The sequence below is a fragment of the Pelagibacterium nitratireducens genome, assembly GCF_037044555.1.
GTDB lineage: Bacteria > Pseudomonadota > Alphaproteobacteria > Rhizobiales > Devosiaceae > Pelagibacterium > Pelagibacterium nitratireducens.
Window position 1 is genome coordinate 1846098 of record NZ_CP146275.1, and the last position, 57671, is coordinate 1903768.

General features: G+C 59.9%; 41 protein-coding genes (2 of these 41 cut by a window edge). 22 read left to right on the top strand and 19 right to left on the bottom strand.

All coding sequences use genetic code 11. The features are described 5' to 3' along the window. Positions 1 to 1366 carry the 3' portion of a Z1 domain-containing protein gene (locus V6617_RS09165; RefSeq protein WP_338610618.1) on the top strand. Its footprint begins 827 nt before the window's first position, so the window shows 1366 of its 2193 coding nt (coding positions 828-2193); its start codon lies off the left edge, out of view; it ends in the stop codon at positions 1364 to 1366. A gap of 6 nt (positions 1367 to 1372) precedes the next feature. Continuing rightward, the gene (locus V6617_RS09170; protein ID WP_338610619.1) at positions 1373 to 2332 is read left to right on the top strand and encodes a PD-(D/E)XK motif protein; all 960 of its coding nucleotides are present in this window, start codon (positions 1373 to 1375) and stop codon (positions 2330 to 2332) included. 897 nt (positions 2333 to 3229) lie between these two features. Here the strand turns inward: V6617_RS09170 and V6617_RS09175 are convergent. The 3 genes from V6617_RS09175 to V6617_RS09185 all read right to left on the bottom strand — a co-directional run bounded on the left by V6617_RS09175 (position 3230) and on the right by V6617_RS09185 (position 13185). Continuing rightward, positions 3230 to 5449, bottom strand: a complete 2220-nt coding sequence (locus tag V6617_RS09175) for a hypothetical protein (protein WP_338606690.1) — start codon at positions 5447 to 5449, stop codon at positions 3230 to 3232. A gap of 113 nt (positions 5450 to 5562) precedes the next feature. Continuing rightward, a complete protein-coding gene (locus V6617_RS09180; RefSeq protein ID WP_338606691.1) occupies positions 5563 to 9261 on the bottom strand; it encodes a P-loop NTPase fold protein in 3699 nt (1232 codons plus the stop codon). 222 nt (positions 9262 to 9483) lie between these two features. Beyond that, complete coding sequence (locus V6617_RS09185) at positions 9484 to 13185, bottom strand: vitamin B12-dependent ribonucleotide reductase (protein WP_338606692.1); 3702 nt, start codon at positions 13183 to 13185, stop codon at positions 9484 to 9486. Positions 13186 to 13729: 544 nt separating this feature from the next. Here V6617_RS09185 and V6617_RS09190 point away from each other — a divergent pair. Beyond that, positions 13730 to 14128 (top strand): NADH:ubiquinone oxidoreductase subunit NDUFA12, encoded by a 399-nt coding sequence (locus V6617_RS09190; protein ID WP_338606693.1) that lies wholly within the window; start codon positions 13730 to 13732, stop codon positions 14126 to 14128. Positions 14129 to 14191: 63 nt separating this feature from the next. Beyond that, entirely contained in the window at positions 14192 to 14563 is a 372-nt protein-coding gene (locus tag V6617_RS09195; protein WP_338606694.1) for a DUF2155 domain-containing protein, read from the top strand. A gap of 141 nt (positions 14564 to 14704) precedes the next feature. Here V6617_RS09195 and aat read toward each other — a convergent pair whose 3' ends face one another. The 6 genes from aat to V6617_RS09225 all read right to left on the bottom strand — a co-directional run bounded on the left by aat (position 14705) and on the right by V6617_RS09225 (position 19156). Next, on the bottom strand, positions 14705 to 15337 hold the full coding sequence (aat, locus tag V6617_RS09200) for a leucyl/phenylalanyl-tRNA--protein transferase (protein ID WP_338606695.1): 633 nt from the start codon (positions 15335 to 15337) through the stop codon (positions 14705 to 14707). Between the two features lie 129 nt (positions 15338 to 15466). After that, complete coding sequence (gene accC, locus V6617_RS09205; protein ID WP_338606696.1) at positions 15467 to 16813, bottom strand: acetyl-CoA carboxylase biotin carboxylase subunit; 1347 nt, start codon at positions 16811 to 16813, stop codon at positions 15467 to 15469. A 9-nt stretch (positions 16814 to 16822) separates the two neighbouring features. After that, entirely contained in the window at positions 16823 to 17317 is a 495-nt protein-coding gene (accB, locus tag V6617_RS09210) for an acetyl-CoA carboxylase biotin carboxyl carrier protein (protein ID WP_338606697.1), read from the bottom strand. Between the two features lie 37 nt (positions 17318 to 17354). Next, positions 17355 to 17792 (bottom strand): type II 3-dehydroquinate dehydratase, encoded by a 438-nt coding sequence (aroQ, locus tag V6617_RS09215; protein ID WP_338606698.1) that lies wholly within the window; start codon positions 17790 to 17792, stop codon positions 17355 to 17357. A 132-nt stretch (positions 17793 to 17924) separates the two neighbouring features. Next, the gene (locus tag V6617_RS09220) at positions 17925 to 18281 is read right to left on the bottom strand and encodes a DUF2087 domain-containing protein (protein WP_338606699.1); all 357 of its coding nucleotides are present in this window, start codon (positions 18279 to 18281) and stop codon (positions 17925 to 17927) included. 2 nt (positions 18282 to 18283) lie between these two features. Beyond that, entirely contained in the window at positions 18284 to 19156 is an 873-nt protein-coding gene (locus V6617_RS09225; protein ID WP_338606700.1) for a DsbA family protein, read from the bottom strand. A gap of 239 nt (positions 19157 to 19395) precedes the next feature. Between V6617_RS09225 and V6617_RS09230 the strand changes: the two genes are divergently transcribed. Beyond that, the gene (locus tag V6617_RS09230; protein WP_338606701.1) at positions 19396 to 20538 is read left to right on the top strand and encodes a pyridoxal phosphate-dependent aminotransferase; all 1143 of its coding nucleotides are present in this window, start codon (positions 19396 to 19398) and stop codon (positions 20536 to 20538) included. Positions 20539 to 20591: 53 nt separating this feature from the next. Here V6617_RS09230 and V6617_RS09235 read toward each other — a convergent pair whose 3' ends face one another. Continuing rightward, positions 20592 to 23189 carry a ribonuclease E/G gene (locus tag V6617_RS09235; protein WP_338606702.1) on the bottom strand — a complete coding sequence of 866 codons (2598 nt, stop codon included), beginning with the start codon at positions 23187 to 23189 and terminating at the stop codon, positions 20592 to 20594. 526 nt (positions 23190 to 23715) lie between these two features. On the opposite strand from V6617_RS09235, the gene V6617_RS09240 reads away from it, so the two are divergent. The 4 genes from V6617_RS09240 to prfB all read left to right on the top strand — a co-directional run bounded on the left by V6617_RS09240 (position 23716) and on the right by prfB (position 31291). Beyond that, positions 23716 to 25005, top strand: coding sequence for an N-acetylmuramoyl-L-alanine amidase (locus tag V6617_RS09240; protein WP_338606703.1), 1290 nt, complete (start codon positions 23716 to 23718; stop codon positions 25003 to 25005). A gap of 68 nt (positions 25006 to 25073) precedes the next feature. Further along, positions 25074 to 27551, top strand: coding sequence for a response regulator (locus tag V6617_RS09245; protein ID WP_338606704.1), 2478 nt, complete (start codon positions 25074 to 25076; stop codon positions 27549 to 27551). A gap of 126 nt (positions 27552 to 27677) precedes the next feature. Further along, on the top strand, positions 27678 to 30095 hold the full coding sequence (locus tag V6617_RS09250) for a penicillin-binding protein 1A (protein ID WP_338606705.1): 2418 nt from the start codon (positions 27678 to 27680) through the stop codon (positions 30093 to 30095). Positions 30096 to 30168: 73 nt separating this feature from the next. Then, positions 30169 to 31291 (top strand): peptide chain release factor 2 gene (gene prfB / locus V6617_RS09255; protein ID WP_422394776.1). Its coding sequence is split into 2 segments (ribosomal slippage): positions 30169 to 30234 and positions 30236 to 31291, totalling 1122 coding nucleotides; the frame shifts between segments, so codons are not numbered across the junction. 7 nt (positions 31292 to 31298) lie between these two features. On the opposite strand, the gene V6617_RS09260 is transcribed toward prfB, so the two are convergent. Next, the gene (locus V6617_RS09260) at positions 31299 to 32432 is read right to left on the bottom strand and encodes a M23 family metallopeptidase (RefSeq protein WP_338606707.1); all 1134 of its coding nucleotides are present in this window, start codon (positions 32430 to 32432) and stop codon (positions 31299 to 31301) included. Positions 32433 to 32503: 71 nt separating this feature from the next. Further along, positions 32504 to 32983 (bottom strand): peroxiredoxin, encoded by a 480-nt coding sequence (locus V6617_RS09265; protein ID WP_338606708.1) that lies wholly within the window; start codon positions 32981 to 32983, stop codon positions 32504 to 32506. Positions 32984 to 33226: 243 nt separating this feature from the next. Between V6617_RS09265 and V6617_RS09270 the strand changes: the two genes are divergently transcribed. Continuing rightward, on the top strand, positions 33227 to 36700 hold the full coding sequence (locus V6617_RS09270) for a hypothetical protein (protein ID WP_338606709.1): 3474 nt from the start codon (positions 33227 to 33229) through the stop codon (positions 36698 to 36700). Between the two features lie 31 nt (positions 36701 to 36731). Here V6617_RS09270 and tyrS read toward each other — a convergent pair whose 3' ends face one another. Continuing rightward, entirely contained in the window at positions 36732 to 37985 is a 1254-nt protein-coding gene (gene tyrS, locus V6617_RS09275; protein ID WP_338606710.1) for a tyrosine--tRNA ligase, read from the bottom strand. A 164-nt stretch (positions 37986 to 38149) separates the two neighbouring features. Next, positions 38150 to 38812 carry an alpha/beta hydrolase gene (locus V6617_RS09280; protein WP_338606711.1) on the bottom strand — a complete coding sequence of 221 codons (663 nt, stop codon included), beginning with the start codon at positions 38810 to 38812 and terminating at the stop codon, positions 38150 to 38152. A gap of 248 nt (positions 38813 to 39060) precedes the next feature. Between V6617_RS09280 and V6617_RS09285 the strand changes: the two genes are divergently transcribed. Genes V6617_RS09285 through sufA form a run of 8 tightly spaced genes read left to right on the top strand, consistent with a single transcriptional unit; the run spans position 39061 to position 46257 of the window. After that, complete coding sequence (locus tag V6617_RS09285; RefSeq protein ID WP_338606712.1) at positions 39061 to 40203, top strand: cysteine desulfurase family protein; 1143 nt, start codon at positions 39061 to 39063, stop codon at positions 40201 to 40203. Positions 40204 to 40220: 17 nt separating this feature from the next. Continuing rightward, positions 40221 to 41753, top strand: coding sequence for a Fe-S cluster assembly protein SufB (gene sufB, locus V6617_RS09290; RefSeq protein WP_338606713.1), 1533 nt, complete (start codon positions 40221 to 40223; stop codon positions 41751 to 41753). After that, entirely contained in the window at positions 41753 to 42268 is a 516-nt protein-coding gene (locus tag V6617_RS09295) for a cupin domain-containing protein (protein WP_338606714.1), read from the top strand. Before sufB ends, V6617_RS09295 begins: the two co-directional genes overlap by 1 nt. 8 nt (positions 42269 to 42276) lie before the next feature. Continuing rightward, positions 42277 to 43029 (top strand): Fe-S cluster assembly ATPase SufC, encoded by a 753-nt coding sequence (gene sufC, locus V6617_RS09300; RefSeq protein ID WP_338610667.1) that lies wholly within the window; start codon positions 42277 to 42279, stop codon positions 43027 to 43029. An 11-nt stretch (positions 43030 to 43040) separates the two neighbouring features. Next, complete coding sequence (gene sufD / locus V6617_RS09305; RefSeq protein ID WP_338606715.1) at positions 43041 to 44252, top strand: Fe-S cluster assembly protein SufD; 1212 nt, start codon at positions 43041 to 43043, stop codon at positions 44250 to 44252. Continuing rightward, the gene (locus tag V6617_RS09310; RefSeq protein ID WP_338606716.1) at positions 44252 to 45469 is read left to right on the top strand and encodes a cysteine desulfurase; all 1218 of its coding nucleotides are present in this window, start codon (positions 44252 to 44254) and stop codon (positions 45467 to 45469) included. Before sufD ends, V6617_RS09310 begins: the two co-directional genes overlap by 1 nt. Before the next feature lie 12 nt (positions 45470 to 45481). Continuing rightward, the gene (locus tag V6617_RS09315) at positions 45482 to 45868 is read left to right on the top strand and encodes an SUF system Fe-S cluster assembly protein (protein WP_014130696.1); all 387 of its coding nucleotides are present in this window, start codon (positions 45482 to 45484) and stop codon (positions 45866 to 45868) included. Positions 45869 to 45870: 2 nt separating this feature from the next. Next, a complete protein-coding gene (sufA, locus tag V6617_RS09320) occupies positions 45871 to 46257 on the top strand; it encodes a Fe-S cluster assembly scaffold SufA (RefSeq protein WP_338606717.1) in 387 nt (128 codons plus the stop codon). A 6-nt stretch (positions 46258 to 46263) separates the two neighbouring features. Here the strand turns inward: sufA and V6617_RS09325 are convergent, their stop codons facing one another. The 3 genes from V6617_RS09325 to parE all read right to left on the bottom strand — a co-directional run bounded on the left by V6617_RS09325 (position 46264) and on the right by parE (position 51337). Continuing rightward, positions 46264 to 47328 (bottom strand): GGDEF domain-containing protein, encoded by a 1065-nt coding sequence (locus V6617_RS09325; protein ID WP_338606718.1) that lies wholly within the window; start codon positions 47326 to 47328, stop codon positions 46264 to 46266. A 322-nt stretch (positions 47329 to 47650) separates the two neighbouring features. Continuing rightward, a complete protein-coding gene (locus tag V6617_RS09330) occupies positions 47651 to 49081 on the bottom strand; it encodes a DEAD/DEAH box helicase (RefSeq protein WP_338606719.1) in 1431 nt (476 codons plus the stop codon). 243 nt (positions 49082 to 49324) lie between these two features. After that, a complete protein-coding gene (gene parE, locus V6617_RS09335) occupies positions 49325 to 51337 on the bottom strand; it encodes a DNA topoisomerase IV subunit B (protein ID WP_338606720.1) in 2013 nt (670 codons plus the stop codon). A gap of 274 nt (positions 51338 to 51611) precedes the next feature. Between parE and V6617_RS09340 the strand changes: the two genes are divergently transcribed. From V6617_RS09340 to V6617_RS09350, 3 genes are all read left to right on the top strand, one after another. Further along, a complete protein-coding gene (locus V6617_RS09340) occupies positions 51612 to 51782 on the top strand; it encodes a hypothetical protein (RefSeq protein WP_338606721.1) in 171 nt (56 codons plus the stop codon). A gap of 69 nt (positions 51783 to 51851) precedes the next feature. Next, entirely contained in the window at positions 51852 to 52745 is an 894-nt protein-coding gene (locus V6617_RS09345; RefSeq protein ID WP_338606722.1) for a sulfotransferase domain-containing protein, read from the top strand. Positions 52746 to 53049: 304 nt separating this feature from the next. Next, positions 53050 to 54558, top strand: coding sequence for an ATP-binding cassette domain-containing protein (locus V6617_RS09350; RefSeq protein WP_338606723.1), 1509 nt, complete (start codon positions 53050 to 53052; stop codon positions 54556 to 54558). A gap of 39 nt (positions 54559 to 54597) precedes the next feature. Here V6617_RS09350 and V6617_RS09355 read toward each other — a convergent pair whose 3' ends face one another. Next, on the bottom strand, positions 54598 to 56190 hold the full coding sequence (locus tag V6617_RS09355) for a carboxylesterase/lipase family protein (protein ID WP_338606724.1): 1593 nt from the start codon (positions 56188 to 56190) through the stop codon (positions 54598 to 54600). A 271-nt stretch (positions 56191 to 56461) separates the two neighbouring features. After that, positions 56462 to 57208: an SDR family oxidoreductase gene (locus V6617_RS09360; protein WP_338606725.1), complete on the bottom strand. Its 747-nt coding sequence runs from the start codon at positions 57206 to 57208 to the stop codon at positions 56462 to 56464. Positions 57209 to 57305: 97 nt separating this feature from the next. On the opposite strand from V6617_RS09360, the gene V6617_RS09365 reads away from it, so the two are divergent. After that, positions 57306 to 57671, top strand: partial view of an AraC family transcriptional regulator gene (locus tag V6617_RS09365; protein WP_338606726.1) — the start only. Its footprint extends 558 nt past the window's final position; 366 of the gene's 924 nt are visible here — the first part of the coding sequence; it begins with the start codon at positions 57306 to 57308; the stop codon falls past the right edge of the window.

Consider the following 57671-nt stretch of genomic DNA (forward strand, 5'->3'; position numbering starts at 1 on the left):
CCTCAAGACCATCCTGGCTAGCGAGGTGCCTGACCGCCTCGATCCGCCGACGGAACCTCCACCCAGCCTTCTGGCTGCGTTCAGGGATTATTTCGTCGGCGTCGCCATCGGCCTTCTGGAGGGGGATGAACAGCGCGGCAAGAACCGCTCGATGATGATTCATCCTGCCGTCCCCAAGGATGAGCACCTGATGTATGTCCGGTGGGCGCGGCAAACCAAGGAGCAATGGTCGGGAATTCTGCAGGATGCCAGCCATCCCGAACATGATCGTCTGCTGGCCGATTTCGAGAAGACGGCGCAGGGCCTGCTCCCTACCTACAACACGAACTGCACATATGCTGATATCGCCGCCACACTCCTTGAAGCCATCGAGTCGACCGCGATCGGCGAGCTGAACACCCGCGAGAAATCCCGCATTCCCAGCATCGACTGGAAGGGTGAGTATAGCTGGATTCTGGTGGGCGGCATCGGTCTGGACCGTGGCTTTACGGTGGAAGGGCTGACAGTCAGCTACATGCCGCGTTCGACCGGCGTGGGCAATGCCGACAATATTCAGCAAAGAGCGCGCTTTTTTGGCTATAAGCGCGGATATCTCGGGTTGTGCCGCATCTATCTGACAACCGAGAATATCGACGCGTTCACCGATTATGTGTCACACGAGGAATCCATCCGCGGCTCCATCAGCCATCACCTGAAATCCGGCGGTACGCTCAAAGAGTGGGGCCGCACCTATTTCCTGGATCAGAACCTCAAGCCGACGCGCTCGTCGGTTATCTTGCTGGAGATGTACCAGTCACGCGGCAAAGGAGGATGGATCACGCCGGACCATCCCCATGATGACCCCGAGATATTGGCTACCAACCGGCAAGTAGCCGATGACATTTTGACTGACTTCACCTTGGGTCCCTATGCCGAGGCCGGCTGGAACGCAAAGCAGGCTGTGCCGGCCTTCAGCGACGCGCTGAGCCTTGCCGACATGATGCCTTACATCGGACGACTTCGCTACAAGTGGCCGGACGACAGCCTGCAGCACTCCTCTATCCTGCTCATGCTGGGCCGTCTGGCGAGCGAACAGCCTGATATGACCTGCAGCCTGTATGGGTTCTCCGGCCCCTGGTCAGGGGTGCCGTCAATTCGTACGTTGAACGCCGATCGCCCAGCCAAGATCAAGAACCTTTTCCAAGGCTCGAACGCGGCGACAAACTACCCGGGAGCGCGGGCTCTCGTGTCATTGGAAACCATAACGTTCCAGCTTCATCGCTATGACCTGCAAACCGCCGACAAGAAGCGCACCCTCAAGGATGTGCCTGTCCTTGCCGTCCATTTCCCCGATCATCTCATCGAACGCGTCTGGGTGGAACGCTGATGCGCGATGCTTCTTGATCTATATTCTGGTCTTCTGCAGGGTGCGTGCTCGAACCGCCTGCATTTATATGGCGCGCGGGCAGGTACGGGCCGCAATTTGTGGCTCGCGATCACCAAGGAGGGCTTTCCCTGCCTTGTCATCCGTGCCAGCGAGAATGACTTACGCGCCGACATCGCGCTTCGTTCGATCGATGTTGAATTCTCAAGGCGGTGCGAGATCATCAGCGATGAAGCGGGAGCGTTGGTGGCAGGCACTTACACCGTCGTCAGACTGAATGATGCGGACCCCGACACCGTCCGTCTTTTTCTGCGCCTGCTCGAAGAGTCTTTTTGCCGCGATGCAGGTGTTTTGGACAACCGTCAAATAGGCGACAAGATACTTGAGATTGCTGAGTTGTTTCGCCGACTCGATGGATCGACCGGGGATCTTGTTGGCCTGTGGGGTGAACTCCATATCATCGCTAATTCAAGCACTGTGAATTCCGCGGTGCGGTCATGGTGCTCGCACAAGGAGGCGAAATTCGACTTTGTCTGTCCTGACTTCGTGCTGGAGGTGAAGACCACGCTGAGGCCTGTGCGCCAGCACCGCTTTTCAATTGAGCAGTTGCGGCCGGCCGGCGATTTCAATGTGTTCATCGCTTCGCTCCAGGTCATCGAAGTGCCCTCAGGACAAACAGTCCCGCAGATGATCGAGGCCGTGATAGATCAGATCAAGGAGGGAGGCGTTCGCGCTGCGTTCCTTCATCGTTGTGTCGCCAAGGGCGGCCGTGACCTTTATCGCAGCACTCTGTGCCTGCAGTGTTTTCCCGGCGGCAAGTCGCTCAAATTGCTCAGGGCTGCTGATATCCCTGTCCCGTCCGTCGCCGCAGGGGAGCCGATATCTTTTGTTCGCTTCGATGTGGACTTGTCGGCAGTACCGTCGGTGATGCGCGATATCGTCGATGAAGTATTAACGTTCCCTCAGTAAGGGCCCCTCGCGCTGGTCGAGCAAAAGCTCGGTGAAATGTTGCGTTCTCCGCGCTGCTCTGGGCATGGGGCCGGCCACACTCTAGCAGGCGCCACCGTCCCGCGAGCGGTTTCGGCGCATGCGTATGAGCATCTTGGCAGCAGCAGGCGGTGGCTGACGGGCAGCTACCTGCTTTTGTCTTGCGGGCGGTGCACGCTTGAATCCATCTTGTCCAGCTCACACCGACGCCGGGGAGGCGACCAAAAAGCCAAAGTCCGAGTGGCCCGCTCCGTTGGCTGGCGTTACGGTGTCGCGTCGGACGGAAACTTGCTTAAGCGGCCGGAATGAGGGCACTGAGAAGTCTAATTGTTATCGTCGAGTTTTCGCGAGAATCGGTGGGGCGAATCCTCGTAAAACATTTCGAAGGCTCTGAAGCTGCGACTGTGTTCGACGCAGATCACTCAGTGTTATCTTGCTACTACCCCCGTCGCGGGTTCTGCAGTTGAGATAGGGCTCGAAGTCTGGCTCCCACGGATTGCTGTGGACAGATCCGAGCCCATGGGCAATGGCGTTGCGTATGCTCCGGGGCTCCACAAGGTCGATCAGGAACGATTTCAATGGGTCAGTCGCCACCTCGGGGGAGATGTGGCGCCAATCTATTCCGGCATCGATCATTTCACCTTCAAGCCATCCCTATACTACAAAGGTTCTGCCTACCTCGGCATCTAGAACTTCAAGTGTTTGTCCAAGCTCGCCCATACTATCACAGTGCACGATCACCGTTACCGAACTCCGAACGCAGGCCTCATGACTTGATTGATCGAAGTCAGCTTTCGGCTTTTTCTCAGTGGCGCCTAGCGGCCGGAATGGGCCCGGTCCCGTCAGGGGTCCGTAGGAGCGCTATCAACAGCATTCATATCATGCAGCCCAAACGCGGTTGAGGATCTGAGCCGCGATTGCCGCTTTGTCCTGAGGCAGAAATCGCCCGTAATGCTTCTGCACCATGTCCGGCGTGTCCTGAATAGCGTAGCTCGCCTGCTCATATGAGCCAGTTTGCTTGAGGATGTGAGTGGCCAGAACATCACGCACGTTGTGTGGCCCGTGGGGGAGGAGGCCCTTGATCACGCCACGACCGGTATAGGGATTATAGATCCCGTATCGCTGAATCGTCAGCTTCCAAGCCTCGTAGAAGGTGGTCTGGTTGTAGGCAGCGTTTGCACTCGTCACCTTAACTGTTTTTACGAATAGCGTCCCTGGATCACGAGCGCCATTCAGCAGCTTTGAGCGATGGCGGTCGACATATGCGTCAAGCAGCTCATAGAGTCGGCCGAAATCCGGCAGCACCAGTCGAAAGGGCTTCGATGCGAAAAACGACGAGTTGGCGTTCTTGAACGCCACGGCCGGTATCAGAATCTCCCATCCCTGTTCTCTTTGAGACCATCGCAATTCGCCACATTTCTTGTCCTCGAGTTGGCGTTCCGACGTTGGGGTGCGGTCACGTGGGCACACCAGGAGTTCCCGAAGGTTCTTCTGGCGCAATCCGGTGTGAAGGCCGAGCCGAAGGATCAGAAACGAACGAACCGCTTCGGCCGCAGCTCGGGGGTATCGGTGCTCGTCCGGCATCAGCCGCAGAATCTCCTCGGTGATTTTTCGATACTCGCCCACTGGGCTGTCCGCCTCCAGAACAGGCAGTATCGGCTCGAAGGGATCACGATGAACGCGCGAGACGCGGTCGATCTCCTTTGAACGATTCCTGCCGTGTTTGTGCATGACGTCGCAGGCGGCGTCCCAGTCCGATTTGACGCGATCTATATCCGCTCTCGAGATCAGTCCAGGTATCGGGCAAAGGCGATGCGCCAGGGCAGGGTGTTGCCGCAGCCAGCCGGTTTCCTTCCTCACCAATGAAAGCGCGATGGAGAGCATATCGGCTTCCCATTTGGTGTAGAATCCGCGGCGGCGCTCACGCCATTGCAGATACCAGTCCCAGACGCTCGGGAAAATCAGCATGGCAAAGCAAAGATCATTGACGTTGGCCCCATAGCCTTTGACTTCGCTGTCTTCGGCTGCGGCTAGGGCGCCAAACATCAGGCCGAGGTGCTCAACCTTCTGGGAGGCGGTCTCTTCTCCCCAGACACCGTTTCGCTGCAGGCCGAATGCGGTGAGCGTGGACGTCTTGAACCGCAACAGTTCCACCATCTCCGCTTCGAGGGCTTCTGGTGCATCGATCACGCCGGACTTGATTTCGGCATCCAGTTCATTCTCATCGTTGGCCGGATCTTTGCGCCTTCCCCCCTGCAAAGATCGAAAACGAACTGCATAGCGCTGCTTCATCGCCTCGGCCTGGTAGCGACGGTATTCGGTCGACCCCGTTATGATCACCTTGCGGACCCAGGACAGTATCTCTTCCTGTTGAGCTTTGGGCCTTCGGGCAAAATCGTGGGGCAGGTGCCAAGCCAGCCGCCGTTGTTCGGGAGCCGAAATTCCCTTGAGCAGGTGCCCGTGAACGGCTCTAGTCTGATGCGGCAGTTTCTCTCGGAAGTAACCCGCCGGCAGACGGTAGCGTCGTTCGATGCGTTCGAGGATTTCAAAGCTCTTGACGCCACGCGGCATCGCGTCGCCGCGCGCCCATTTCAGCAATGTTGTTTGGTGAAAATGATCTCTCGGTTGCACCACCGCCTTGAACAGATGGGTCAGGGTATCGCCGTGTCGCTCGACGTGTAGGTGAAGCGCGTCCTCAAAGGTGTCGGGATCTTTCCATTCGTCGAACAGCGCGTCTGGAAACTCGATGATCGGTCGACGTGGTTGAGCGGGTTTTCGCGCTCGCAAGGACTCTCGTGGGCGTTCTGCTGCAACAGCGCGGGCGATTGCGTCGTTGGCGACCCATCGTGATACCGCATCGAAAATTGGCTGGACAAGTTTGCGGTGGAGGCGAAGCGCATCGACAGCAATGCCTGTTTGGTCGCTGACAATGGTCAGGTCCAGCAGCCGGCCGCGATAGGGTGGGAAGCTCCGTTCGTCCAATAGGTGCTTAAGATATCGCTTGATTCCCTCCACCTCTTGCTCTCCGAGCACCGGCTGGAGCCGCATCCGACAATAATCGTCCACACGCGCGAGTTCAGATTTTTCATTGTAAACCATCGAAAAAATCCACAATCAGAAAAACGATCTGACTGCGGCAGCTGCCGCGGCTTGCCAACTGGTCTGTGGTTAATTCCCACAGGTCTGCACTGCCTTTTTGGAAAGGATGGCTCCTACTCCTCACCGCCAGCAGGCAAGGTTCCCTCGACCGACTTTTTCTTCGGAGTCTTGAAACCTAGCGCTTTCCGAATTACGGCGACTCTCTCGGCTCGCTCCTCGTTTTCGTCGGGATTTAGATTATTGACCAGGTCGATCATTGCGTCGTAGCTATCCTTCGACGCGCGCTTCAGTGCCCCTTTAAAGTCCGAGCTCCTCTCTTGGATGAAGTCTGTTCCGATCTGAGAACATGCGGATATGAGAGCCCTCAGGAAGTGATCGATAGCGGCTTCGGGCTGTTCTTCGAGGGGTAGGTCTTCGGCCAGTTTGGGAAAGTAGATCAAGAAGGCCTCGGTCCCTCCAGGCGTCAGATCAGTTCGCCTGATACTTTCCAGAACGCGTGATGCATCCCTCTTCCGAGTCGCCGTGTGTATGGTGCTCTGCAATGCCGCCCAGTCTTCGGGATTGAGGTTGAACTCCCGTTCTCCCGCCATGCTGTCGAGAGCAACTCGCCAGAACGCGTCACCAAATGTTTGGGGCGGCATCTTGATCGACGCGGCTCGCTGGCGAAGGACCAGCAGATCCACTGTTTCGTTTTCCTCACTCAACGCTCTGAGCCAGAACTCCTTGTCCAGGGATTTCAGCTTCGCATCAAGGCGCGCCGTCAGGGTATGAAGCGAACACGGCGAATCTAGTTTTCCGACATCGTCAAACAGCTTTTTCGAATAGGAGAGAAGCTGCTCATCATCGAAAACGTCATTGATGTCTGCTTCCGTTTGGAGTTCTGCGATCCGGCACAAGAATTGCCGCGAAATCTCAGGTCCCAGTTTGGTGCTAAGGATGGAGTAGTTGGTAAACAGCTCAGCGAGCCCACTGATTTCTAGTTCATTCGACGCAATGGCAGCTCGAAGGACGGAAAGAGGGAACTTACCGTCGGCTTTGTCTGTTCGCACCATCTCCAGCCAAAATCCAAGTCGGCGAGAACGCGAAAGGTGATGCGCAATCCTTTCAATGACATTTTTCGACGTTTCCCCCTCATCGAATAGCGACTTGTACCATTGAGTTTCAGTAGCCATGCCGCCGAACACCGGATGAGGCGATCCGACCGAGAGAGGCTTTATGCCATTTGCGCTCAACAGCAGCCACAGAGCATCTCCGACTACGTCTTCGTCGCCGCCTGATTTCGACTGCCCATGCGCGTAATGCAGCAATGTTCCGTCGGCGCTGATCTGCTGTATGGCCTTTTGTGTTCCGGGAGTGCCTGGAGACCGACGATTCAGAAGGCAAAGGCTTTCAAGCAATGATGCCGGATTCTCAACATCCACTGATGCCAGGTGTTGAGTTATGGCCTTGGCAATCGGCTCACGATTTGCCGCCTGTAAGCCGGAATTGAGCTCTTGGAGGCATTGGAGAACCGTCGTGTGATCTTCCTCAACATACTGCACCAGTTCCGCCACGACCAATGCAGCTGCTGGTTTACGGGCAAGGTCTGTATATCGATAATTGGTGCCGACAAGCTGCCGGCATACGGCGATGGCGAAGTCCTTTTCATGGTGCAGCTTGATGGAGCGCCAGAATTGCTGTCCAGCTTCCGCGCCTTCAGCAGACACCAAGACATCGAGTAGCCTCAACACGTGGACAGCCCAACGGTCGCCTGCCTCGAAGAGATCGTGTTCGCCATCGTCATCGTTCGCCTCGCCTTGGGCGGCGAACTTGTCCAGCACATTCAACGCCGCTTCAGCCGCTGCTAGTCTATTTTTCGGCTGTTGACGTGCAACAATACGAAGCAGTCCTTCATTGTTCTCCACCTCAACTGAGTCCAATTTCCCCAGATTAGGAATTGATTCTGCGAATGCCTGCCAGACTTCGTCTGCCGCCGGTCCCTTTAGCTCGAGCGCTTCAACGTTAAGGGCCGCTTTCGAGAAGGCGGTCGTGTCGCTTTGCGCAATCTGCTCGATTTCCGGTGCCGCGTGGATTTGAAAGATCCGATCGAATCCTTGGATGTTTTTGAGCGTCGCGAGGCCATCTGGACGGTTCTGACGGAGGCCGTTAGCGATTCTGTCGCCCAACAGGACCTCTTCTGCGTGCTCAAGATCGACATTGAAGGCAAGAGCGGCAAGGTGTTGCAGCCAGTCAGGCTCATCGGCGATGGATCGAAACTCCTTTTTGATCAGGTCTTCACTGAGCAGCGCTTCTGGTGAGGTCTCGATCTCGCCCCTGAAGAGCACGTACAGCGCGATGGATGGAGCCGGTATTCTTCCGCGCCATTGCGCCCAATAGGTGCCGAACTCGTTGACGAAGCCGATGATCATGCGCGGCGTCGCGTGAATAAGCTCCTCGCGCATATACAACTGCAGCAGGCGGAAAATTTTGTTTCTCGCGCGGTCTGTCAGCAGATCATCTGATTGATGTTTGCCATCCTCGCTTTGGCCATCGATCGCTTGCCTCAAAACTTGGTCGAGGTATCCGCCCCAGTGTGATCCTACCGGCGGCGAAACTTTCAAAATTCGACTGAATGTCTTGTTAAAGATATCCCCATGGGCGAAGCGCGCTGGTGCGCCTTTATCTTCATCTTCCTGACCACCGTTCAGGGCTACGGCTCTCGCCAGCTGAGTCTTTTCGTTGAATGCATTGGCGACGTATGTGCGATCATAGGGCACAACCGCAATGACGCGTGTCGACTCGCCGTCGGATTTGGGGTCACTGATCGCGAAGACGGACCGAACTTCCGACCAAATCAAAGGGACCGACTTCATTGGTAGCCGGTCGATGTTGTCCATGACAACGATCACCCTCTGCCCCTTCGCTTGAACCTTCAAAAGAATTTGTCGGAAAACCCGATAGAATTCGACGGTCGTTGGATCTTCGTCCCGTATCTCCTGTTTGACCGAATCATGCTTGGACTCCCGCGAAAAGATGCTCCACGAGTCAGATACGATCTTCTGCCACGGTGGAGTGTCGCCAACGGCTTCCTTCCATGAGGTCGGCGACACATCTGCTTTCCGCTCGGAAACGGTACGATCGCTGGCGTTTTTTGAGGCGGGGAAAGGCGAGCGGACCGTCTTGAGCGCTGGCGCGACAAAGACTTTCCATGCTGGCCGCAAAAGCTTGCACCAGCACAGCCGGACGAAAGCGATCCCGAACGGTGTGGCTGCCGCGCACGTCAGCACAATCAAAATCAAAGTCGGAAACGACTGACCAAACGCAAACGGTTCTTCGTGGTTTTGAAAAGCGAGAGGGCTGGCCCAGAAATACGCAAGAGGCAGAAAAGGTAGAAACACAACCAGGAGAAGACCGAGCAACGAGTACGTTTTGTCGTTGGTGGTGTCTACCTCTCTAATTTTGTTCCGTATGACCTTCTGTTGATTCTTCACAAACTGCGCTGTCGCCAACCCTTCAGTCTTCGTCCAGGTAAGCAAGCACTCTAAGAATGCGCGTTTGAAATCGTCAGTCTGATGCGCCCAGAGGTCAAACGTAAAGATATGATATTTGGGTTTTTTGCCCTTGGGCGTCAGCAAATTTCTGGCCATTTCAATAACTGACGACTTTCCTGCCCCCCAGTCGCCTTCAAGCCCGATTGCACCGTCTGTTTCAGAGTCCAACTGGGCGATGCTCTCAGCCAAAGCTTTGGCCGTACGGGTATGGCCCTGGCCGTCAAAGGCATCGTCCGTCGCGGGACTATCGAAAATAATCTTTACAGTGTGTGCTTCGCTCATACGTGCCCCCAAACGGCCGGTTCGCGGTTGCTATTTTGTTCCTTTAAGTAATCCGCGGCGCAATTTTGCGCCGCGGCTAGTGCTGTTGTGGTCTTAGTCGGGCCCATTCAGGCCCACGCCCGTTCTGTTGGGAATGGCAGCGGTGACCGGACCAAATGGCAATTTTTCCCTCAAAATGGCAACGAGTGAGCGGACTCCTACAGCAACTACTGATTTCCGGGATCAACTACACCCAGTCGTGCTTCCACACGTGTCGCACTTCAAGCACGTCCCATTCCGCACCAGCGTGAAGTTCTGGCACTCGGAACACGCTTCCCCCACATAGCCCTTCATCTGGGCCTCCAGCCGCAGGGTTGTGGTGTCCTTGGCCTGGGCTTCGACCAGTTTGGTGGCGGCGGCTTCGGCCTCTGCTTCCGGGTCGGTCTTGAGCGCCGTGCCCTGTTTCAAAGCCGTGACGGTCTGGGACTGCATGGCCTGGACGGGGTTGGCGAGTTTGAGGTCGGAGGAGGCGACGAGCATCAGGGTTTTGTCCTTGACGCGGCCGCGGGTCATGCCGCGGGAGACGAAATTGTCGGCCGGGACCGGGGCGGGGGCCGAGCGGTCTTTGACCTGATTGTCTTCCGAGACACCCTGGCCGATCGAGGTGGCGCCGGCGTCGGGGGTGACGTGGGCCAGATCGGTGCGGTCGAGGTAGGAAATGGCCAGCTCGCGGAACACGTAATCGAGGATCGATGTGGCGTTCTTGATGTGGTCATTGCCCATGACGAGACCGGCGGGCTCGAAGCGGGTGAAGGTGAAGGCCTCGACGAATTCATCGAGCGGCACGCCATATTGCAGGCCGATCGAAATCGCGATGGCGAAATTGTTCATCATGGCGCGGAAGGCAGCGCCTTCCTTGTGCATGTCGATGAAGATTTCGCCCAGACGTCCGTCACCATATTCGCCGGTGTGGACATAGACCTTGTGGCCGCCAACAATCGCCTTCTGGGTGTAACCCTTGCGGCGGTCGGGCATGCGCTCACGCTCACGATAACGCTCGCGTTCGACGATGCGCTCGACGATCTTTTCCGCCACGGCCGGGATACGCTCGGAAAGCGCGGCGGCGGCGATTTCGGCCACATCGTCCTCGTCTTCGTCCTCATCGGCTAGCAGCGAGGAGTTGAGCGGCTGGGAAAGCTTGGAGCCATCGCGATAGAGCGCGTTGGCCTTGAGGGCCAGCTTCCAGGACAGCATGTAGGCCTGCTTGGAATCCTCGACGGTCGCATCATTGGCCATGTTGATGGTCTTGGAGATCGCGCCCGAAATGAAGGGCTGAGCCGCGGCCATCATGCGGATGTGGGATTCGACCGAGAGATACCGCTTGCCGATCTTGCCGCAGGGGGTGGCGCAATCGAAAACGGGCAGGTGCTCGTCCTTGAGGAACGGCGCGCCTTCAAGGGTCATGGCACCGCACACATGGATGTTGGCGGCCTCGATGTCCTTTTTGGCAAAGCCAAGGAAGGGCAGGAGCTCGAAGGTTGGATCGGTCAATTGCGCGTCGGTGACGCCCAAAGATTTCAGGAAATCAGCGCCCAGCGACCATTGGTTGAAGACGAACTTTATGTCGAAGGCCGACTTCATGGCCGCGTTGAGCGCGGCGATCTTGTCCTCGGGGAAGCCCTTGGCGGCCAGGGTGACCGGGTTGATGCCCGGGGCCTGGTTCATGTTGCCATGGCCCACGGCATAGGCTTCGATCTCGGCGATCTGATCTTCCGAATAGCCCAGCGAGCGCAGGGCGGCGGGGACGGCGCGGTTGATGATCTTGAAATAACCGCCACCGGCGAGCTTCTTGAACTTGACCAGCGCGAAATCGGGTTCGATGCCGGTTGTGTCGCAATCCATGACCAGACCGATGGTGCCGGTCGGGGCGATGACGGAAACCTGGGCGTTGCGATAGCCGTGCTTTTCACCCAGTTCGAGCGCCAGATCCCAGGCGGCGGTCGCGCGGTCGATCAGGTTGCGATCGGGGCACGAGGCGTGGTCGAGCGGGACGGGCGTGATCGAAAGGTTCTCGTAGCCATCGGCCTTGCCATGAGCGGCATTGCGGTGATTGCGGATGACGCGCAGCATGTGCTTGGCGTTGCGCTTGTAGTCCTTGAACGCACCGAGCTCGGAGGCGATTTCGGCGGACGTCGCGTAGGACACGCCGGTCATGATGGCGGTCAAAGCACCGGCGATGGCGCGGCCTTCGTCGCTGTCATAGGGAATGCCCGAGGTCATCAGCAGGCCGCCGATGTTGGCGTAGCCCAGACCGAGGGTGCGGTAGAGATAGGAGCGCTCTGCAATGGCCTTGGAGGGGAACTGGGCCATCATCACCGAGACTTCGAGGACGAGGGTCCACAGGCGCACGGTGTGCTCGTAATCGCCGGTTGCGAACACGCCATCCTTGCCGCGATAGGGCAGCAGGTTAATCGAGGCGAGGTTACAGGCGGTATCGTCGAGGAACATATATTCCGAGCACGGGTTCGATGCGTTGATCGGACCGGCTTCGGGGGAGGTGTGCCACTCGTTGATGGTGGTGTGGTACTGGATGCCGGGATCGGCGGACGCCCAGGCGGCATAGCCGACCTGTTCCCACAGATCGCGGGCCTTCAAAGTCTTTGTGACCTTGCCGGACTGACGCGCGGTGAGGTTCCAGTCGCCATCGTCTTCGACGGCGCGCAGGAAATCATCGGTGACGCGGACCGAGTTGTTCGAGTTCTGGCCCGAAACGGTCAGATAGGCTTCGGAATCCCAATCGGTGTCGTAGATGGGAAATTCGATGTCGGTGTAGCCCTGCTTGGCGAACTGGATGACGCGGAAGATGTAGTTTTCCGGGACCAGAGCCTTCTTGGCGGCCTTGACCTCGCGCTTGAGAGCCGGGTTCTTGTTGGGATCGAAGCAATCATCGGCGTGGCCGTCGCAGTTCACAGCGGCCTTCATGATGAGCTTGAGGTGTTTGGAGACAGTCTTGGAGCCGGTGACCAGAGCGGCGACCTTCTGCTCTTCCTTGACCTTCCAGTTGATGTATTCCTCGATATCGGGGTGATCGATGTCGATCACCACCATCTTGGCGGCGCGGCGCGTGGTGCCGCCCGACTTGATGGCGCCGGCAGCGCGGTCGCCGATCTTGAGAAAGCTCATCAGGCCCGACGACTTGCCGCCGCCCGAGAGCTTTTCGCCCGAGCCGCGCAGGGCCGAGAAATTGGTGCCGGTGCCCGAGCCGTATTTGAACAGACGCGCTTCGCGGACCCAGAGGTCCATGATGCCGTTCTCGTTGACCAGATCGTCATCGACCGACTGGATGAAGCAGGCGTGGGGCTGGGGATGCTCGTAGGCCGATTTGGACTGGACGAGCTTGCCGGTGAAGGGGTCGACATAGAAATGGCCCTGGCCGGGGCCGTCGATGCCATAGGCCCAGTGCAGGCCGGTGTTGAACCATTGCGGGGAATTGGGGGCAACGCGCTGGGTGGCGAGCATGTAGCACAGCTCGTCATAGAAGGTGCGGGCGTCGTCTTCGGAGGTGAAATAGCCACCCTTCCAGCCCCAATAAGTCCAGGTGCCGGCGAGGCGGTCAAAGACCTGACGCGAATCCATTTCCGAGCCGTAGCGCTCGTCTTCGGGCAGCTTGGCGAGCGCCTTTTCGTCGGGGACCGAACGCCACAGCCAGGAGGGGACGTCGTTTTCCTCGACCTTCTTGAGGACCTTGGCCACACCGGCCTTGCGGAAATATTTCTGCGCGATGATGTCGGCGGCGACCTGGCTCCAGAGCGCGGGGACGGCGATGTCCTCGAGCTTGAAGACCACAGACCCGTCCGGGTTGCGGATTTCGCTCGTGGCCGAGCGGAATTCGATGCCGGCATAGGCCGATTGCCCAGCCGTAGTGAAGCGCCGTTCTATCTGCATTCGTCTTGTATCCCCAAACTAGGTGCCGCTCTGCTGGCTGATCGCCCCTGCAAGCGTCTTGTCGTTGCCGACAATGTCGATTTGATCGGGTCATGAATCGGCCCGTTGATGTGACTGTTTTCGATTCTTTGGCAAACCGTCAATCACACGAAATCGACTATCCCTTGTGCCTATGGAATGTGCATTCGCTAAATATAGTGGTTTTTAGTGTGGATAGCGAGGAAAACGTGCAAAAAGCTGCACTGGTTTCATTGGGGTGTCACAAAGCAAGCGTGAGCATAGGTTAATGAAGCGTTGTCTCGGAAAGCGCGGTTAAGTGATGGAAAAACCTCACTCTCTGGCCGCGCCGGGGGGTCGCTTTAGACTCATAAACGCCTGTCAAGCGGCTTTTTTGGACCTCGATCGCGGTTTTTTGTTGGCTGGGGACATGCACACCATGTTGTGTGAACAACGGGACCGAAATCGACTGTAGCACTCTCTAGGCTGGCCCGGTCATGTGTGCTAAGCCCAAGCCAACTCATCGTGACGCGTGAAGGTACCGGACGTGGCAAACAGCGGCTTTAAACAGTTCGTCTTCGAAATTTTCGGCTGGTGGAACAAGCAGACCCTCTCCACCCGCATTTTCACCGCCCTGCGCGGGGTGAAGGTGGGCGAGGACGCGTTCGGGAACGTCTATTACGAAGGCAAGAAGGATGGCCGGCGCTGGGTCGTCTATAATGGCTATGCGGAAGCGTCGGCGATTCCGGCGGGCTGGCATGGCTGGATGCACCGGCGCACCGATGTGCCGCCGTCCAAATCGGACTACAAGCCGCACGAATGGGAAAAGGCCCATATCCCCAACATGACCGGCACGGCGCTGGCCTATCGCCCGGACGGGTCGATCCTGACACCGCAATCGCGTCCGCGGGTGACGGGCGACTACGACGCCTGGTCGCCGGAATAGGGCGGTTCTGGCTGCGTGAACCCTCGGGGATTTAGAAAAGCCGCAAGCCGCCTGGCGCTTGCCATGGTCATTGCCATGGGGGCGGGGAGCGCCCATGCGCAGGCCATCTCCAATCCTGTGGCGGTGTTTACCGGGCTCGACAAGATCACCGGGCGGATCACGATTTTCGATGTCTATATCGACGAGACGGTGCAGTTCGGATCGCTGCAGCTGACGCCGCGAGTCTGTTATTCCCGGCCGACAACCGAAGCCCAGAGCGTTACCGCCTTCGTGCAGGTGGACGAGGTTTCGTTGCAGGCGACAATGGAGCGGGTGTTTTCGGGCTGGATGTTTGCCGACTCGCCGGCGCTCAATGCGATCGACAACGCCGTTTACGATGTCTGGCTGATCGATTGCCGCCAGACATCGGACGTGCCGCCACCCGACCAGCGCTAGGTTGCATGGACAGTTCGGTGATGGTGAGCCGAAAATGGCAGTTTTCTGCGCTTCCGGTGCTCACGTACCCAAATGTACGCTCCGCTCCGGTTCTCGAAAACTGCCATTTTCGGCTCACCCTGACCGAACTCTCCACACAACCTACCCCGTCTTTTCCCACGCGTAGAAGTCGCCGTCGATATTGAGGGCGCCCGAGAGGCGGATTTCGTAGATGGCGCGGGGGATCTCGATGCCGCCCAGAGACGCCAGATGGTCGGTGATGAACTGGGTATCGAGAAGCGCATAGCCGCCCGCATTGAGCCGGTCGACGAGGTGGGCGAGGGCGATCTTGGACGCATCGGTGCGCCGGTGGAACATGGATTCGCCAAAGAACGCGCCGCCGATGGCCAGGCCATAAAGGCCGCCAACCAGGGCTTCGCCATCATAGACCTCGACGGTGTGGCAATAGCCCATGGCAAACAACTCGCCATAGAGTGAGCGAATGGTGGGGTTGATCCAGGTTGATTGCCGGTCACTGCCTGCCGTGGCGCAGCCTTCGATGACACCGGAAAAGTCGCGATCAACGACTACGGAAAAGCCGCTTTTTCGCATGGACTTGCGCAGGCTTTTTGACGCCCTGAATCCATCGAGCGGCAACACGCCGCGCATCTGGGGGCTGACCCAGAAAATGTCCGGATCGTCGGCGCTTTCCGACATCGGGAATATGCCGGCGCGATAGGCGCGCAGGATCAACTCGGGCGTGAGTTCGATATCGAAGGGGTCGTTCCGGGTCATCGCAAAACTGAAAAAGCGGTCGTGTGCAGGGCGTACCACGATCTGCACACGGTTTGTTTCGGTCGCGCTTTCGAACCGCAAACGTGCGGGCCTCTTTTTGCTGAAAGCACTCCGGCGGCCCGCCTTTCGTTATTCCTTGTTGGCTTCGAGAAACTTCTCGAGCCAGTGGATGTCGTAATTTCCCGCCTGAATGTCGGGCTCCTTGATGAGCCGGCGGAACAGGGGCAGGGTCGTCTTGACGCCGTCGACGATAAATTCGTCCAGCGCCCGATTGAGGCGCTGCAGGCATTCGGGGCGCGTCCGGCCGTGGACGATCAGCTTGCCGATCAGGCTGTCGTAATAGGGCGGGATGTTGTAGCCCTGATAAACGGCGGCATCGACGCGCACCCCCACGCCACCTGCGGGGTGATAATAGGTGATGCGACCCGGCGACGGTGCAAAGGTCTGGGGGTCTTCGGCGTTGATGCGCACTTCGATGGCATGGCCATGGAACGCCACGTCTTCCTGCTTGAGCGAAAGCGGCTCGCCGGCGGCAACGCGGATCTGCTCATAGACGATGTCGAAATTGGTGATGCGCTCGGTGACCGGGTGCTCGACCTGCAGGCGGGTGTTCATTTCGATGAAATAGAACTCGCCGTTTTCGTAGAGGAACTCGATGGTGCCGGCGCCTGAATATTTGAGCTTGCGCATGGCGGCGGCGCAAATTTCACCGATTTCGGTCTGCTCTGCCATAGGAACGGTCGGCGCCGAAGCCTCTTCCCACACTTTCTGGTGGCGGCGTTGGAGCGAGCAATCGCGGGTGCCAAGATGGACGGCATTGCCCCGGCCGTCGCCGATGACCTGAACCTCGATGTGACGGGGCTTTTCGAGGTATTTTTCCAGGTAGACGGAATCGTCGCCGAAATTGGCCTTGGCCTCGCGGCGTGCCGTCGAGAAGGCGATGGCGAGGTCGGCCTGGGTCTTGGCGACCTTCATGCCCTTGCCGCCGCCGCCCGATGCGGCCTTGATGAGAACCGGATAGCCGATTTCGGCGGCAGACTTCTGCGCTTCGGCCTCGGTGGTCACGGCGCCAGCCGAACCGGGAACGCAAGGGATGCCCAGTTCAAGCGCGGTTTTTTTGGCTTCGATCTTGTCGCCCATGATCTCGATATGGTGGGCGGACGGGCCGATAAAGGCGATCTTGTGCTCTTCGAGGATGCGGGCGAAACGAGCATTTTCCGACAGGAAGCCATAGCCGGGATGGACGGCTTCGGCGCCGGTGATTTCGCAGGCGGCCAGGATGGAGGGGATGTTGAGATAGCTGTCGCGGGCGGAGTTGGGACCAACGCACACGCTTTCGTCGGCAAGGCGCACATGCATGGCATTGGCGTCGGCCTGGGAATGGATGGCAACCGTCTGGATGCCGAGTTCCTTGCAGGCGCGCAGGATGCGCAGGGCGATTTCGCCGCGGTTGGCTATGAGGACCTTGGAAAACATGGGCCTGCCTTACTCGATGACGACGAGGGGTTCACCGTATTCGACCGGCGAGGCGTCATCGACCAGAATGCGGGTGATGGTGCCCGATTTGTGCGCCGGAATCTGGTTCATGGTCTTCATGGCTTCGATGATGAGGACCGTCTGGCCCTCGGAGACCTTGGTGCCCACTTCGACGAAGGCCCTGGCGCCCGGTTCTGGCGCCAGATAGGCGGTGCCGACCATGGGCGATGTCAGGGTGTTGGGGCTGGCAGCGAGGTCTTCGGGCGATGCGGCGGCGGGCGTTGCAGCAGCCGAGGCTGCAGGTGCGGCCGGCGCTGCCGGGGCGGCTGGAGCCTGCTGGGCGTAGCCTGGGGCCGCGACCTGAACGACTTCCTTGGCAAAGGTGCGCGTTACGCGGATGCGGAAGTCATCCTGCTCAAGTTCGATTTCCGCCAGATTGGCATCATTGACCAGTTCGGCGATGGTGCGGATGAGGTCCTGATCGACCTGCGAGATCTTTGCCATTGTTATCGTGTCTCCACCGACCCGTTTGGGGTCTTTTTCAATTCAGGATTTCGGCGACGGCCTCGAGGGCCAGCGTATAGCCTCTTGGGCCCAGACCGCAAATTACGCCCTTTGCCACTGCAGATACGTAGGAATGATGGCGAAAGGGTTCACGCTGATGAATGTTTGACAGGTGAACCTCGAGGATAGGCTGGTCCAGCGTGCGCAGGGCATCGTGGATGGCCACCGAGGTGTGGGAATAGGCGGCGGGATTGATGACGATCGCATCGGCCGTCTTGCGGGCCGACTGTATCCAGTCCACCAGTTCGCCTTCATGGTTGGACTGGCGGAAATCGCAGGCCATGCCGAGCTTTTCGCAGGTTTCCCGGCACAGCGCCTCGATATCGGCCAGCGTATCGCCGCCATAGATCGATTTTTCCCGCGTGCCCAAGAGATTGAGGTTCGGTCCGTTGAGGATCAGTACGCGTTTTGCCATATGCCTTATCGTGTCGCGTCCGAAGCGCCAAAATGATGGCAAACGCGCCTTTTTAGAGCTTTTTGGGCCAGCATGGCTGGCAATTCAAGCTGGCGTTATACGAAATGCACCGAAAAGGCAAAGGGAACGTCCTTAAGCGGGCTCTGCCTGGATGCGGGCCAGCAGGGCTTCGGCCTCAGGCGGCATTTCCCGGGCGATGCGGCGGTAGATGCGGCCATCGGGGGTGCGGCGCAACAGATCGAGGTCGCAGAGTTCGCGGCGGAGCAGGACGTAGTCCTCGTAATCGTGCCAGGTGCGCAGCATGGCATTGATTTCAAGCTCGGAAAGCTGGCCATCGTCGGGCATTTGCGACCAGATGACCCAGAGCGCAAGTTCCTGATCCGCGCGGCGGGAGGGCCAGCGCAGGAGGCGACCGGTTGCATCGAAACAGCGCGCGGTGCGGGTGATGCGTTTTTCACTAGCGGGGTCGGGCTGATGCTCGGCCGGCATTGTCAGCCGTCCTGAGCGCTGTCGGTGCAAACGGTCGAGCCACACTCCCGCATGGCTTCGATGCGGCGGACCAGATCGGCTTTGGGCAGGGCGCCGGGGATCACTTCGTTGCCGATGATGAAGGTGGGCGTGCCTGAAATGCCGAGGGCCTGGGCGATGGTATAGGTGCGCTGGAGGGCGTCGGAGATATCGGGGGCGGTCATTTCGAGCTCCAGCGACACGCGGCTCAGCCCCAGCGATTCGGCAGCGGCAAGGGCGGCCTGGGTGTCGACCTGACCGCGCGCGGAAAACAGCGCTGTGTGGAAATCCTGATAATCGACATCGGCGCGGCCAACCAGAATGGCGATGCGGGCGGCATCGACCGAGCTTTGCGAGAGGATGGGGAATTCCTTGAGGATGACGCGCAGATTGGGGTCTTCCTCGACCAGAGCCATCACATCGGCGACGACCTGGCGGCAATAGCCGCAATTGTAATCGAACATTTCGACAAGGGTGACATCGCCATCGGGATTGCCGAGCACGATGTTGGCGGGGTCGTTGTAGATTTCGTCTTCCAGGGCCGCAAGCGCGATGCGGGCGCGCTCACTCTCTTCGGCGCGAACCTGGGTTTCCAATTCGATCGACATGCGCTCGAGCAGGCGTGGATTGGCGAGGAGGTAGTCCTCGATGACCGGGCCGATGGTGGCGGTGTCGATCGTCTCGGCGGGTGGTGTCGCCGGCGATTGAACTGGCTGGTCCGCCGCGGCCTGGGCGAGAAGGGATTCGACCTCGGTCTGGCTCAAGCCGGGCTCGGGACGGGTTGCGATGGAGTAAGCGAGACCCGCGCCGAGCAGAGCCACGGCAGCAGCAAGGCCGAGATTGATCGCTTTTTGCATCAGAAACTCCCTATCGCGTCATGGCGGGTTTACCGTAAGCAGGGTTCGGGGGCTAGACGCAATGAACCGCGGAAGCGAACAAATGCTTGTGTTGGATCGAAATGCTAATAATTGATCGAAAGTTAGCATTATTTGCTAATTTAACGCGTTATATGATAATGATATACTGATATAGTATGGATTGACGCAAGCGTGGCGGTTCGGGTGCGGGCTGCCGAAAAGAACAAGCGGACATTGAAATGATGAATGCCAATTCGATTCGCCCATTTTACGCCCTTGAACTGATGGCGCGCGGGCAGGCGCTGGAAGCGCAGGGGCGGACAGTGTGCCACCTCGAAATCGGGGAGCCGGGCGGCAAACCGGCCGATCGCGTGCTTGATGCGGTTCGCGACTGTCTGGACCGCCCCATGGGCTACACGGCGGCCAAGGGCATGCCGGCGCTGCGCGAGAGGCTGAGCCGGTATTATGCCGAGCAGCATGGTGTCGAGGTTTCGCCCGAGCGGGTTGTGGTGACCACAGGTTCATCGAGCGGGTTCATCCTGACCTTTCTGGCAGGATTTGCGCCGGGACAGCGCATAGCGGTGACGCGGCCGGGCTATCCGGCCTATCTCAATATCATCGCCTCTCTCAATCTGGGGAGCGTCGAGATCCCGGTTTCACCGGCCAATGGATGGCGGCTGACGGCGGCCGATATCGAAGCTGCCTATGAAAAATCGCCGTTCGAGGGGCTGCTTGTGGCGAGCCCGGCCAACCCGACCGGGGCAGTGCTGGAGCGAGACGAGCTGGCGGCCATCATCGCGTGTTGCGACCGGCTCGGTGTGCGGTTCATTTCCGACGAGATTTACCATGGGCTCAATTATGTGGGCGGGGACGCCAGCGCGCTCGAATTTTCCCATGACCATGTGATCGTCAACAGCTTTTCCAAATATTACTGCATGACGGGCTGGCGGATCGGCTGGCTGGTGCTGCCCGAAGACATGGTGCGCCGGGCCGAGATGATGGCGCAGAGCCTGTTCATTTCGGCCTCGAGCGTGTCCCAATGTGCGGCACTGGCGGCGATGGAAGCGCGGGACGATTATGATGCCCGGCGCGACCAGTACGCCGGGAGCAGGCTGGTTCTGTCAGAGGGGCTCAAGGCGATGGGGTTCGGGCTGGCCGAGCCGTCGGACGGGGCATTTTACGCCTATGTGGATGCGTCGGCCTTTACCAATGACACGATGGATTTTTGCCTGCGCATGCTCGATCAGGCTGGCGTCGCCGCGACGCCGGGGCAGGATTTCGACAGGACGGACGGGCACAAATATGTGCGGTTTTCCTATGCCGGAACGCCCGAAAGCATCGCGATGGCGCTCGAGCGAATGGGCAAATTTCTCCAGCCATAACGGGATATAAAAAAGGGCGGCTTTGCCGCCCTTTTTATTTGTGTGGGATCCGTTCAGCCCAGGCCGAGCCGGCGCTGCCACCAACCGGCCTTCTTGGGCTTTTCCTCTGTCGGCTCGCTGGTCGATGAAACGAGAATTTCATCGGGCGGCACCGCCTTGTTCTTGCGGCTGGCGGCGGGCTCTTCCGTTGCGGGCTCGGGCTCGGCAGCAGGCTCAGGGGTGTTGTCCTGCTGGGGCGCTTGGGCGGGCTTTTCGTCGACAGGAGCCTCGGCCTCGACCTTCTTCTTGCGCGGAGCACGGGGCTTGCGGGCCGGCTTTTCGGGGGCTGGCGCAGGCTCGGCGGCGGGGGCTTCCTCGGCGCCCTCCACAGCTTCCTGGGCGACCGAATCCGGCTCGACGGCCTTGGCTTTCGTCGTCCTGCGGGTGCGGCGTTTCTTGGGCTTTTCCTCAGTGGCTTCGGCAACCTCAGGGACCGGTTCGGTCTGAGGTGCGGCGTCGGGCGCGGGAACGTCCTCGGCCTGAGCGGCTATCGCGGGCTCGCGCTCCTCGACAGCGTTCATGGCGTCGGCATCACCGAGCGATTCCGTATCCTGATCGGTGCCAACGCCTTCATTGGGGCGCTTGTTGCGGCGCCCGCCACGACGGCCACGACGACGGCGCTTGCGCGGCTGGTCGTCGTCGTCCTCATTGGTGGCATCGGCGCGCGGCTCGTCCTCGGTATCGCCGGATTCGGCGTCGGGCGTTGCAATGTCGGTGGCCTGGATCGCGCCGTTTTCCTTGCCGCCACGGCGACGGCGGCGGCGGCGCTTGTTGCGGTTGCCATTGCCTTCGCCGGATGTGTCGTCTTCGGCCTCGACCTCAGCTTCGGCCTCAACGACTTCTTCTTCCTGGTCTTCGGACTCCTCGTAGTCGTCCATGGAGGCCGCATCAGCGCGGATGTGCTGGACCGGAGCGGCCGCGACAGGCGCGCGCGCCTCACCGCGTTCGATGTTGAACTGGGAGCCGAGAAGACCGCTTTGGGCGGAAACGGTGATCGAAAGGCCGTATTTGGCTTCGAGCGCGGTCAGCGTTTCGCGCTTGGTGTTGAGAATATAGAGCGCGACTTCGGCGGGCATGTTGACATTGATCGACTGGCCCGGCTTGCGCAGCACATGGTCTTCGATAGCGCGCATGATCATCAGCGCCAGCGAGGAAACCGAACGCACAAGACCGGTGCCCGCGCAGGTGGGGCAGGTGTGGGTCGAGGATTCGAGAACGCCGAAACGGATGCGCTGGCGGCTCATCTCCATCAGGCCGAAATGGCTGATGTGGCCGACCTGGATACGGGCGCGATCGTTCTTGAGGCAGTCCTTGAGCTTTTTTTCAACCGAGCGGTTGTTGCGCCGCTCTTCCATGTCGATGAAATCGATGACGATGAGGCCGGCCAGATCGCGCAGGCGCAACTGGCGGGAAATCTCTTCGGCCGCTTCCAGATTGGTCTGGAGGGCTGTGTCCTCGATATTGTGTTCCTTGGTGGCGCGACCCGAGTTGACGTCGATGGACACCAACGCTTCGGTCGGGTTGATGACGATATAGCCGCCCGAGGGCAGGGTCACCTGCGGATGGAACATGGAGTCGAGTTGCGACTCTACATTGAAACGCGAAAAGATCGGCGCATCATCTTTATAGACCTGCACATTCTTGGAATGGCTGGGCATGATCATGCGCATGAAATCCTTGGCCTCGCGATATCCGGCCTCGCCCGATACAAGGACTTCGGAGATGTCCTTGTTGTAAAGGTCGCGGATGGTGCGCTTGATCAGGCTGCCCTCCTCATAAACGAGGCATGGCGCCGAGGACTCGAGCGTCAGCGTGCGTACGTTTTCCCACAGGCGCATGAGGTATTCGAAATCGCGCTTGACCTCTGCCTTGGTCCGAGAGGCGCCGGCCGTGCGCAGGATGACACCCATGCCCTGGGGGACTTCGAGATCGGTGGCGATTTCCTTGAGACGCTTGCGGTCGGCGGCGCTGGTGATCTTGCGCGAAATGCCGCCACCACGGGCCGTATTGGGCATCAGGACCGAATAGCGGCCGGCCAGCGACAGATAAGTGGTCAGCGCGGCGCCCTTGTTGCCGCGCTCTTCCTTGACGACCTGGACCAGCAAAACCTGGCGGCGTTTGATGACTTCCTGAATCTTGTAGCGGCGCTGATTGCGGCGGGGGCGCTCCTGAAGATCTTCAAGGGCATCGCCTTCGCCGATCTGCTCAACCTTCTTGGTTTCGCGCGGCGTGTCGAATTCGTCGCCGTTGTCCTCGGCGACGTCATCTTCGCCTTCGGCACTCTCGGCCTCATCATCGATGAGATCGGCCTCTTGCTCATTGGCTTCTTCCTCGTCGCGCATGAGCGCTTCGCGGTCGGCGACGGGAATCTGGTAATAGTCGGGGTGAATTTCGGAAAAGGCGAGGAAGCCGTGGCGATTGCCGCCATAGTCAACGAAAGCAGCCTGCAAGGAAGGCTCGACCCGCGTCACCTTGGCGAGATAGATATTGCCCCTTAGCTGCCGCCGTTCGGCGGATTCAAAATCGAACTCCTCGAGTCTGTTACCAGTGGTAACGACGATCCGCGTTTCTTCCGGGTGGGTGGCATCCACCAGCATTCTTTTTGTGGCCATAAACTAAAACTCCGCGCGCTCGCGCGCCGGGCCCGGACCGTTCTTGTGACGGGCGGCCAGCGCCATGCGAGGCGTATGACAGTATTGTGAAAACGCCAGAGGCGTCGTTGGGAAGGGTAGGGGTCAAGGAATGGGGCAGCGGGCTGTGGCGCGCCGGAACATCGATCGTGCCGATTGCCAGAGTTAAACCCATTCGACCTCGTCCTTAGAGGCTCGGCCACACCGGCCTTGCCAGTCGGAACGCCTCAAAACCGGCGAATCCGATATTCGTGTCTCGGTGCAAGTCGCGCGTCACACGTCCGGTATGTCGAGGCCGGCAAATACACCGGCGGCGATAACGGGCCTGGGCGCAGACTCTATGGAGCACCGCATTACAGTCCTTACGAGTGTTCCCGGAAATTGGCAATAGCCAATGGCCCTGACGCTCGATTGATGGGATGTGGCGTTTGTGAACGTGAAGTACAAGCCGGGGCTTGCCTATTTCCGCCCAAGAATCGCATAAGGTGCGCGCGAACTGGAGTTTTCGATGATCGTCCCGGCTGTGCGCGCAAAGCTGATTTTTTTCCTTCTGGCGTTTGCCATTTTCAATGGCCCGGCCGGTCTGGCGCAGGAAAATTCCGCGCCCGAGCCTGCCGCGGAAGCGGCTGAAAGCGATGCCGGGCCAGCGGCCCCTGCGCTGCTCGACTCGCGCGTCACGGCAACGCAGGATCGTGCGCGGCTGGTGTTGGATCTGACGACACCGACCGAATTTGCCGTTTATACGGCAGCCGATCCGATGCGCGTTGTTGTTGAGTTGCGCGGCCAGGCGGGGGAAGGCGGTCAGGACAATCAGCCGGCCGGAGACGGCCTTGTTAGTGCCTACAGCGTCGAGGCACCGGGTGACGAGCGTGTTCGGGTAACGCTTTCGCTTGCCGGGCCGGCACAGGTGCAGCAGTCCTATATTCTCGACGCTTTCGAAGACCAGCCGGCGCGGCTGGTGATCGATCTGGTTCCCGATACGGCCGAAAATTTCGCGGCCAATATCAGAGGTGCCGAGCCGGAGGTCGAGCAGGCGGAGCAGGCCGAGCAGCAAACGCCACCCGCCGAACTCGACGGCGCGCAAACCGCGCCGGGTGAAACCGCGACGGCAGTCGACAGTGTGCGGCCTCTCGTCATCATCGATCCCGGCCATGGCGGCGTCGATGGCGGCGCACGAGCGACCAACGGGCTCGAGGAAAAGACAATCGTTCTGGCCTTTGCGCTCAAGCTGCAAAATCTGCTGGTCGAAACCGGGCGGTTCGATGTGGCGCTGACGCGGGACACAGATACGTTTCTGACGCTTTCAGAACGTGTTGCGCTGGCGCGGCAGAACCAGGCGGACCTGTTTATTTCGCTGCACGCGGACTCCTTCGATCAGCAGGATGTGCGCGGTGCGTCGATCTATACGCGCGGCGATCTGGCGACAACCGATCTGGACCGCGTGCTGGCCGAAAATGAAAACCGGGTCGATCTGATAGCGGGGTTTTCGCCGCCCGAAGACGAAGGCGCCATCGACGTGCTCGTCGATTTTCTGGCGCGTGAGACGCGGCGGCAGTCCTATCTTGCCGGGCAGGCGCTGATCGAGCAGCTTGAGCCATCGGTCCAGTTGCGGCGTTTCCCGCTGCGGCAGGCGGACTTTTTCGTCCTCAACTCTCCCGACATTCCCTCGGTGCTGATCGAGCTGGGTTTTCTCTCCAATTCCGATGATACGGCCAACCTGACGACCGATGCATGGCTCGACCGCGTGGCGGCGGCGCTGGCGCGTGGTGTCGCGGTTTATTTTGATGGTCAATTCTAGACGCCCGTCGCATTGATTCGGGCAAGAATGCGCGCTAACACTGCGCGACCCTTCAGGAATTCGCCAAGTTGACCCCGCCCATAGATTTTCAGGCGCTTTTCGAAAAGTCGCCGAATCCCTACGTCCTCCTCGATCGTGATCTGGTTATCGTTTCGGCCAATTCGGCCTATCTCGAGGTCACCGGACGAACTCTTGATTCGATCATTGGCAAATCGATGTTCGACGCTTTTCCGAGTGAACCCGGGTCCCCCAGCTATCAGCAATTGCGGTCGTCGCTCGAACGTGCATTTGCGGGCGGGACCGCCGATCATTTGCCGCTCATCCAGTACGACATCGACCGTGGCGGCACGGTCGAGCAGCTTTACTGGTCGGCAACGCATGTTCCACTGGCCAGCGCGAACGGCGAAACAAGCTATGTGCTGCAGCATACCACCGACGTAACCGAGCTTCATGTGTTGCGCTCGGCGGCCCGGACACTGCCGGCTGGACAGGGCGAGGCCGTGGAGGCAGCGGTTTTCAAGCGTGCAAGGGAAGTCCAGGCGCTCAACGACAAGCTGGGGGCCGAGGTCAAGCGGCTGAACCTGTTGTTTGAACAGGCGCCGGGGTTCATGGCGGTATCCTGGGGCCCCGAGCACGTCTTTGCCATGGCCAATGCCGCCTACGAACAGGTTGTCGGCGGGCGTGAGGTGGTTGGCAAGTCGGTTGCCGAGGTGCTGCCCGAGGTGGTTGACCAGGGGTTCGTCGAAATTCTCGACCGCGTCTATCGCTCAGGCGAGCTGTATCTGGGACGGCAGGTGCCGGTGAGCCTTGCTGCTGGAGAGAATGGAAGCCTTGTCGAGCGCTACCTCGATTTTGTCTATCAACCCATTCTTGCGGACGATGGATCGACAGCGGGAATTTTCGTTCAGGGCCATGATGTGACCGATGAGATCGTTGCATCCAAAAAGCTCAAGGAACTCAACGAGAGCCTCGAGGCGCGCGTGGCCGACGCCATCGAAGAGCGCCGCCAGGTGGAACTGGCTCTTCAGCAGGCCCAGAAGATGGAGTCGCTGGGCAAGCTCACCGGCGGCGTCGCCCACGATTTCAACAATCTGCTGCAGGTGATTTCAGGCAATATCCAGCTGCTCCATGGCGATGTCGAGGGCAATGAGCGTGCGCGGCAGAGGCTGGAAAACGCCATGGCCGGTGTCGAGCGTGGAGCCAAACTTGCCGGCCAATTGCTGGCCTTCGGCCGGCGACAGCCGCTCGAGCCCAAGGCCCTCAATGTGGGTCGGCTGGTCAATGGCATGGGAGATATGCTGCGCCGTGTTCTCGGTGAAGAGATCGAGGTCGAAACCATGGCTTCGGGCGGGCTGTGGAACACGATGGTGGACCCCAACCAGATCGAGAACGCCTTGCTCAACCTGGCGATCAATGCCCGCGACGCGATGGAGGGGGTCGGCAAGCTGACCATCGAGGTCGGCAACGCGTTTCTCGATGACGCCTATGCGATGGAGCACGAGGAGGTGGCGGCGGGCCAGTATGTGGTGATCGCCGTAACCGATACGGGGACGGGAATTCCTTCCGAGGTTCTCGCAAAGGTGTTCGAGCCGTTCTTTACCACCAAGTCAGACGGGCATGGGTCCGGACTCGGATTGTCCATGGTTTATGGGTTCATCAAGCAATCGGGCGGGCACATCAAGATCTACAGCGAGCCCGGTGAGGGAACCACCGTCAAGCTTTATCTGCCGCGGACCCATCAGGTCGAAGATGCCATGCGGCCCGCCGATCTGGGGCCGATTACGGGAGGCAGCGAGACCATACTGGTTGTCGAGGACGACGAGGCTGTTCGCGCCACGGTCGTCGAAATGCTCTCGGACCTGGGATACCGCGTTCTCAAGGCGTCGGATGCGCAAAGCGCCCTGGCAATCGTCGAAAGCGGCGCTGCCATCGACATGCTGTTCACCGACGTGGTCATGCCCGGACCGCTCAAGAGCCCGGAACTGGCCCGCAAGGCGCAACGGACCATTCCGGACCTCGCGGTGCTTTTCACGTCCGGCTATACCGAAAACGCCATCGTTCATGGCGGACGGCTCGATACCGGGGTGGAATTGCTGTCAAAACCCTACACACGGAACGCTCTGGCGCGCCGCGTGCGGCAGGTGCTGGCCGAAAGGGGCCGCGTTGTTCGTTCGGCGGTCGAAAAGGGCGGAGCCGTGATGGAAACGGTGCTGCTGGTGGAAGACGACCCCCTCATCCGTATGGCTACAGCCGACATGATTCGGGAATTGGGCATGAGTGTGCTCGAATGCTCCAGCGCGGAAACGGCGCTGGAATTGCTGGCGAGCGAGAGGGTGGACGTTCTGGTCGCCGATATCGGGCTTGGCGGCATGTCGGGGCAGGATCTGGCGTGGTCGGTCCATCGCGATTATCCGGACATCCAGATCGTTCTGGCGACGGGACACAGCGTGAGCGCTGGCGATGTCGTTCCGGGGGCGAAAGTGCTCTCCAAGCCGTTCGATGATCGCAGCATTGCCCAAGCGCTGGGGCGGGCCTCCAGGGGCTGATGGGCCGCACACACCGTTTTGATTTATCTTAAAGGGGTTTGCGCGCACAATTGCCTGCGATTCTGATACGCTTGGGAATCGCGGGGATGGCGTGAAGGTTTGGGCGCTGGCCCGTGTGAGAACTCAATGTTTCGACTTTTAAGCTGGCTGTTTGGCTTTGGCGTTTTTTCCGGCCTGATCGTTTTGGGAGGCGTGGCCTGGTATGTGGCCGTGCTCAACGAGGATCTGCCCGATTATACCGTGCTGATGGATTATCAGCCGCCGGTGACGACGCGGGTGCATGCCGCCGATGGCGTGTTGCTTGCGGAATTTGCGCGCGAACGGCGGCTGTTCCAGCCGGTCGAGACCATTCCCCCGATGGTGATCGAGGCGTTTCTTTCGGCCGAAGACAAGGATTTCTACTCCCATTTCGGCATCGATGTGGCCGGCGTGTTTCGCGCGGCGCGCGACAATGTCGTGCAGATGGTGGACGGCAGTTCGGGCAATCTGGTCGGCGCATCGACGATAACCCAGCAGGTGGCCAAGAATTTCCTTTTGACGTCGGACCAGACCTGGGACCGCAAGATCAAGGAAGCGCTCCTGGCGCTTCGGATCGAAAACACCTTCACCAAGGACGAAATCCTTGAGCTGTATCTCAACGAGATCAATCTCGGGCTCGGCTCGTACGGAGTGGCTGCGGCGGCGCTGAACTATTTTGACAAGGCGCTCTATGAGTTGACCTATGCCGAGGCGGCCTATCTGGCCGCGCTGCCCAAGGCTCCATCCAATTACCATCCCTTCCGGCACCCGGAAGCGGCGATCGAGAGACGGAACTGGGTGCTCGATCGTATGGCGGAGAATGGCTACATCACCGCCGAACAGGTTGTTGAATACAAGGCCGAAAATCTCAACGTCATTCCGCGCCAGGCAGGGTCGCAACTCTATTCGGCGGAATATTTTACCGAGGAAGTCCGGCGTCAGATCGCCTCGCTCTATGGTTTCGACGAGTTGTACGAGGGTGGCATGTCGGTGCGCACGTCGCTCGATCCACAGATGCAGCTTCATGCCCGCAAGGCGCTGATGGATGGGCTGATCGACTTCGACCAGGGACGGGGCTTTCACGGCGTCGAGGACACCATCGAGATCGGCGAGGATTGGGGCGGCGCGCTGGCGGGCATTTCTCCGCTCGGGGACGTGCCCGAGTGGACGCTGGCCGTGGTTCTGGAGACGGAGGCAAACTCGGCCCGGATCGGTCTGCGGCCGATGATCGATGTGGACGGGCGGGTCAGTTCGGAGCGTATAACAGGCACACTGCCGGGCTCGGCCGTTACCTGGGTGAGCGAACCACTGGGCGAGCTCTTGAGCGTCGGTGATGTGGTTTACGTCGAACCGGTGGCGGGCGAAGAGGGGGTTTATACCTTGCGCCAGGTGCCCGAGATCGAGGGCGCCATCGTTGCGATGGATCCCAGGACGGGGCGCGTTCTGGCGCTGGTGGGCGGGTTTTCGTTTGCCGAGAGCGAGTTCAATCGCGCCACGCAGGCGATGCGCCAGCCGGGGTCATCGTTCAAGCCGATCGTTTATGCTGCGGCGCTGGACAATGGCTATACGCCGGCCAGCGTGATCCTCGATGCACCGCTCGAAGTGGTCAATGCCGATGGCTCGGTCTGGCAGCCGGAGAACTACGCGCGGCAGTTTTATGGGCCGCAGACGTTGCGGCGCGGCATCGAGCTTTCGCGCAATGTGATGACGGTGCGGCTGGCGCGCGATCTGGGCATGCCGATGATCGAGGAATATTCGCGGCTGTTCGGCGTTTACGACGACATGCCCCATGTTCTTGCCATGGCGCTGGGTGCTGGCGAAACCACGGTCATGCGGCTGACGGCGGCCTACGCGACGATTGCCAATGGGGGGCGCCGGATCACGCCCACGCTGATCGACCGCATCCAGGACCGGTATGGCGATACGATCTATCGTCACGACGAACGGATCTGCGAGACCTGCCAGCAGGCAGATTGGCACGGGCAGGCCGCGCCAATGATTATCGACAGCCGCGCGCAGGTGCTCGATCCGATGACGGCCTATCAGATCACATCGATGATGGAAGGCGTGGTTCAGCGCGGCACGGGAACGGCGGTTCGTGCGGTCGACCGGCCTGTTGCCGGCAAGACCGGGACGACAAACGATTACAAGGACGCCTGGTTCGTGGGGTTCACGCCCGAATTGGCGGTCGGGGTCTATGTCGGTTACGACACGCCGCGCAGCATGGGATCGAGTTCGACGGGCGGCGAGTTGGCAGCGCCGATCTTTGCCGATTTCGTTTCGACGGCGCTCGAAGGCGTCCCGCCGACGCGGTTTCAGGTGCCGGAGGGTATGCACAGGGACTGGATCGATCCTGCAACCGGGGTCGGCATCGTCGCGGGCGGCTCAGGCGTGCAGGAAGCGTTCAAGCCAGGGACGGGGCCGAATTTGATGACCTCGGTCATCGGGGTGAATTCCCAGGCTTTCGACAACGTGCAGACCGGCGCGAACCAGCAGCCGGCGTTTGGAGCGGGTTCTCTGTTTTAAAGAGATGGCGAGCGGTTGATTGTCGCTTTCAATGCCGCTAAGTCAGCCAGCGAATAGAACTACGGACGGAATTATGCGCGCAGACGTTCTCAAGACTGTTGACGAAATCAAGCAGGCCCTAAGCCTGCTGAGGAGGCATCTTTGACTGGGATACAGCCGAAAGACGCCTCGACGCACTGAACGCCCGCTCGGAATCGGGCGATCTGTGGAACGATCCGGAAGAAGCGCGCAAGGTGATGAGCGAACGTCAGTCGCTCGAAAGCGCCATCGACACGGTCAAGACGCTCGAAGCCGGGATCAGCGACAATATCGAGTTGATCGAACTCGGTGAGGCCGAGGGCGACGAGGAGATCGTTTCCGAAGCCGAAAAGGCACTGGTCGAGCTGAAGGGCACCGCTGCCCGCATGCGGGTGGAAACCCTGCTGTCCGGCGAAGCGGACGCGAATGACTGCTATCTCGAGGTCCATTCCGGGGCCGGAGGCACCGAGAGCCAGGACTGGGCGCAGATGTTGTTCCGCATGTATACGCGCTGGGCGGAACGGCGTGGGTTCAAGGTCGAGACCATCGAATACAGCGCCGGCGAAGAAGCGGGGATCAAGGGCGCGACGATCCTGATCAAGGGCCACAACGCCTATGGTTGGCTCAAGACCGAGAGCGGCGTGCACCGGCTGGTGCGCATTTCGCCCTATGACAGCCAGGCGCGACGGCATACGAGCTTTTCGAGCGTCTGGGTCTATCCGGTGATCGATGACTCGATCGATATCGACGTCAATGAATCCGATGTGCGGATCGATACCTACAGGGCATCGGGCGCGGGTGGCCAGCACGTCAACACCACCGATTCGGCGGTGCGTATCACCCATATCGCCACCGGAATCGTGGTGCAGTGCCAGAACGAACGCAGCCAGCACAAGAACAAGGCGCAGGCCTGGGACATGCTGCGGGCGCGGCTTTACGAACTCGAACTGCAAAAGCGTGAGGAAGCGGCCAGTGCCGAAGCGGCTTCAAAGACCGAGATCGGCTGGGGGCACCAGATCCGCTCCTATGTGCTCCAGCCCTATCAGCTGGTGAAGGATCTGCGCACGCAGGTGGAAAGCACGGCGCCGGCCGATGTGCTGGATGGCGCGCTCGACCCGTTCATGGAAGCATCGCTGGCTCAGCGCGTCGGTGCGGACAAGGACGAGGAAGAGGCCTGACGCCGGGCTATTGCAGATAGGCAGCGAGCGTGCGTCCGGCGGCAATAAAGCGCGACGGGTCTATGGCGCTGCCGGCCTTGCGGACTTCAAAATGCACATGCGGGCCGGTCGAACGGCCGGTGGAGCCGGCGAGGCCAAGCTGTTGGCCACCGGCAATCGTCTGGCCGACGCTGACGCCGATCTGGCTCATATGGGCATAGCGGGTGGTCAGCCCGTTGCCGTGGTCGATTTCGACCATCTTGCCATATCCGCCATTGTTTGCTGCAAAGCTGACGGTTCCGCTTGCGGCGGCGATCACGGGTGTTCCGGTCGCGGCGCGGAAATCGATCCCCGAATGGAATGCGGCGCGTTTGAGAAACGGGTCGGTCCGATTGCCGAACGTCGAGGTTATGGTGGCCGTGCCGTCGAGCGGGGGCTGGATCGGCGCGTTCAGCAGAGCGCGGCGGGCCGATTGGTAGCGTGCCAGCGCGTCTGCCACGGCATTGGCCTCATCGATTATCGAACCCGGCTCGCCATCGGCCGGAATGAAAGGGCCACCGACGCCGTCGGCCGTCAGTTCGGGTTCAATGCCTATGCCGCGCAACCCCGAAACGATTTCGTTGGTCGAGAGGGTTGCGGCATCGGAGAGTGAAACCAGCGCCATGCGGGTCTCTTCCTGCATGGAGACGAGGGTTTCGGCCAGCAGGGCCGTGTCGCCGGCAAAAGCCTGAGGCTGGGCGGCAACCGATCCGGTCGTCATGGTGTCGGCGGTCCCATCCTGCCTGCCAACACCCATTTCGCGGGCCATTTCCGTAAGCGCGCGGACATATTCATGCTGTTCGGAGAGCACTTCCTGCTGTTGCACCAGTTCGTGCATCTGCAGGTTCATATCGCCCATCTGGGCGTATTGGCGGGAATGGAGCCGGTCCACTTCGAGCCGCAATTCGGTGATGCGCTGTTCGTAGGCGGTAAAGAGGGTGGTGTTGTCCTCGCGCAGGAGGCCATTGATTTCAGGGGCGAAATAGAGGGCGAGGCCCGTTACGGCGTTGGTGACAAGAAGCAGCGTGACGACTCCGACCAGCAGCGGATATGCGCCCGCGCTACGCCTGCCGGGCCTGGCTTTCTGCCTGCCAAGCTCTATCGACTGATCCCCCGATGGCACAGATGGTCCCCCGATGACGCAATTCTTACATCAAACATCAGCAATTATGCAGGGTCATGGTTAATGCGGGGCTAACCTACGGCTTTCATCACGCGCTCGACATGCCCCTTGGCCCTGATATTGGGCCAGACCTGCGCGATCTTGCCTTCGGGGTCGATCAGAACGGTCGAACGGATAAGCCCCAGATAGGTCCGGCCGTAATTTTTCTTTTCGCCCCAGACGCCGTAGGGGTCGATTGCCTTGTGGTCGGGGTCTGACAGCAGGATGGGTGTCAGGGCGTATTTTTTGCGGAAGTCTGCGAGTTTTTCGACGCTGTCGGGGGATATGCCGACCAGGACGATATCGCGCTCTGCAAACCATGGGGCGTTGGCGGTGAAGGAAAGATTCTGATCGTTGCAGGCGGGCGTGTCGGCCTGGGGATAGAAGTAGATCAGGACCGATTTGCCGCGCTGGTCGGCAAGCGCAAACGATGTGTCGGCGTCGGTTTTAAGGGTGAAATCTGGCGCGGGTTTGCCGGTGGACAGGGTGGTCATCGGGCTGGCCTTTTCCATCAATTTTCCCTGTCCACAGGGCGCGGCAGGGTATCTGTGCCATATTCAAGCCGATATGGTCGGCGAGAGACAGCTTTGATAGCCGATTCTGCGGCATTGGCCTTGGCACATATTTCCAGATCATTTTGCCGTTTCCAAAAAAAAACGGTGCAACGATCCAAGTCTTTGTTTTGTCGCGCTTCCGCACCGGATAAGGGGATTTTACCTGTCCTGGAAACGCTCTAATGGGACCCGCATCCGACAGTGAGTGAGACGACACGTCCCAGGCGAACCATTTTCGGCCCCAGGCGATGGTTGGCGCTCAAGGTTCTTGCCCTTTTTTGCATCGGACTGGTTGTCCTTTTTGCCCTGCTGTATGTGCGTCTGCTGTTTGGCCCGATATCGCTCGCTTTCCTCTCGGACCGGGCCAAGAGCGAAGTGGCGGGAATCATCGATGACAGTTTCGACGTCGACTGGCGCGATTTCGGGTTGTCGCTCACCGGGCCGGTCAGCGTGGGCTTTCATCTCTCGACGGTCACCCTGACCGAGAGGGCTTCCGACGCCGTCATCGAGGCCGATGCGCTGGAAATAGGGCTCTCGCCCCTGGGGCTGCTGGTCGGGCGGCCAGAGGCGCGTGTCATCCTGATCGAGCCCCGTTTCCAGATGGTGCAGGACCTGCTTGGCCCGAGGCTCTCACGGTTCGAATTTCTCGAGGCCGAAGGCACCGGCGAGACCGTGGTTCGTGTCATCGAGGGCAGCGAGCGGGCGCCTGACGTGCAGATTGGCGATTATGGCATTTCTGTTGGGGAGCGCGGGGCCGGGGACATCGGGTTGCGCTCGGACAATGATTGGCTGGTGGCCAATGTCGAGGCTCTCGATGAAGCGTTTGGCCAGCTTGCCGAGCAGGCGATGGCGGGGCAGGTGCGGCGCTTTGAAATTCGCGACGGATCGATCGGCATGCTCGATACGGTCTACGGGCTTTACCGATCCTTCGAGGGTGTCGATCTCGACGTACGCTCGGGCCGCATAGACGGGCGCGTGGCCGCCGATTTTGCGGCCAGGATCGCCGGGCAGACCATGGAAGGCGAAATCGTGCGCGAGAGCGACGCGCAGGGCAATGCGATCGAAGCGGACATCAGGAACCTCGATTTTTCAACGATCATTCCCTTTCTTGACGATGCCAACAGTCTGGCCGCGCTGCGGGGAACCGGGAATCTGGGTCTGTCGGTCGCGCTGGAGGCCGGCTCCCGGGGCCGTGTCCAGTCCGGGCAGTTCGTCATCGACATCGACGGAACGCAGTTGCGGCTCAACGAGGACCTGTTCGAGGTCTCCGTCGAGCCTTTTGCAGTGGACTGGTATCCTGACCAATCGCTGTTCTCCATCGCCGACGTCGAAGTCGGCGTGGGTCAGAGCAGGGGAACGATCGGTGGCGATATCGTCATGGGGTTTGACGAGCAGTTCGGGCCAACGCTCGGGATGTCGCTCCGTGGGCGGGATTTGTGGCTGCATCCAGACGATCTCGATGCTCCGTCCGAGCCGTTCGAGGAAATTCATTATGAAGGGTGGTCGGCGCCGCTTTACGGTGCGGTCGGCATCGATCGCATGGTTGTGGCAAAAGATGATGTCAGCGTCGTCATGCAGGGCCGGCTCGACATGGTACGCGAAGGCGTGGGGCTCGATGTGTCGCTGAGCGGGCGGGGCGCATCGGCCGATGATATCAAGCGGCTGTGGCCCTACCTGTTTGCGCCAGAGGGCCGGGAGTGGTTCACCGCCTATGTTGCCGATGGCACTGTGGCGAGCGCCGATATGCGGTTCCGGTTTCCGGTTGGCACCATTGCGCTGGATGGGGAGCCGCGGCCGATGCCAGAGGGCGCGCTGAAGATCGATCTTGTTGGCAACGGAGTGCAATTGCGGCCGCTCGAGGGTGTGCCGGAGTTTCAGGTGGATGGCGAAGCGCGCCTGACCATGCGCGACAATCAACTGACCATGGCGTTCGAGCGGGCCAGCCTCACGGAATTCGGCGATGCGGTCTCGATTTCAAATGCGGCCTATATCAACCAGGACGTTTCCGCCAGCGAGCAGGTGTTCGAGATTTCCGGAGACGTATCGGGACCGGTGCCGGCCATTCTGGACGTTGTGACGAGCGATACGCTCAACCTTCTCGAGGATTTCGATTTCGGGATCGATCCGGGCGCGTTGGCGCAGGATTTGACCGGCTCGGTCGCGGGGACGGTCATTGCGACGATCGAAACCGACGATACCGGGCAATTGATGGGCACCGATTATGCGCTTAACGGCTCGATTTCCGATATGGCCAGCGCCCGGCCGATCCAGGGCGTAAACTTTTCCGACGCCGATCTGACCTTTACCGCTTCGCAGGCGGGATTTCGGGTTGTCGGCGCAGCCAGCGTGGGCGAGGCGCGGGTCGATCTGGAAGCCGAACAGAGCGGAGGTGGCGCACCGCAACTGGCATTTGCATCGACATTGAGCGTTGCCGATGCGGCAGAGTTGGGCATCGATCTTTCCCCATATATGGGAGGGACGGTGCGCGTTGTGGCGCGCCCGCGCGATGACGGCGCGATTGAGGTGCAGGCCGATCTCACGGACGCATCGTTGGCGATCAGCGATATCGGGATCAGCAAGGCGCAGGGCGTGGCGGGCGGACTTGAGGCGATTGTTTCGCTGGGGGGCGAGGACATCGCCGTTTCCGACATCGCCCTCAATTTCGGCACTGTCCGGCTCGAGGGGGAATTGGGTCTCGGCGCGGACGGGGCCCTCGTTTCAGCGGATTTTTCCACGTTCCAGATCAGTGCGGACGATAATGCGCAGGTGTCCATGACCCCGGTCGAGGGGGGCTATGCGCTGGCGATCAGCGGCGAACAACTCGACCTCAAACCGGTGCTCAAGCGGTTCTTCAATCTCGAGGGCGACGATGCGGCGGGTGCGAGCGAGGACCTGCAGGATCAAATGTTCGATGTGAGCGTCAATCTCGACCGTGCGCTGGGCTATTTCGGCACCGTGGCGTTCAATGTCGATCTGGATCTTTCGGTCATGGGTGAGCAATTGCGCAGCGTGGACCTGGCCACCCAGTTCGGGAGCGGACGGTCGGCTTCGGCCACGACCAATCCCTTGCCCAGCGGGCGGATCATTTCCTATGCGACCAACGATCTGGGCGAAACGCTGAGATTTGTCGGTATCTATCCGCGCCTCGTGAATGGCGAGGGCAGTATGGTGATGCGGTACGACGAAAGTTCGGAAACCGATACGGGCGAGTTCGTCGTGCGCAATTTTGCCGTTGTGGATGAAGAAAATCTCGACGCTATCGTCGGCTCACACGACGAGTCGCAGGAGGTTCTCGCGGGCGCATCGGCGATGGAATTCGATTATGGCCGGGTCGAGTTCGTTCGGTTCAGCGATCGTATCGAGTTGGTCGAGGCAGCGATTTACGGTGATACGGTGGGTGGCACGATCCGGGGCAACATCATGACCGACGCCGGGCAGTACGACCTGGCGGGAACCTATGTGCCGCTGTTCGGGCTTAACAATTTCTTCCAGCAGATTCCGGTTCTCGGACCGATCTTTGGCGGGCGCGAGGGCGAGGGGCTGCTCGGGGTGACCTTTGCCGTTCGTGGACCGCTCGATCAACCGGACCTGCTGATCAATCCGGTCTCGATCCTGGCGCCGGGCGTCTTTCGCACCCTGTTCGAATACCGATCGGCCAATCAGCCTCAGAATTGAAAAAAGCCGGGGCGTCCCCCGGCTCTTTCATTCAAACGGGCTTGAGCAGTACGTGGCGTTTCTTTCCGATCGAGAGCTTGATGACGCCCTCGCTCAAGACCTGCTCTTGCCCGAGGCTCATCTTGTCGTCGGTCACCGTCTGGTCGTTGACCTTGAGTGCGCCGCCCTGGATGTGGCGACGGGCTTCGCCGTTGGACGACGCCAGGCCGGCGGTGACCGTCGCGGCGAGGATGCCCAGACCACCGCGCAGGGCCGACCAGCCGATCTGGATGGTCGGCAGCGAGAGATCGAGCTGGCCCGCCTCAAACACCGCGACGGCGGTTGTGGCGGCGTCCTGGGCGGCCTGACGGCCGTGAACCAGCGCCGTTACCTCGGTCGCCAGCACCTTCTTGGCCTCGTTGATGTCGGTGGCGACACCGGCCATCACCCTGGCGATCTCATCGAGGGGCAGGGTCGTGAAGAGCTTTAGGAAGCGCTCGACGTCGGCGTCCTCTGTGTTGCGCCAGTACTGCCAGAAATCATAGACCGAAAGCGCATCGGCGTTGAGCCAGACGGCGCCGTTGGCGGTCTTGCCCATCTTCTGGCCGGACGCCGTGGTCAGCAGGGGCGAGGTGAGGGCGTAGAACTGGGTATCGAGCATGCGGTGCCCGAGATCGAGCCCGTTGACGATATTGCCCCATTGATCCGAGCCGCCCATCTGCAGAGTGCAGCCGTAGCGTTTGTTGAGCTCTACGAAATCGTAGGCCTGCAGGATCATGTAGTTGAATTCGAGAAAGCTCAGCGACTGTTCGCGATCCAGACGCAGCTTGACGGAATCGAAGCTGAGCATCCTGTTGACCGAGAAATGACGGCCGACGTCACGCAGGAATTCGATGTAGCCAAGCTCAAGCAGCCAATCGGCGTTGTTGGCCATTACGGCGTCCTGGGGGCCGTCGCCAAAGTCGAGGAAATTGGCGAACTTCTGCTTTATGCCGTCGATGTTTGCGGAGATGCCCTCGACGGTCAGAAGTTTGCGCGCTTCGTCCTTGAAGGAGGGATCGCCGATCATGCCGGTACCGCCGCCCATCAGCGCGATGGGGCGATGGCCGGTCTTCTGCATCCAGTGCAGCATCATGATCTGCATGAGATGGCCGACATGGAGCGATGCCGCGGTCGGATCGTAGCCGATGTAGCCGGTCACGATCTCGGTCGAGAACTTCTTGTCGAGCCCGTCGGGATCGGAAATCTGGTGGATGAAGCCGCGCTCGGAGAGCGTATTGAGAAATTCGGATTTGAACTGGGTCATTGGTCTTGATTCCAGAGCGTTGAAGCTGCCCGGCAGCCATTTGCCGGGCGGGTTTGGCTCGAAATCATCCCGTCAATGGGGCGCCCTTACGCCCAGGATGAGATTCGCAGACTGTCCGGAGCGGCTCCTCTCTTGTCGGAAGCGCTCCAGAACGATCGCAGGGGTCAACGTCCGCCGCCGGCGGCGATCTCGGCCCGGCGACGGTCGAGATATTCGCCGCATGCTTCGATCAATTCGTCGGCCTTGTTCTCGTAGAAATGGTTGGCGCCCTCAACGATCTGCTGTTCGATGGTGATGCCCTTCTGGAGCTTGAGCTTGTCGACAAGCTTCTGAACCGATTCGGGCGGGGCCACGCGGTCCTTGTCGCCATGGATGATCAGGCCGGACGACGGGCAGGGGGCCAGGAACGAAAAGTCGTAGAGATTTTCCGGCGGGGAAACCGAAATGAAGCCCTCGACCTCGGGACGCCGCATCAAAAGCTGCATGCCGATCCAGGCGCCGAACGAGAATCCGGCGATCCAGCAGCCGCGGCTCTCGCGGTTGATGGCCTGCAGCCAATCGAGCGCTGCCGCTGCGTCTGACAGCTCGCCAACGCCGTGATCGAAGAGGCCCTGTGAACGCCCGACGCCGCGCGAATTGAAGCGCAGGACCGCAAAGCCGCGCTGCACGAACATGTAGAAGAGATTATAGACGATCTGGTTGTTCATCGTGCCCCCGAACTGGGGATGAGGATGAAGGATGATCGCAACGGGTGCGTTGGGCTCCTTGCCCGGCTGATACCGGCCCTCGATACGCCCCTCGGGTCCGTTGAAAATCACTTCAGGCATTGACTCTTACCTTTATGCTTAGTTCGGCACTGCATGGGAGGCATGCACCCGCGGACCCGGCTTGACGAATGGTGCAGGTGTCCATAAAACTGACTTGGAATACCAGTTTAGAATAATTCCAAACGGGTTTTGGCCGGAGTTCCCGGCGCATTCGAGCGCTCCTTTTACTTAAGGAGCGAGTCGAATTTCAAGGATTGTTTGCTGCAGCGAGCTTTTGTTGGGTTTGAGAGCGGCGAGTTGACGGATCGATGAGCGTATATCTCGACCATAACGCTTCGGCGCCCATGCTGCCGCGCGCTCGCGCCGCGATGCTGGCTGCGCTCGAAATGGTGGGCAATCCCTCGTCGGTGCATGGTCCGGGACGGGCGCTGCGGGCCGTCATCGATGATGGACGGGACAAGGTTGCCAAGGCGTCGGGGGCCGAGGCCAAGCAGGTGGTTTTCACCGGCTCGGCGACCGAAGCAATCACCCAGGCGATTGTCGGGGGCGTCAAGGCGTTCGCGATCGATCGGGTCGTTGTCTGCGCAACCGACCATGCGGCGGCCCTGAAAGCGGCTGAAGCGTCCGGCGTTTCGGTTCGGGTGGTCGGGGTCGATGAAAACGGAATCATCGATCTGGACGCACTGGCCCGTCAGGTCGAAAGCGCCGATGCGGCGGGCGAGAAGCTGCTGGTGGCCGTATCCTGGGTCAACAACGAGACCGGTGTTGTCCAGCCGCGGGGCAGGATCGAAACGCTGATTGGCCCGACGCCCCATATCCTTGTCATCGATGCCGTGCAGGCTTTTGGCAAACGCGGTCTGGATTTTGCGTCGTCCGCTACCGATATGATGGCCATATCGGCCCACAAGATTGGCGGGCCCGCCGGTGTTGGCGCGTTGCTGGTCAAGGGGCATGCGGACACGGTTCGGCTTATCCCCGGTGGCGGGCAGGAACAGGGCCGGCGGGGCGGCACTGAATCGGCGGCATTGATTGCCGGGTTCGGGGCGGCATGTGAAGCGTTCAGCGCGGCCTTTGAAGCGGATCGGTCGGCGGCGCTCGTTGATGCGTTTGAAGATCGGCTGCTTGCTGTTGCGCCCGACGCGGTGATCTTTTCGCGCGGGGCGGAGCGGGTCGGTACCACGGTCAATTTCGCGGTGCCGGGCATAAAAAATACAGTGGCGATGATGAGCCTGGACCTGGCCGGCATCGCCGTTTCGTCGGGTTCTGCATGCTCGTCGGGCAAGGTGGGGCGTTCCCATGTGCTCAGCGCGATGGGTGTGGCTCCCGATTTGAGTGAATGCGGCCTTCGGGTCAGTTTCGGCTGGTCGTCGACCACCGAGGAAATTGACGCCTTTTTTTCGGCGTTTGAAACCGTTCTGAGCCGCCATCGCCGTAACGGCGCTGCAGCTTAGCACCAGGAGACTTATTGATGTCCGATTATGACATTCCGACCCTCAAGGAAAACATCGACCGCGATACGGTTGATCAGGTGCTGGCGCTCGACGTCGACAAGTACAAGTACGGCTTCGAGACGATTATCGAATCCGACAAGTCGCCCAAGGGCCTCAACGAGGATACCGTCCGGTTCATTTCGGCCAAAAAGAACGAGCCCGAATGGATGCTCGAATGGCGGCTTGAAGCGTTCCGGCGCTGGCTGACGCTCGAAGAGCCGACCTGGGCGCGTGTCTCCTACCCACAGATCGATTTCCAGGATCAGTATTACTATTCGGCGCCCAAGAGCACCACGGGACCCAAATCCCTTGCCGATGTGGATCCCGAACTGCTGCGGACATACGAGAAGTTGGGCATCCCGCTCTCTGAGCAGAAAATTCTGGCTGGCGTGCAGGGCGAGGATGACGCGGCTGCGGGCACGCCGTTTGGCAGCAATGTCGCCGTCGATGCGGTGTTCGACTCGGTTTCGGTGGTCACCACCTTCCGCGAGGAGCTTGGCAAGCACGGCATCATCTTCTGCTCGATTTCCGAAGCGGTGCGTGAGCATCCCGAACTGGTCAAGAAGTATCTCGGTTCGGTCGTTCCGGTCACCGACAATTTCTATGCAACGCTCAATTCGGCCGTGTTTACAGACGGTTCGTTCGTTTACATCCCCAAGGGCGTCCGCTGCCCGATGGAGTTGTCGACCTATTTCCGCATCAACGAGAAGAACACGGGCCAGTTCGAGCGCACGCTGATCATTGCCGAAGAAGGCTCGTATGTGAGCTATCTCGAAGGCTGCACCGCACCGATGCGCGACGAAAATCAGCTGCACGCCGCGGTTGTCGAACTGGTGGCGCTGGACGAAGCCGAGATCAAATATTCGACGGTCCAGAACTGGTATCCCGGCGACAAGGACGGCAAGGGTGGCATCTACAATTTCGTCACAAAGCGTGGCGACTGCCGGGGCAAGAACTCCAAGATTTCCTGGACGCAGGTCGAAACCGGCTCGGCGATCACCTGGAAGTATCCAAGCTGCATCCTGCGCGGCGACGGTTCGCGCGGCGAATTCTATTCGATCGCAATTTCGAACGGAAAGCAGCAGGTCGACAGCGGCACCAAGATGATCCATCTGGGCAAGAACACGTCCAGCCGCATCATTTCCAAGGGCATTGCCGCGGGCAATTCCGACAACACCTATCGCGGACAGGTGTCCTCGCATCGCCGGGCGACGGGCGCGCGCAATTTTACCCAGTGCGACAGCCTCCTGATCGGCGACCGGTGCGGGGCGCATACGGTACCCTACATCGAAAGCCGCAATTCCTCGACGGTGTTCGAGCACGAAGCCACCACGTCCAAGATTTCCGACGACCAGATGTTTTATTGCCTGCAGCGCGGGTTGAGCGAGGAAGAAGCCGTGGCGCTGATCGTCAACGGGTTCGTTCGCGACGTGCTGCAGCATCTGCCGATGGAGTTCATGGTCGAAACCCAGAAGCTAATCGGGATTTCGCTGGAAGGCAGCGTGGGCTGATGACCGGGTCTTACAACCCTGTTCTGCGCCTGTCGGAGGCCGAACTCGAGCGGAATGCTGACCAGGGCTGGTTTGAATCTCACGATGCGTATGTGGGAGATATCCTCCAACTGACGCGGCTGGGCTGCGCCTATACCGAAGTGGCGCCGGGAAAGACGGCATGTCCCTATCACGTGCATCATGCCGAAGACGAAATGCTGGTGATCCTTTCCGGCGAAGGCGAATACCGGTTCGGCGGAGAAATTTACAAGGTGAAGGGTGGCGACGTGCTCGGCGCGCCCATGGGCGATGCGAGCTACGCGCACCAATTGATCAATACCGGGACGGAAACGCTCAAATATCTGGTGATTTCGTCCAAGGCGGATGTCGATGTCTGTGAATATCCCGACAGCGGGAAGTTTCAGGTGATGAGCCGCCCTGTGGAAGGCACAAAACGACGGCGCTTCCGCTTTATCGGTCGAGAAGAAACAAGCGTCGAGTATCTCGACGGCGAAAATATCGGAGACGAAAAATGAGCACCCCGTTGCTTGAGATCAAGAACCTGCATGTTCGCGTCGAGGACAACGAAATCCTCAAAGGTGTGAACCTGACCCTCAATCGCGGTGAAGTTCACGCGATCATGGGCCGGAACGGTTCGGGCAAGTCCACGCTGTCCTATGTGCTGGCCGGCAAGGAAGACTATGAAGTCACCGAGGGGGAAATCCTGCTCGATGGCGAAAATCTTCTGGAGATGGAAGCCGATGAACGCGCCGCCGCAGGTGTGTTTTTGGCCTTCCAGTACCCGATCGAAATTCCGGGCGTGGCGACGATGACCTTTCTCAAGGCGGCCATGAATGCCCAGCGCAAGGCGCGCGGGGAGGGCGAGCTTTCGACGCCCGATTTCATGCGTGCCGTCAAGGATGCCGCCGGGCTGCTGGAAATCAAGCAGGACATGCTCAAGCGCCCGCTCAATGTGGGGTTCTCGGGCGGTGAGAAAAAGCGCGCGGAGATCCTGCAGATGGCGCTTCTGGCCCCCAAACTCTGCATTCTCGATGAGACCGATTCCGGACTGGACATCGATGCGCTCAAGGTTGTGTCCGAGGGTGTCAACAAGCTGCGCGATCCCGAGCGCTCGATGCTGGTCATCACGCACTATCAGCGCCTTTTGAACTACATCGTGCCTGACGTCGTGCATGTGTTTTCGGCAGGGCGTGTTGTGGAAACCGGCGACAAATCGCTGGCGCTCGAACTCGAAGCCAAGGGCTATGCCGACTTCGACGAATCCAACGCCGCCTGAGAGGTAACGCTGTGAACATACAAACGCCTGTCCGGCTCAGTGGCGCCGAGGAAAGCCTCGTCGCCCAGCTCGAAAGCGTCGGCGCCAAGGATGCAGCCGAGCGCTTGCGGGTGATCGGCCTGCCGACGCGTCGGGTCGAGAGCTATCACTATACCGATCTCAAGACGCTTCTGAGCGCGGTCCCGCCTCTGGCCGAGGTGGCAAACGATTTTAGTGCGCCGGCCATCGACATTCCCGGTGCCTATCGGATCGTGATCGCCAATGGCGTCGTGCAATCGACATCGACGGCGCCCGCCGGGGTGATCGTGGGCAAGGCTGCCGGATCGGTCCTGACGACGCGCGACGACGTAATTGTGCGCCTCAACGCTGCGCTGGTCGCGGAATCGCTCAGCCTCGAACTTGCCGGATCGGTCGATCCGGTGATCCATATCGATCGCCGGATGGAAGGGCCTGCCGCCCACGTTCAGTCCGGCGCCAAGATTGCCATTGCGCCAGGTGCAAAGGCGACGGTTATCGAAACGGTTTCGGGCAGCGATGCGGCGCATATGGGTAATGCGGGCAGCTATATCTCGGTCGGCGACGGCGCCGAGGTGACCCATATTCTCGTGGACGTTTCAGCGCGGCAGGCGACCCATTTCGCAACTGTCGAGTATCGGATCGGGGCGGAAGCCAACCTCAAATCGGTGGTCATCAATGCAGGCGCCCATCTGGCGCGGGTCAATGTGTTCGCCGATTTCGTCGGCGAGACCACTCATGGCGATTTCTTCGGCCTCAACGTGGTCGACACCGACGAGCTTCGCGACATTACCATCGACATTACCCATGGCGTGCCGAACACAACCTCGGCCGAGCTCTACAAGCAGATTGCGCGCGGCCGCGGCAAGGCGGTTTTCCAGGGCAAGATCAATGTCGCTGTCGATGCCCAGAAAACCGATGCCAAGATGATGACGCAGGGGCTAATGCTCTCGGATGAGGCGGAAATTCTCTCCAAGCCCGAGCTTGAAATCTTTGCCGACGATGTGGTCTGTGGCCACGGCGCGACATGCGGGGATCTGGACGAGACCTGGATGTTTTATCTGATGAGCCGCGGCATTTCGCGTGCCGATGCCGAAACCATGCTCATCCGCGCCTTTCTTGAAGAAATCACCTCAGCGGTCGAGGACGAGTATATCTCCGAAGCGCTTTCGGGGATCGTCGAGCGCTGGCTCAAGAAGGACGCCTGATGGCTTTCGATCTCGCGGCAGCACGCGCCGATTTTCCCATTCTCGATGAGGAAATCCACGGCAAGCGATTGGTCTATCTCGACTCGGGTGCTTCGGCGCAAAAGCCGGTGCAGGTGCTCGAGCGGATGGATCATGCCTATCGGCATGAGTACGCCAATGTGCACCGGGGGCTGCATACTCTGGCCAACCGGGCGACCGAGGCCTTCGAAGGTGCGCGCGAAAAGGTTCGCGCGTTCCTGAATGCCGGGCGGGTCGAGGAGATCGTTTTTACGCGTTCAACGACAGAGGCGATCAACCTTGTCGCTTCTTCCTTTGCCGGTCCGCGGATCGGGGAGGGCGACGAGATTGTCATTTCGATCGCCGAACACCACTCCAACATCGTGCCGTGGCATTTCCATCGGGAACGCAAGGGCGCGGTGATCAAATGGGTGGATGTGGCCGATGACGGCAGTTTCGATCTCGATGCTTTCGCCGCAACGCTGACCGATCGCACCAGGATCGTTGCCATCACGCATATGTCGAACGTGCTGGGCACGATCAATCCGGCCAAGCAGATCGTCGAGATCGCGCATGCACGCGGTATCCCGGTGCTGATCGACGGCAGCCAGGCGGCTGTTCATACCAGGGTGGACGTGCAGGAGATCGGGGCCGATTTCTATGTCTTTACCGGGCACAAGCTTTACGGGCCGACTGGGGTGGGCGTGCTTTACGGCAAGTATGATCTGCTGGCCGAGATGCAGCCGTTCCTCGGCGGCGGGGAAATGATCGAAGAGGTTTCGGTGGATGCCGTGACCTACAACGCGCCGCCGCACCGTTTCGAGGCCGGCACGCCACCGATCGTGCAGGCCATCGGGCTGGGTGCGGCCATCGATTATGTCGAGGCTTTGGGGCGTGATGCGATTGCGGCCCATGAGCATGAGGTTGCCGCTTATGCCGGCGAGCAACTTTCCCGGATCAATTCCTTGCGCATGATCGGGACAGCTGCGGGCAAGGGTGGGATATTCTCCTTCATGCTCGAAAACGCCCATGCGCACGATGTTTCGACAATTCTCGACCGCTATGGCGTTGCCGTGCGGGCCGGGACCCATTGCGCCATGCCTCTCTTACAAAGATTTGGCGTTACCTCTACATGTCGGGCCTCGTTTGCCCTATATAATGGCAAGGACGATGTGGATGCGCTCGTCGAGGCTGTCGAAAAGGCGCAATCCTTCTTTTGATATTGGACCGTCATGACTGATACTGCACCGGAAAAGACCGAAGCCGAAGCCAAGAGCTTTGTGGAGGGTGGCAATGCGCTGCCGGCCGAGGATGTGGAACGCATCACGGCGGACCTCATTGCGGCACTCAAGACGGTCTATGACCCTGAAATCCCGGTCGACATCTATGAATTGGGCCTGATCTACAAGGTCGATCTCGACGATGACCGGAACCTGACCATCGATATGACATTGACAGCTCCAGGCTGTCCCGTGGCCGGTGAAATGCCGGGATGGGTGGAAAATGCCGCCCGTTCGGTGGAAGGTATTCAGGACGTCGAAGTGAAAATGGTGTTCGATCCGCCCTGGGGGCCGGACCGGATGAGCGAAGAAGCGCAAGTCGCGCTCAACTGGTGGTAAGAATGGCTTTTGCGATCATGGAACTCACCGATGCCGCTGCCGAGCGCATCAGGGAAATCATCGAAGACAGCGACAAGCCCGTGAGCGGCGTGCGCGTCGGGGTGAAGAACGCCGGTTGTGCCGGCATGGCCTATACGCTCGATTATGTCGAGGAGGCCGTGGAGGGCGACGATCACATCAGCGACAAGGGCGTCGAGGTTTGGATCGAGCCCAAGGCGACCCTGTTCCTGCTCGGCACGGTGATGGATTTCGAGGAAACCCGAATGACATCGGGCTTTACCTTCAACAACCCCAATCAGGAAGGCGCTTGTGGGTGTGGGGAGAGCGTGCAGCTCAAGCCCGCCGATCTCGCCGACATCGCCCGGGCACGAGCCGAAGCGACGGCCTGACGGCGATTATGCCACGTCGGTCGATGATATCGGGCGATCAGGCAGGTCTTTTTCGGACATCACACGATTTCGTCCGGCATTCTTGGCGGCGTACAGGCACTTGTCGGCACGTTCGATGAAAGCGGCGGCGGTGTCGCCGGGACGCCACTGCGCGACACCGACCGACAGGGTAATGCGCCCAAGCTTTTCATTGGTCGAGCGCTTGAGAAGTTCTTTGGCCTGTACTGAGCGACGGATGTTTTCGGCGACGGTGAGGGCACCGTCCAACTCGGTCTCAGGAAGAATTGCAGCAAACTCTTCGCCGCCGAAGCGAGCCGGCATGTCGCGTCCCTTGAGATTGGCCTTGAGTACCTGCGCCACCAGTCGCAGCACCTGATCGCCGGTCAGGTGTCCATAGGTATCGTTGAACGCCTTGAAGCTGTCGATATCGAACAGAAGCAGCGAGAGCGTTGCGTTCTGGGCATGGGTTCGCTCCAGCTCGGCGGAAAATTGCTCATCGAAGCATTTGCGGTTCGGAATCTTGGTCAGGGGGTCGAGCATGGACTCCTTGCGGACCTCATCGAGATCGCGCTGGAGCACGGAAATGTCGTCCTTGGAGTTTTCGAGTTCGGCTTCGAGACGCCGGTTCATGTCCTGCATCCGGCGCGTTTCCTTGAGCAGGCGCGAGGACAGCATTTTCAGCGCATCTTCATCGATGCCGCCGACCGCCAGATCGCCAGATGCCTGCTGGAGTGACCCCGAATAGGAATTGGCGCTGACCATGGCGATATCGATCGCCTGATTCACGTCGGTGATCTTGCGGCTCATGACCTGCGACATGGCGCGCAGCTTTTCGTCCATGTCGGAGACCTTGAGGAATTTCTCGCACAGGTTCGAGGCCTCATCGATGGTGATGGTGCCCGACCGGGTCAGAATTGCATTGATCTGGGTGTTGAGTTCGGTGTTTGAGCCGGTCGCGTAGGTGTAGAACAGCTCGTAATAAACCGGAAACGGCGGAATCTGCGCGCGCTTGAGCAAGGCAAGCGCTGCGTTGGCAAATCCTGATGCGCGGTCAAAGTCCAGGTTTGTCACGTTGCGTCAACCATCACCTGTTCTGATCGAATCATAGTCCGGCAGGGCTTAAGGCTGCCTTAAACCAGGTCCAACTCCTTAACCGCGTCCGAGCGCCGTCGATAAGCGGATTGAGACTTCAGATTGCAGTGCAGGTTGCGTGCGACACCATCAACATGGAGTGCCAAACGCTTCCAGAACCCCCCGGCATGGAACCGTTGATTAGCTAGAGTGTCAGGGTGCGCCTGTCCAGATGAAAAATTACAGCCGCGGCCAGCGGGCCGAGATGTCAACAGATGTGTGGGCCCAACGGGGCGAAGGGCCACACCCGGCAACATTGCGGTCAGGCTCTGCCGGTCGGGCGCAGGAGGAAGGCGGGGATATGGCCTTCGGACTTGAAGCTCGCCGGCGCGTCGTCATTGTTGGCGCGTCGTGGCTGTTCGCGCTGCTGACGTGGAGCCTGCTCCCGGTCCTGCCGTGGCGACGGCTCACGCTTCTGACGCGGCGCCTGCTCGGCCTGCTTGGTCTGCTGCTTTTCGGCTGCAGGTTTTTCCTCCTTGCCGCGCGTCCGACGGCCGCGTTTGCGGCCACTGGCCGGTGCTTCGTCGCCTTGTGAGGCGTCAGGCGTGGGCGCAGATGGAGAGGTGGGTGCATCGGCCCAGGCGATATCGCGCTGGATCAGCTTGGTTATGGCGTCGACATATTTGGTTTCGCCCGGCCCAATCAAGGTAATGGCGGTGCCGGAGCGTCCGGCGCGGCCGGTCCGGCCGATGCGATGCACATAATCCTCGGCATGGGTGGGCACGTCGAAATTGAAGACATGACTCACTGCGGGGATATCGAGACCACGGGCGGCAACGTCAGAGGCGACAAGGATCGCGAGCGAGCCGGCGCGGAAGCGGTCGAGCGTTTCCGTGCGTGATTTCTGATCCATGTCGCCGTGCAGCGCGCCGGCATCAAAGCCATGACGCTCGAGCGAACGCGCGACCGTCGCGACGTCGCGCTTGCGGTTGCAGAAGACGATGGCATTCTTGAGATCCTTGGCCGCACGGATCTGGTCACGAAGCGCTGCCCGCTTTTCCGCCGGCGTCCTGCCAACCTTGAGCAGAAGCTGCTCGATGGTATCGGCGGTCGAATTCTGGCGCGCCACTTCAACCTTGACCGGATCGCGCAGGAAGCGCTGGGTCAGTTTCTGTATCTCGGGCGGCATGGTGGCCGAAAAGAAAAGGGTCTGGCGGCGTGCCGGAAGCAGCGAGCAGATGCGTTCGATGTCGGGGATGAACCCCATGTCGAGCATGCGGTCGGCCTCGTCGATGACGAGAATGTCGACGCCGGTGAGCAACAGGCGTCCGCGCTCGAAATGGTCGAGCATACGGCCGGGCGTGGCGATCAGGACATCGGCGCCGCGGTCGAGCTTCTTGTTCTGGTCTTCAAAGGAGACGCCGCCGATCAGCAGCGCGACGGTCAAGCGGTGATTCTTGCCGTATTTTTCGAAGTTCTCGTGAACCTGCGCCGCGAGTTCGCGCGTGGGTTCGAGAATGAGGGTGCGCGGCATGCGGGCACGGGCCCGGCCTTTTTCGAGCAGGGAGAGCATCGGCAGCACGAAAGAAGCCGTTTTGCCGGTTCCGGTCTGTGCGATCCCGATCAGATCCCTTTTTTCAAGGACATGGGGAATGGCCTGGGCCTGGATATCGGTTGGCTTGGTATAGCCGGCTGCGGCGACCGCTTCGGTGACCTTGTCGCCCAAGCCGAGCTCGGAGAATTCAACAGTCAAATCGGGTGTCCATCATGTTCGGGTCAGAGAATAAAGAAGAAGTGAGGCGGACTGCCGGTTCGTTCTTTCTCGACGTGTCGCCAGCGGAAATCGGTACACTTTCATCCACACTTGGCTCAAACCTGCACGCGGAGCGTGCAAGCGAACGGGTATGGCCTCTGACGAGCGGGACCATAAACTACCTTGGGTTCAAGTCAATCTTGATTTGGCCATCAATATTAACAGTGGTGCTATTGTAAGCCATCAAACGTCGACATCGGTCACAAACGCCGCTTTTTCCGAAATGAATTCGAAGCGGGACTCGGGCTTGTTTCCCATCAGCCTGTCGACGGTATCGCTGGTTTGGGCGCGATCGGAAACGACGCGCACCTGAAGCAATGTCCTTGATTTGGGGTTCATGGTCGTTTCCTTCAAGTGGGCATGGGGCATTTCGCCAAGCCCTTTGAAGCGCGTGACCTCAACTTTACCGCGTCCGGTGAACTCGTCTTCCATCAGCCTGAGCCGATGGGCATCGTCCATGGCATAGGCGGTCTTGGCACCTTGCGACAGGCGATAGAGCGGAGGCAGAGCCAGATAGAGATGGCCGCCTTCGATCAGGGCGGGGAGTTCCTGATAAAAGAAGGTCATCAGCAATGAGGCGATGTGGGCGCCGTCCACGTCCGCGTCGGTCATGATGATGATCTTGTCGTAGCGCAGATCGTCTTCGCGATATCTGTCGCGCGTGCCGCAGCCCAAAGCCTGAATGAGATCGGCAATCTGCTGGTTGGCGGCGAGCTTGTCGCGGCTGGCGCCGGCGACGTTGAGCACCTTGCCGCGCAGGGGCAGGATGGCCTGACTGGCACGGTCGCGCGCCTGCTTGGCACTGCCGCCGGCACTGTCGCCTTCGACGATGAACAACTCGGCGCCCTGGGCTGCCGACTGGGTGCAATCGGCGAGTTTTCCGGGCAGGCGCAGTTTGCGGGTCGCCGATTTGCGGTCGATTTCCTTTTCCTTGCGGCGGCGCAGGCGGTCCTCGGCCCGCTCGATGGTCCATTCGAGCAATTTGTTGGCCTGGTTCGGCGACGCGGTCAGCCAGTGGTCGAAGGCGTCGCGAATGGCGTTGTCAACGATACGCGTGGCTTCACCCGAAGCGAGCTTGTCCTTGGTCTGACCGACAAATTCGGGCTCACGGATAAAAACGGAAAGCATGGAGCCGCAATGGCCCAGAACGTCTTCGGACGTGATGACCGAGGCGCGCTTGTTGCCGACCATGTCGGCATAGTTTTTCAGGCCGCGGAGCAGGGCGGTGCGCAAGCCCGCTTCATGGGTACCGCCATCCGGAGTGGGCACAGTGTTGCAATACGAGGATGTAAACGTGTCGCCAAGATACCAGGAGATCGCCCATTCGACCGATCCGTGACCGCCGGGCTTTCCTATCTTGCCGGAAAATATGTCGTCGAGAATGCGCGTTCTGCCTTCGATGCGGCGTTCGATGAAATCGCGAAGGCCACCGGGAAAATGGAATACGGCCTTGGCCGGGACCTCATCGGTGGCCAGCGTTTCGTCGCAGGACCAGCGGATTTCGACGCCACCGAAAAGGTAAGCCTTGGCGCGCGTCATGCGGAAGATGCGGTCGGGGCTGAAGCGGGCCGAATTGCCAAAGATCTGGGCATCGGGATGAAAGCGGATCGTGGTTCCGCGGCGGTTGTTGACGCGGCCCATGTTTTCCAGTTGCGAGGTCGGCTTGCCCCGCGAATAGGTCTGCCGATAGAGAGTCTGGTCGAGCGCGACTTCGACGATGAGATCGTCGGTCAGCGCGTTGACGACCGATACGCCGACGCCATGCAACCCGCCGGAGGTTTCATAGGCCTTGGAATCGAATTTGCCGCCCGCGTGAAGCGTGGTCATGATGACTTCAAGCGCTGAAAGGTGCGGGCGCTTGGGGTGAGCGTCGACAGGGATGCCGCGGCCATTGTCGGTCACGCTGACATAGCCATCCTCGCCCAGGTGAACCTCGATACGGTTGGCGTGACCACCGATCGCCTCGTCCATCGAGTTGTCGATCACTTCGGCGAACAGATGGTGGAGCGCGTTGGCGTCGGTTCCGCCCACATACATGCCAGGCCGGCGGCGCACCGGCTCGAGACCTTCGAGCACCTCGATATCGGCGGCCGTGTAGGAGCCAGACGGCGCCGGGTCGCGCGCTGCAGCGGGGCGCTTGGGCTCGGCGGCGGGTTGGGGGGGCGTGACGCCAAAAAGATCGTTGTCGTCGGTCATGGGCCTCAAAAAAATCTTGCCGGACGAATCAGATGATAATCCGGTCTATCATATGGCGGCTTGTATGAGCGGAAACACCACAGTTTCCAAGGTGTTTCAACAGGATTGCGCTTGCACCGCCGCAACGTCTGCCAAGTGCCGGATTCTCATCCTGGGACACTTGTGGGGCGTAAAATCATGGCCCGGTTTACGTTCGGTTTGCGTCTCATCAGCACTTTTTTAAGCCCATTGCGGTAAAAAATCTCCATACGGTTCATGTGTTTGGAGTTGCCGTATGCGTGCACGAATTGCCCGCGGCGCTGCGTATCAGGCGTCTGGGTCAGGGCACGAAGTGTTCTGGTGGCTGCAGGCCGGATTGAAGAGTTCTGCGTACCGGCTTGCCCACCTTTCACTTCCCAGAGCCGTCCTGTTGCCGGGACTGGTGGCGGTGTTTTTTCTGGCCTGACGCGCGCGGCGCGGTTGCGTGAGTCTCGCGCGACAGCTAACTAGTGCGGACTGATCCCAGGAGTCCGCAGTGTCCGACCAGCAGGCCAAGCCCATCCGTCCGCTCTATTTTGTCGCTTCGTACCCGCGTTCGGGCGGCAATTGGGTGCGCTCGGCGATTTTCCTGATGATCGCGCTGGGTCAGCCCAATCCGCCAAAGCGGATCGATATGCGCAATATCGACAACATCATACCGCTCGATTCCCATGGCCGCTTCTACAAGGAAGTCACCGGCAAGGAGGCCAGCAGCCTTGCCGAGGAGGAAGTGGCGGCGGCGCGACCGCAGGTGCACGAGCTGCTTTCACGCGACACGCGCGGTCTGCCGGTTGTGCGCACGCACGCTGTGCGCGGCACGTTTTTCGGGCATCCGACCTTCAACACCAAGGTTTCGATCGGCGGGACCTACATCGTGCGCTCGCCGCTCGACGTCGCCGCCGCTCTGGTTGAGGTGAGCGGGATGCAGCCCATGCGGGTGATCGAGGCGATGATGACCGTGGACCGCCGGGTGCGGGGCGGGGCGACTCGCGTTTCCGAGCCGCAGGGCTCCTGGAGCCAGAATGTGGCGAGTTGGATCGGCAAACGACAGCCCGAGGTTCATGCCATCCGATTTGAAAATCTGCGCTCGAACCCGATCAAGGAACTCAAGGCGCTGGCCGCGCACATGAAGATTCCGGTGACCGACAAGAGCCTCGAAACTGCCGCCGGCCTGCTTGCTGAAACACATAAGGCGAGCGGCAAGAACGGGGTACCGCGTGACTATCGCGAAACGCTCAAGCCTATCCACGCCCGTGCGATCATCGAGGCGCATGGGGTGCAGATGGACGCCCAGGGATATCTGACCGACAGCGTGTTGCAATATGCCGACATCGACCGCAAGGCGGCGATGATGCTGGCGGAAAAATACGCCCCGCGCACGGCGAACTGAGCCTTGCGCAAGCCCTTTGGGGTGGTGCATAGTTTCACTGTCGTCGCGTGTCCGAACCGCAAAATCGTTTTCACTTTTGCTGGACACGCTCTGGGAAATGAAAGGAGGGCTGCGTGATCGATATCTGGCGTCACCATCGTCAGCGTGGCCCTGTTTGCGCCCTGCAGCACATGTTGCAGGGCTGACCGTCACCGGACATTTCGCATTCGAATTCCGTACGGGTCTGCCCTGATCGCGACCGCATGATGCCATGCGGTCTGGCAGAACTGGGTGGCTTTGGCCATCGCGGATATTCGAGACTGAGATGACGACGATTGCCCTTAAATCAGCCGGTTATACGGCGAAAACCAATCTTTTCAACGATTTGACGCTCACGATTGGATCCGGTGACCGGGTCGGAATCGTGGCCGGCAACGGCGCTGGCAAGACCACGCTGCTCAAATGCCTTGTCGGCGAGAATGAACTTACCCGTGGTGGCATCACGCTCTCGCGCGGTGCGCGGGTCGGGATGGTGCCGCAGGTCGTGCCCGAAAAGCTGTTTGATTTGAGCCTGTTCGATGCTGTTGCCACGGGGCTCGATGCGGAGACGCTGGAGAGTGAAAGCTGGCGGGTCGATGTGGTGCTCGATACGCTTTCCACACCCGAGGGCATCCGTAATTTGGAGGTGCGGGCGCTGAGCGGGGGCTGGCAGCGGCTGATGTTGCTGATGCGGGCCTGGGTGTCCGATCCCGATATTCTGGTGCTCGACGAGCCGACCAACCATCTCGATCTTGAGAAAATTGCTCTTCTGGAACAGTGGCTTATGGGAATCGGTGATGTGCCGGTCATCATGGCGAGCCACGATCGGAGTTTTCTCGACGCGGTAACCAACCGCACGCTGTTTTTGCGGCCCGAGGTCTCGAGGTATTTTCCCTTGCCCTATAGCCGGGCACGCGAGGCTCTCGCTCAGGAGGACGCGAGCGAGGCGACCAAGCGCGAGCGCGACCTGAAAGAAGCGAGCCAGTTACGCCAGCAATCGGCGAAGCTGAAAAACATCGGCATCAATTCGGGCAGCGACCTCCTGCAGAAAAAGCAAAAGCAGCTTCGCGAGCGGGCCGATAAAATCGAGGCGCGGGCCAAGGTCCTGCACAAGGAGCGCAGCGGGGATATCCGGCTGTCCAATCGTGGAACGCATGCCAAAGTGCTTGTGTCCATCGAAGAACTGACTGTGGCGGCGCCCGATGGACGCAAGCTGTTCTCGATCCCGAAACTGCATATCTTTCAAGGCGATAGAATCGTCCTTCTGGGACGTAACGGAACGGGAAAAACCAGTCTCGTCAGGCTGTTGCGGCGCGTCCTTATGGGTGGAGAGAGCATCGATGGGATCAAGGCGACGCCAAGCCTTGTGGTCGGATACATGGATCAGGCGCTCGATTTCGTTCCGGAAAAACTCAGCCCGTTCGATTTCATATCGGCGCTCGGGCAGGGCGATCAGCGGACGCGGAGCCTGCTTGCGGCGGCCGGAATTGACCCTGACGCTCATCGGACCTCCGGTGCGCGTCTGTCTCACGGCCAAAGGGCAAGGCTCGGGTTGCTGGCGCTGCGCCTGATGGAGCCCAATTTCTACCTGCTGGACGAACCGACCAACCACATCGATATCGCCGGACAGGAAGCGCTGGCTGCCGAGATCATCGAGCACGACGCCAGTTGCGTGCTGGTGTCGCACGACCGCGCCTTTGTGCGGGACGTTTCCAATCGGTTTGTGGTGGTCGAAAGGGGAAGGCTCATCGAGGCAGATGACCCCGAAGGGTTCTTTGCCGCGATGGGGGCTTGAAACAATCGGCCCCGCACGAAAATGCGGGGCCGGACCAGGCTACTGGCTTATGCGCTGCTCGTGGACGATCTGCATGGCTTGGTGGTTGGGCCATTCGATTGTGTCGACGGTATCGATATCGAATTCGACAAGGCGCTCGTTATCGGGAGCATAGACGGGCCAATCGAGGCCATCCACGTTGGGATCGCCGGACTGGGCGAAGGCGACGAGGGCGCCAGCCGAGCGGTCACGCAATTGCAGATCGGCATCGGTCCATGTCCGAGTTTGCCGGAACATGTTGAGGCTATCGAGTGTGTCGAGGAAATAAGGCACCTCGACGGTGTGATAAGCGCCGACCGTTGCTGGGTCGTGATCCGCGAAGGTCACCCCTTCGGCATAGGGCTGTGTGCGGCTGAAGATATAGGCATAGACCGGGCTGTCGCCGTGCGTGGTCTGGGCGATGGCCCAATCGCGAACGGCGCTCGCCATGGATGTGTCGCGTGAGATATCGACCGCGGTACGGCGGAAATCCCCGGCCTCCAGATCGTAGAAGGCCAGGATTTCCTCGGCGTCATCGCCGAACATGTCTTGGGCTCTGGTGCGCAGCTCGTCGGCGTCTTGAGCACCTGCAAGTCCGTTGAAGGTTTCATCCTTGGTGTAGCCGATGACCAGGGGCACGTCGGTGAAATTGCCGTTCTGGAAAGCCGTCCATGCCGGCTCGGGCAGAACGTGGCCATCGATGGCGATGCCGAAGCGGACGCCATCGAGGTCGAGAAATTTGTCGGCGGAAACAGCGCGCATCTCGTTTATGTCAGTGGCCTCAAGTTGTTCCTGGGCTCGAACGCCGGCCGCTTCGACCTGCTCATAGGGAGACGAAAAGCTGTTGACGATGCTGCCGGACATGCCGAAGATCTTGTGGAACAGGCCATTGGCCAGTGGGCTGACCTGAAGGGCACTCAGCGACATGGAACCGGCGGACTGGCCGACGATGGTGACGTTGCCGGCATCGCCGCCAAAGGCTTCGATGTTGTCCTGAATCCATTGCAGACCGAAAGCCTGATCCATCAGGCCGTAATTGCCGGACGTTCCGGTTTCGCTTTCAGCGGCGAGCTCGGGGTGGGCCATAAAGCCCATGGCGCCAAGGCGGTAGGACAGGGCGACATAGACGACGCCGCGCTGGGCGAGCTGTTCGCCGGAATAATTGGCCATGTTGGTTGAACCGACGGTGAAGCCACCACCGTAAATCCAGACGACGACCGGCAGGTCGTCGCCCGGCTCGGCGTCTTCGGGCGCCCATATGTTGAGATAAAGACAGTCTTCGGAAAGGGATTCTTCGCCGAAATAGTGGTTGATGTCGCTGTTGCGCAAGGTCTGCATGCATTCGGGGGCGAAGCGGTCGGCATTATAGACGCCCTCCCATTCCGCATGCGGCTGCGGCGGCTGCCAGCGCAGTTCGCGCAGGGGCGGTGCTGCAAAGGGCACGCCGAAATAGGCTTTAACACCTGAATCCAGCATCTTGCCTGCTATCTGACCAGAACCGGTTTCCACCGGGTCGCCCGGGATCGGGGTCTTGACGATCTGGGCCTGGGCACCGGTGGCCAACACGATTGTCGCCGCCAGCGCGGTCGCAGCGATCTTACTCAACCGAAACATGGATATCCTCCTCATCATATGTACGAAATGGTACGTACATTCGAAAGTTAGCACGAGAAGCGGCGGAGTCCATCCGGGTAAAGAAGAAATATCATATGAAAAGTCTTATGGCCTATATTTTTCGGCCATCCATCGCGGTTGGCATGACGATTTCGGCAAACAAGGAAGCGAACCGTTTTCCATCGTGGGCCGTGCCGGTCGCAGATCGTGCCGCGTCCGATGCAGACCGAGGCGGGCTGCATCGGACTTGGTGGAGCGGCCGGGTCTTGATCTAGCCTTCCAGCGCAATTGCGTCGGCGCCTGCCGGAATGCGCATCGGGGCCGAGGAGTCATTTGCCGCGTACCAGATGGCCTCAGCAACATCTGAAGACAATGTTCTGGGATCGGTCGAGGTCCGCATGGCCCCGATTATGCCGTTGGCGAAATCGGCATAGGCCTCCGGGAACCCACCGTTTTCCTGCAGTCGCGAAAGGGCGGTGCTGCCAAAGCTGGTGCCGGGTGCGGAGCCGGGCAGCACGATCTTGACCCCAATTCCAAAGGGAGCCAGTTCCAGCGCCAGAGACTCCGTGAAGGCGTTAACGGCGGCCTTGCTGGCAGTATAGGCCGAGAGCAGCGGCAGCGGCTTCATCGTGACGCTGGAGGTCACGTTGATGATCAGTCCAGCTTTTCTTTCCCGAAACTGGGGCAAGACGGCGTCGATCATGCGCATTGTCCCAAACGTATTCGTTTCGAACAGGGACCGGGTAACATCGATCGGCGTGCCTTCAAGGGCATTGAGCCAGCCGATCCCCGCATTGTTGACAAGCACGTCGATTGGCCCCGCCGCTTCGACGGCAGCGCGAACGCTCTCGTCACTGGTGACGTCGAGTGGCAGCACCACCAGTTGGTCCGACTCGGGGAGAAGGTTGCTCTGAGGCGAGCGCATGGTCGCTATAACCTTCCAGCCACGGTCGAGAAAATATCTGGCGGTGTCCAGACCGAAGCCGGACGAGGAGCCGGTAATGAGCACGGTTTTCATGGGAGATCCTTTCACGGTGTTTTCGTGCCACTTATGTGGACCGCGAGTTTGGGACGTACTATAATGGCGGATCCTAAATGCATTAGTGAGCGTCCGATTGATCGATCCCCTTGCCGAAATCGTCAGCATGCTTCAACCGAGCTTGCCCTTCTCCAAGGCAGCGAGTGGATCGGGCAATTGGCGTGTGGACGGGGCGGGCGACGGAGGACCGTTCTTTGCAGTCATACTGGAAGGATCGGCACGGCTGGCGATCAATGGGCAGCCGGACGCCGAACTTGAGGAGAATGACTTTGTGCTCATTCCAGCTGCTTATCGGTTCACCATGTCGAGCAGTGTCGAGAGCCCCGATGACGGCGACGACCCGCTTCGGGTTACCAAGCTCGGGGACGAAACGCGTCATGGCGATCCGGTCGGCGTGCCCAATATGCGGGTTTTGATCGGGCGGCTGGACTTCGGGTCTCCC

Coding starts and splice junctions, on each gene's coding strand:
- parE (WP_338606720.1), bottom strand. CDS start 51,337: ATGACCGACGACAACGATCTTTTTGGCGTCACGCCCCCCCAACCCGCC.
- V6617_RS09360 (WP_338606725.1), bottom strand. CDS start 57,208: ATGAAAACCGTGCTCATTACCGGCTCCTCGTCCGGCTTCGGTCTGGAC.
- accC (WP_338606696.1), bottom strand. CDS start 16,813: ATGTTTTCCAAGGTCCTCATAGCCAACCGCGGCGAAATCGCCCTGCGC.
- V6617_RS09235 (WP_338606702.1), bottom strand. CDS start 23,189: ATGGCCACAAAAAGAATGCTGGTGGATGCCACCCACCCGGAAGAAACG.
- V6617_RS09285 (WP_338606712.1), top strand. CDS start 39,061: ATGAGCGTATATCTCGACCATAACGCTTCGGCGCCCATGCTGCCGCGC.
- V6617_RS09340 (WP_338606721.1), top strand. CDS start 51,612: ATGCGTGCACGAATTGCCCGCGGCGCTGCGTATCAGGCGTCTGGGTCA.
- V6617_RS09250 (WP_338606705.1), top strand. CDS start 27,678: ATGTTTCGACTTTTAAGCTGGCTGTTTGGCTTTGGCGTTTTTTCCGGC.
- sufB (WP_338606713.1), top strand. CDS start 40,221: ATGTCCGATTATGACATTCCGACCCTCAAGGAAAACATCGACCGCGAT.
- V6617_RS09225 (WP_338606700.1), bottom strand. CDS start 19,156: ATGCAAAAAGCGATCAATCTCGGCCTTGCTGCTGCCGTGGCTCTGCTC.
- V6617_RS09180 (WP_338606691.1), bottom strand. CDS start 9,261: ATGAGCGAAGCACACACTGTAAAGATTATTTTCGATAGTCCCGCGACG.
- V6617_RS09315 (WP_014130696.1), top strand. CDS start 45,482: ATGACTGATACTGCACCGGAAAAGACCGAAGCCGAAGCCAAGAGCTTT.
- V6617_RS09280 (WP_338606711.1), bottom strand. CDS start 38,812: ATGCCTGAAGTGATTTTCAACGGACCCGAGGGGCGTATCGAGGGCCGG.
- aat (WP_338606695.1), bottom strand. CDS start 15,337: ATGACCCGGAACGACCCCTTCGATATCGAACTCACGCCCGAGTTGATC.
- V6617_RS09295 (WP_338606714.1), top strand. CDS start 41,753: ATGACCGGGTCTTACAACCCTGTTCTGCGCCTGTCGGAGGCCGAACTC.
- V6617_RS09220 (WP_338606699.1), bottom strand. CDS start 18,281: ATGCCGGCCGAGCATCAGCCCGACCCCGCTAGTGAAAAACGCATCACC.
- aroQ (WP_338606698.1), bottom strand. CDS start 17,792: ATGGCAAAACGCGTACTGATCCTCAACGGACCGAACCTCAATCTCTTG.
- V6617_RS09240 (WP_338606703.1), top strand. CDS start 23,716: ATGATCGTCCCGGCTGTGCGCGCAAAGCTGATTTTTTTCCTTCTGGCG.
- V6617_RS09355 (WP_338606724.1), bottom strand. CDS start 56,190: ATGTTTCGGTTGAGTAAGATCGCTGCGACCGCGCTGGCGGCGACAATC.
- V6617_RS09185 (WP_338606692.1), bottom strand. CDS start 13,185: ATGCAGATAGAACGGCGCTTCACTACGGCTGGGCAATCGGCCTATGCC.
- V6617_RS09195 (WP_338606694.1), top strand. CDS start 14,192: ATGGTCATTGCCATGGGGGCGGGGAGCGCCCATGCGCAGGCCATCTCC.
- tyrS (WP_338606710.1), bottom strand. CDS start 37,985: ATGACCCAGTTCAAATCCGAATTTCTCAATACGCTCTCCGAGCGCGGC.
- V6617_RS09265 (WP_338606708.1), bottom strand. CDS start 32,983: ATGGAAAAGGCCAGCCCGATGACCACCCTGTCCACCGGCAAACCCGCG.
- V6617_RS09170 (WP_338610619.1), top strand. CDS start 1,373: ATGCTTCTTGATCTATATTCTGGTCTTCTGCAGGGTGCGTGCTCGAAC.
- V6617_RS09350 (WP_338606723.1), top strand. CDS start 53,050: ATGACGACGATTGCCCTTAAATCAGCCGGTTATACGGCGAAAACCAAT.
- V6617_RS09175 (WP_338606690.1), bottom strand. CDS start 5,449: ATGGTTTACAATGAAAAATCTGAACTCGCGCGTGTGGACGATTATTGT.
- V6617_RS09310 (WP_338606716.1), top strand. CDS start 44,252: ATGGCTTTCGATCTCGCGGCAGCACGCGCCGATTTTCCCATTCTCGAT.
- sufA (WP_338606717.1), top strand. CDS start 45,871: ATGGCTTTTGCGATCATGGAACTCACCGATGCCGCTGCCGAGCGCATC.
- accB (WP_338606697.1), bottom strand. CDS start 17,317: ATGGCAAAGATCTCGCAGGTCGATCAGGACCTCATCCGCACCATCGCC.
- V6617_RS09230 (WP_338606701.1), top strand. CDS start 19,396: ATGATGAATGCCAATTCGATTCGCCCATTTTACGCCCTTGAACTGATG.